The following is a 57,671-nucleotide window of genomic DNA, read 5'->3' as shown; positions in this document are numbered from 1 at the left end:
ATAAAACTTCTATATCTATATTATTTGCTTTTAATGCTACATTAAATCTATTTACTTCATCTAATAGTTCTTCTCCCATTTTATACTTAAATTCAGGATGAAAATGTGAAGTATTTACTATTTTTTTAATACCTTCGCTTTGTGCTATTCTAGCCATTTCTAAAGCTTCATCTAGATTACTTGCTCCGTCGTCAATACCTGGAAGTATGTGACAATGTATATCTATCATATTTATAGTCCCCCTTAAAATAACAATTTTATTTTAATATTAATAAATAAAACCGTATCTTAGTATTATAACACAAAAAATACGTGTCTAAAAATAGATTTAAACACGCATTTGTATATTTATTTAGGCTCTACAATAGATATAACACAATATTCTTCTTTTAAATGAGACTTTAATCTTTCTTCTATCTCCTCGAATTTTACTTCTTTTATTACTTCTAAATAATCTAATAAATTCATCCCTTTAAAGTTATATGATATAAAATTATTAGCTATAAAGTTAACAGAATCAAAGTATTTTAAGAAATGACCAATTTTCTTTTTCTTAGTTCTTTCAAATGCAGTTCTGTCTAATCCTTCTTTTTTATACTTTTCTATATATTCAAGAATTATATTCTTAACTTCTTTTGGATTTTTTGAGTCTCCACCTATAATAGTAAATCCATAATCTACTTGAGAAGAAAATCCAGAACCGAAGTTTTCATTTATTAACCCTTGCATATATAAATCTTCATAAAGAGCTGTACCTCTTTTAAATATCATGTCTATTAATATTTCAGTGATTACTTCTTTTTTCATAAGCTCTCTTCCATATATTCCTACATTATTATCTTTAAAGGCTATGTTAAACATCGGTATAGATATAGGAAACTTAGCTATAACTTCTTTTTCATTTACATAGTCTGGTTCTTCTGGATAGAACTTTTCTATTTTATGATCTAATTTTTCTATATCATAATGATTGTATTCTTTTACGACATCCATAACTTCATTTACTTCTAAGTCACCTACTACAAATAAAGTCATATTTCCCGGGTTATAAAACGTATTATAACACTTGTATAGTTCTTCTTTATTTATTTTATATATACTTTCAACTGTACCTGCTATATCTACTCTTACAGGATAATTAACATACATTGCTTTTAAACAATTGAAGTAAACATTCCAATCAGGATCATCATTGTACATTTTTATTTCTTGTTCTATTATTCCTTTTTCTTTTTCTACATTTTCATCTGTAAAGTAGGGAGTCTGAACATAATCAATTAAATGTCCTAAGCATTCATAGAAATTTTCTGTGCAAGAAAACAAGTATGCCGTCATGGTAAAATTAGTAAACGCATTAGCACTTGCTCCATACTTTGAGAATAAATCAAAGGCGTTTCCTCCATCTGGCTGTTCAAACATTTTATGTTCTAAGAAATGAGCAATTCCCTCATTAACTCTAATCTTCTTCTCTTCTCCTATAGGAATAAATTCTAACTCATTTGAACCGTAGTTAGTCGCTAAAACTGCATATTTTTTCGTAAACCCTTTCTTTGGCATAAAGTAAACGTCTAATCCATTTTTTAGCTTTTCATAATATATTTCTTCTTTTAAAATTTCATTAACGATTTTTTTCATATTATGCCTCCTTATTTACTTAAGAAATATACAGTATCAAGTTTTATATCTTTTACAACTTCAACTATATCTTCTATACTTACCTTGCTTAATTTATCTATTATTAAGTCTATTGTAGAATTTGTTTTTCCCATAGCTTGAGCAAAATAAAAATCGGACCTTCCACCTATACTATCTGATATAGTTCTCATTGAACTAATTAATGCACTCTTGCTATTTTGCAATTCTTGTTCTGATATATCTCCATTTTTTAACTTATCTAATTGTTCATTAATTAATTTTACTGTTTTTTCATAATTATCTGCTTCTATTCCAGAAGATACAAATAATATCCCCTTATACTTTTCTACTGATGAATAAACATAATAACATAAACTTTCTTTTTCTCTTACATTTATAAATAATTTAGAGTCTGGACCACCACCTAAAATATTTGAGCCCACAACTAATGTATAATATTTACCTTCATCTAAGTAGTCAATATTACTTCTATAACCCATAATAAGCTTACCTTGAGTTATATCTATTTTTTCATGGATACGTTTCACTTCTTTTATATCTTTTTTAAATTCATCTCTTGGGATATCTATTATTTCTCCTCTTTCAAATTTAAAATTCTCAGTTATAATCTTTATAACTTCATCTTCATCAAAATTTCCTTCAACAACAATATCTATAGGAGAAGTTCTTAATATTTCTCTATAGTGATCATATAGTTCTTTAGGTGTTATTTTATCAATATCTTCCTCATAACCATATTCACTTATACTATATTTTTCACCTTCACACATTTCTTCAAAAGCTCTTTCAAGTGCATATCTACCCTTATCATTTATTTTAGCTTGTATTCTATCTTTTAGGTTTTGCTTTTCTATATTTAGATATTCTTCTTTGAATCCTCCATCTATTACCAAAGGATTATTTACTATATCATTAAAGAATTCTATTACATCTTTAAATATTTTTTCGTCTAAGTATCTTTCATTAGTGCTAATAATTTTAAAACTTAATACTTGACGTTCTCCTCTTTTTGTAATATCAGCTCCCATAGATGAACCATATAAATTATCTAATTCATTAGATATTTCTCTTGCACTAGGATATTTCATACTGCCACTAGTTATAATATCCGGTATTAAAGCATTTTTTGTTACCTCATCTTTATCTAATAACCTTTGTATATATATACTTACAAGGTTAGATTTAAACTTTTCTCCAGGAATTAAAGTCAAGTTTATTTTATCACCTAAGCTTATATTTTTTATGCCTTCCATTTTACCCTCCTATTTGGCTTAGTAAGGATATTCTATTAAATATCTCTTCTACTATTAAATCGTATTTTTTATCTGTATCTATATAGTAAAACTTTGTATTTCCCATATCCAATTCATTAAGTATACTATCTACTAAGTTTTTAGTATAAATACTGTCAATTATACTTGTTGGTAGAACTATATATAGACCATCAATTCCATATTCTAACAATTCCTCACCACATTTAATTATATCCTTTTTATTATTTTCTAAAAGGGGTAATTTTATTTGAATATAGCTATTTTTTTCATCTTGTAATATATAATCTCTTATTTTCTCTCTAAATAATATATCTTGTTCTAGATTATTTTCATTTTGAAATCCTACTAAAAGAACACCAATATCTTTATTTTTAGTTGTAATATTCTTTAATATCTCATCCTTATATAACAATGCTAAGTTATTTGACTTATAAAAAGTATCTAAAATTTCTACTTGATTTAAATTATATGTACTTAAATTTAGTTTTTCATATCTTTTAATTAGAACATTAAAATCTTCGCCTTCAGTCATAAACATTGGGCAAATGATTATATTCTTATATCCTTTTGAAATAATATCTTCTATACTATTTTCAAAGTATGGATAACTATACAGATAAGAGTTTACAACCTTATAATCATTACCTAATTTTTCTCGTAAACTTGAAGCTATGTCCTCTGAATCATCTTTGAAATTACTTGACCCTAATTTTTCATAATACATCTTATAAGTATATAAATCCTTTATTGTTGTTACATATGACAATAGTCCTTTTTCAAAATAAATTTCACTTGCTCTTTCCTTTAAATCATAATTTTTGCTTTCACCTTCCGATACCAATAAAACAACTGTCTCTTCTTGATTTTCCAAAGGAGTTATTTCTCTAGTAGTTATCTTATTTCTAAATATTGAAACAGTTATTATATTAACACCAATAAAAGCAATAATAATACCATAAGCCATATATTTATAATTTCTATCTACAACTATTTGCTTATAGAAAATAAGAGTAGCTAAAATTATAAATATATTTTCCATGTATCCAGTAAGTATCAAGCTAAGAAATATGCTCACAAACAAAAGTGTTGAATTTAGCATAAAATCAACCCCATTATAAAATTTTACTTGCTTTACTTCACCAATAGCTTAAAAAATGTATTTGTTTATCAAGCTTTAGTAATTGGAAATTATAATTTCCGTAATATTTAATGTATAGTTTACATCTATTATATATATGATGTATAATCAGTATGTATGTCTATAATGAAGTTTGTAAATTTGTAAAATTCAGCTTAATTAGTTGTTTTCACAACCTGAGAGGTTGTATAAATTTATATATAAAATTTCAATATTAAATTAGCACAAAGAAAGGAAGATATAATTATGAAATTAGGTATAGTTGGTTTACCAAACGTAGGTAAAAGTACACTGTTTAATGCTATAACTCAAGCAGGTGCGGAGTCTGCAAACTACCCTTTCTGTACAATAGAGCCAAACGTAGGTGTGGTTGCTGTTCCAGATGAAAGATTAGATAAATTAAAAGAGTTATATGATTCAAAAAAAATAGTTCCTACTGCTATAGAGTTCTGCGATATAGCAGGTCTTGTTAGAGGAGCTTCAAAAGGTGAAGGTCTTGGTAACAAGTTCTTATCTCATATAAGAGAAGTTGATGCTATAGTTCACGTTGTTAGATGTTTCGAAGATCCTAACGTTGTTCATGTAGATGGAAGTGTTGATCCTTTAAGAGATATAGAAACTATAAACTTAGAATTAATATTCTCTGATATAGAAATATTAGAAAGAAGAATCCAAAAAAGTGCTAAAGCTGCTAAAGCTGATAAATCTGTGGCTGCTGAAGTTGAATTCTTAAAAGAAATATTAGCAACTTTAGAGGATAATAAATGCGTTAGAACAATGAGCTTCTCTGAAGATCAACAAGCTTTCGTAAATTCATTAAACTTATTAACTTCTAAGCCTGTAATTTACGCTACAAACGTATGTGAAGATGATTTAGCTGATGAAGCTGAAAATAATGAGTATGTAAATAAAGTTAGAGAGTTCGCTGCTACTGAAGGTGCTGAAGTTGTAGTTGTTTGTGCTCAAATAGAAGCAGAAATAGCAGAACTTGATACTGAAGAAGAAAAGAAGGAATTCTTAGAAACTTTAGGTCTTGAACAATCAGGATTAGATAAATTAATCAAGTCATCTTACGCGCTATTAGGACTTATATCTTACTTAACTGCTGGACCTCAAGAAGTTAGAGCATGGACTGTAAAAGTAGGAACTAAAGCTCCTCAAGCTGGTGGAAAAATCCACTCTGATATAGAAAGAGGTTTCATAAGAGCTGAAACCATAGCTTTTGATGATTTAGTAAATGTTGGTACAATGACTGCTGCTAAAGAAAAAGGTCTTGTTAGACTTGAAGGAAAAGAATATATTGTTAAAGATGGAGATGTTATATTATTCAGATTTAACGTATAATAAAAGAGTTGCTTTTTAGCAACTTTTTTTATATTTAAATTAAATAAATTTTTATACTGTAAATAAGTAAAAAAGGTAAACTCCTAGGAGTTTACCTTATATATTATATATTAAGAAATTTTTGCTTCTTTTTCAGTATTTGCTTTAAATTTATTTATATTCAGCATGAATAAAACAAATAATACTACAGCAAATATTACACCAGCTATATTAGAGAATTGAGCATTTAACTTAAATCCTTCTGGAGCTTGTAATATATATGACATACATACTGAACTCATGAATGTTGCTGGTATTAAAGTTATCCAATGGTTACCTTTGTTCTTTAATAAGTAAACAGTAGCTGTCCATAAGAATATAGTAGCTAGTGTTTGGTTAGACCAAGCAAAATATCTCCATATTATGTTAAAGTCTATTGTAGTTAAGAATATACAAACTACAAATAATGGTATAGCTAATTTAAATCTACTTAATAATCCTTCTTGCTTTATATTGAAAGCATCAGCTATTGTAAGTCTAGCACTTCTGAATGCTGTATCTCCTGAAGTTATAGGACAAGCAACAACTCCAAGTACTGCAAGTACTGCTCCTATTGGTCCTAATAATTCTTTAGATATCATACCAACTACCCCTGATTGACCTCCAAAGCTATCAAGAGCTGCTTGTATTGCTCCACCTTCTCCAAAGAATGCTATTGTAACAGCACACCATATTAAAGCAACTATACCTTCCACTACCATAGCTCCATAGAATACTCTTTTACTTTCAGATTCTCTATTTATACATCTTGCCATCATTGGTGATTGAGTAGCATGGAATCCTGATAAAGCTCCACAAGCTATAGTTGTAAATAAGAATGGGAATACAGATAATCCGCTTGGATGTAAATTTTGTAGTGTCATCTCAGGCATTACCATACTTCCATTAAAGTGACCTACTATCATAGCTCCAGCTAAACCTATTGCCATGAATAATAGTGATGCACCGAATATTGGATATATCTTACCTATAACCTTATCTACTGGTAAAACTGTCGCAACTATATAGTATACTATTATTAAAACTACCCATATAGTTTTATCTATTCCAGTCATAGATGTTAATAATCCTGCTGGAGATGTAACGAAAACTGTACCAACTAATATTAAAAGTATAACTGAGAATACTCTCATAACGTTTTTCATACCATCGCCTAAGTATATACCAACTATTTCTGATACTGAAGTACCATCATGTTTCATTGATATAACCCCAGAGAAGAAGTCATGTACTCCACCTGCAAATATTGTTCCAAACGTTATCCATAAAAATGCTACTGGACCAAATAATGCTCCCATTATAGCACCAAATATAGGACCTGTCCCTGCTATATTTAAGAATTGTATTAAGAATACTTTATGCCAAGGCATTGGCATATAATCTACACCATCTTCTAATTTTACTGCTGGAGTAGTATTTAAATCGTCTAATTTTACTGACTTTGATACATAAGTACCGTAAGTAAAGTATCCGATTATAAGAATTGCTAAACAAGTTATAAATGTTATCATACCGTTTTCTCCTTATTCGAAAATTTATTTTATTTATTATTAATGCTCTTTAAGAATAACGTTTTTCCTAAATAATAAGAAGTTTTTTTGTATGAAATGCATTTATTTTACATGAAATGCATTTATATATTCATGAGTTTTTTAAATTCTTTAATTTTACTTCTACTTACATATATATCATTTTCAATTCCATTTAATTTTAATTTATAAGTGGAGTTAAACCACGGAATTATTTCTTTTATTTTATTTACATTTACAATATAAGATCTATGAGTTTTAAAAAACTTCTCTGAAGTTAGCTTTTTTTCAAACTCAACCATAGAATTTTTGTAAATATATTGACCATCTTTGGTATATACTAAAGTTTCCCTTTCTCTAGCTTCACAGTAATATATCTCCTCAATATTTACTACTACTAATTTATTATCTTTCCATAATGTTAAATTACCTAAGGTTGTAGTGTTTATATTTATAATTTCATCATTTTTTATTTCAGCTTTTTCAAGTTTTTTTAAAGTTGCTTTTATTCTATCATCTGAATAAGGCTTCAATACATAATCAAACGCGTCTAACTCAAATGCATCCACAGCATGTTCTTTATACGCTGTTATAAATACTATTTTAGGTTTATCTTTAAATTGACTTATTGTTTTTGCAAGTAACATACCATCAAACTGAGGTATATTTATATCTAAGAATATTACATCAACAAAATTATTTTGAATAAATTTTAATACATCTAAACCATTATCAAACTCAGCTAATATATCTATATTACTAAAATTATTTATAAAATATTTTAATTCTTCTCTTGCCGGAAATTCATCTTCTACTATTATCGACTTCATATACTATCTCCTAAATATAAAACTCTATTTTAGTTCCTGGGTTTAATTTGTTTATGGTAAGCCCTTTATCATATATTAATTTTAATCTTAAATGGACATTGTAAAGCCCTATCTTATTTTCTGGCATATTATCATTATAAACTTTTTCTATTATATTATCATTTATACTTATACCATCATTCTCAACACATACTTTAATTTTATCATTTTCTTTTTTTACAGATATTTTAGCAGTTCCACTTCCACCATTTTCTCTTATACCATGAATAATTGCATTTTCTACTAATGGCTGTATTATAAGGCTAGGAATTTTAACATCTATATCTTCATCTATATCATATATAACCTTTAATTTATCTCCAAATCTTGCTTGTTCAATTTCAACATATGCTTTAACTTGTTCTAATTCTTTATTTATATCAATCAAATTACTATTAACTTCTAAATTATATCTCATATATGTTGATAAATTAATTATTAAACTTCTTGCTTTATCTGGATTTATCCTTATAAAAGAGGTTATTGTATTTAAAGCATTAAATAAAAAATGAGGATTTATTTGTGTTTGTAATGCTTTTATTTCTGCTTTATTTTTAGCTTCCTTTATTTTTTCAATTTTAGATATTTCCATAAGCGTTGAAATTATATTAGATAATCCTATTGCTAAAGATTTTTTTGAGAAACTCATATTATGCTTTTCTGTATAATATATTTTTAAACTACCGATAACACCTTGAGAATCAGTTAATGGTATAATAAGCGCTGTTTTTAAATTTATTTTCTCACTTAAAGATTGTTCATCCTTATCAACTTTTATATTTAATATTTTATTATTATCTAAGGCTTCTTTTGTTATAGAACTTATTGATAGATTATTTCCTTTAAATACTTCTTCTCCTTTTCCTACATAAGCTAGTATCCTATTAGTATCTGTAATGCTTACTGCATCAGAGTTTATTTCTTCTTTTATTATTCTACATATTTCTTCTAAAGACTCTTCATTTATAGTTCTAAAATAAGGTAAAGTCTTATTTGCTATATTAAGCGCTAGCATAGATTGAAAGGCTGCTATTTCATCCTTTTCTCTTTTTATAGATTGGGATATTGTTACTAAAAGACCTATACCAACTTGTCCTACTATCATCGGTACATATATTTGTCTTATTATATTTATCGCAGTATTGTGAGGACTTGCTAATAAGTATATAAGAAACATTCCTATACTTTCACTAATTATTCCACATAATATTCCATAAAACCACTTATTTTCATCTTTTACCTTTTTGCTAAGTATACCTGATAATATACCTGCGAATACAGTTGATATAAAACATGGTAGTGATGTTATTCCATTTATATCTATAATATATCTATTAAAACCTGCTATAATTCCCGATGTTATACCTACAAAAGGTCCAAATAATATACCTCCTGATACAGTCCCTATTATTCTAGTATTAGCTCTTGCACCATCTACATCTATATAATTGTAAGTTCCTAACATACCTATAACACTAAAAATTATAGATATGATTATTAAATCTTTTATATTATGTCTATCTTTTTGAAATATATATTTAAATCCTTTTAACTTAGATATTATTATAAACAATACGATTATTAAACTTGATTTTTCTATCAATGCTAAAAGAATTGTACCTTTTTCCATACTATCTCCTTTAATAAGAATTCGCTTTCCTTATAAACAGAAAGCGAATTCTCATATATTTTTATTTTACATCTACCTTATTATCATCGTAGCTTATCCAGTCACTAAAACTACCTGTATAAACTTTATGGTTTATCCCTACTTCTGTCAAAGCCAAAGAATTAGGGCAAGCAGTTATACCTGATCCACAATAAACTATTACTTCATCAAATTTGTATAATTCTTCGAAATGTTTCTCTAAGTCAGATTTACTTTTTAAAGTATACTTACCTTTATTATTATCTAATACATCCATCCAGAAAAAATTAAGAGCACTTGGTATATGTCCACATTTTTTATCTACCGGTTCGAATTCTCCAATATATCTTACATTTTCTCTTGAATCGATTATAGCTACATTTTCTTTATTTACACAACTTCTAACATATTCCATATCAACTTTCATATTTTTATTGACATTTACATTAAAGCTTCCTTTTTTTATAACTGGAGTTTCATTAGAAACCTCTCCACCTATTTTTATAAATTCATTTATACCACCATCAAGTACATAAACCTTTTCATGACCTAAGTATTTTAGTATCCACCAAAGTCTTGAAGGTCCTGATAGATCACCTTCATCATAAGCTACAACAATCGAATCATTGCTAATTCCTATATTTTCAAAAGTTTTTTGAAGTTCTTCTATTGATGGTAACGGATGTCTTCCACCATGTTTTTTAACTTCACTTGATAACTGTGTCTCAATATCAATCCTTACGGCACCTTTTATATGAGATGATTCATAACTTCTTTTTCCATATTCCTTGTCCATAAGGTTAAATCGTGTATCAACTATTACTATTTTTTCGCTATTCAAGTTATCTTTTAACCATGATGAATTTACTATATTGTTCATTTATTTCTCCCCCGCTTAATTAATAAAAGAATTTTAATTAAATAATTAAAATTCTTTTATTATTATCTATATTATTACAGCTGCCTCTTTTAACTTCTTAGCAGCATTTATAGCTATTTCTTTTTCACTAAATGGTATTCTTTCACCTTTAATCAGCTGATATGTTTCATGTCCTTTTCCAGCAAACACTATCATATCACCTTCTTTAGCCATCTCTATAGCCATCTCTATAGCAACTCTTCTATCTGGCTCCACTATATATTCACAGCCTGTACCTTCAAAAGACTTTGCTATATCTCTTATTACATTCATAGGATCTTCAAAATCAGGATTATCAGAAGTTAATATACACAAGTCACATTCTCTCGCAGCAACATCACCTAGTTCTTTTCTTCTTATTTCTGTTCTTCCACCTACTGAACCAAATAAACATATTAATCTATTATGATCGTATTTTTTTAACGTTTGAAGTATATTTTCTAAACTAACTCCATTGTGAGCATAATCAACTATTACAGTTGCATACGGAAGTATAGGTAAAACTTCTACTCTACCATTAACCTTAGCTTTTTTTAGCGAACCTATCATAATATCTTGATCTATTTCTAGATATCTACAAACAGCTATTACAGCTAATGCATTATATATACTAAATTCACCTGGTGAGCATATATAGCAATTTAAATCTTCATTCTTTGTATGACAAGTAAAGCTTACACCTAAAGAATCTATTTCTTTAGAGTATTCTATATTTTTAGCCATTACATCTGAATCTTTCACTATAGAAAATCTTTCTACATCACAAGTTGCTTTGTCTATTATTTTTTCTGCATGCTCATCATCTATATTTATTATTCCATGTTTAGCTAAAGTAAATAATCTAGATTTACACTCTAAATAATGTTCAAATGTTGGATGTTCCTTTGGTCCTATATGGTCTGGTGATAAATTTGAGAATATAGCTATATCAAAATCTACATCTTCAACTCTATTCATCATTACTCCACCTGATGAGACCTCCATAGAAACACACTGAACTCCATTATCTAACATAGTTCTAAATATTCTGTGAAGCTCATAACTTTCTGGAGTTGTATTGACAGTTTTTTCACTTACTCCATTGTAAAAAGTACCATTAGTACCTATAACTCCAGTATTTAATCCAGATGAGTTTAAAACTGCACTTATATAGTTTGTTATTGTAGTTTTACCTTTAGTACCAGTAACACCTATAACCTTTAACTCTTTTGATGGATTACCAAAATAGTTTGCAGACATTTTTGATAAAGCTATTCTACTGTCCTCAACAAATAATTTTATAGCATCTTCACCTAAGCTTATATCATCATTTAATATAAATACTCTGCATCCTCTTTTATACGCATCTTCACAGTACTTATGTCCATCTACTGTTTCACCTTTTATCGCAACAAATATATATTCATCTTCACACTTTGAAGAATTGTACGCTATATCTTTTATTTCTGTATTCTTTATTTCTTCCCAAGGCTTATTAGACTTAAATTTCACATCTTCCATAACATTAAATAATTTCATCTTAAGCCCTCCTTTTCTTTAGCAAGTTTATAATTTGTAGTATATCATATATTTTTTTACTTTTTATTCGGTAAATGCTAGTTAAATATGAAAATAATACAAGAATTTATTTCTTAAAAATAGAGTAGCTTTACACTACTCTATTCACTTAAATTTATTATCTTTTCACTTTCTTTCCACAGTTTTCTATAGTTTTTACAGCTAGCACTTCTAGAGAATCTATATAAAACTCATTGTCTAGATGATTATCATTTTTTAAAATCGATAGCTCAGTACAACCTAAAATTGCACCATCACAATCATTCTCTTTTAAATAATCTACTATGCTGTTGAACTTATTCATATCTGCAGATTTTCCACTTTTTATATCATCATATATTATAGACATTATATATGATTGTCTATTTTCATCTAAAATCATGAACTCTATCTCATGCTTTTGACACATATTTTGATATAACTTAGTTTTTATGTTACCTGTAGTTGCTAATATACCTAATTTTTTATGTCCTTGTTCTTTTGCATGTTTTACAGTTTCTTCTATTATATTTAAAACAGGTATGCTTACACTATTTTTAATTTCATCATAGAAATAATGCGCTGTATTGCAAGTTATAACTAAAAAATCAGTTCCAAAAGACTCTAATTTTTTAGCATCTTTTTTCAATACTTCACTAGGACTATTAGTGCTTTTACCAATTATATAGTCAGTTCTATCTGGAGTCGTAGCTCTATTTACGATAACCATATCTATGTGTTCTTGATCAATACTTGCATCTGTTAGCCTAACTACCATGTCATAAAAGTACACTGTTGCCATAGGCCCTAATCCACCCATTACACCAACTGTTTTATTGTTTTTCATATTTATACCACCAATCTACTTGCAGTATTTATTAAACTTTCTTATTTGATTTATATTATATAAGAATACATACCAACTTCTCTTGAAGTTTCCTTTTAAGTCAGCTTTGTATCCAAATGAAGTTGCACTCTTTCCTTCTGAATCTAATTTCTTAGCAAGATTTACTAAGTCTTGATTTTTAACGAATTTATAAACAACATTCTTTGGTATAACTCTCCAGAAGAAAGGTTCTTTTTGTATTTTTAAATCAAGTTCTTTGTTATAAACTCTATCCTCTACAACATACTTAGCTATGTTATTTCCAGAAGAAGTTACATAGAAATTACTTCTACCTTGTCTTAAGTTTATTTCAAACACCTTGTATGTGTTATCTCTACTATCAAATTTTATATCAAAGTTCGAGAAACCTGTATAATTTATACTTTCTAAGAAGTTTTTAAACTTTTCCATTAAAGGTTCATCATACTCAGTTATTATAGCAGCATGATTTCCTATCCCTTTTGGAGTATGTTCTTCTAATAATACATGTCCTAGACACATCATCTTAACTTTACCATTTTGATCTGAATAACAAGTTAAAACTCTCATATGTGAGTCATCACCTGGTATGAAATCTTGTATTATTAAGTTCTTATCATATTTTCCATTATATATTGAAGTAGTTATTTCTCTAAACTCTTCTTCGTTATTAGCAAGGTATGCTTTTTTCATTCCTTCAAATGGATGTTGCCAGAATAATACACTATCTGAAGGCTTTATTATAACTGGATACTTAAATCCAAAATCTTTTATTTCATCACCTTTTGAGTATATGAATGTTTTAGGATAATCTAATCCCTTTTCTTCACACATTTGATAGAATAACTCTTTTTCTATAAGCTTTTCTTTAAGATCTTTTCCTATATAAGGAACTATATATTTTTCAGATAATATATCTCTATGATCTATTATTAATTCTGCATACTCATCAGTACATCCGTGAATTATTAATTTCTTATTAGGGGCAGCTAATTCATCAGCCGTTTGTAATAATACTTTTATAAATTCTTCCTCTTCTGTTATTCTTGGATCTATTCTAAAATCTATTATATTACTGTCCTTAGTTGCACCTAAAGCATATCTACCAAAAGCGATTGATTTTACACCATAAGCTTCATGATATGCTCTTGCTACACTGTAGCAGTTTATATCTCCACCAACTAAGACAGGTTGAATTATTATGTTTTCCACGTTTTCCACCTCTTACACTTAAAATTGAACATACTAATTAAGTATACTTTATTTTATTATTTATGTCAAAATACTAAGATTTTAATCTATTTATAGAAGAGTATGCTAAAAAATTTATACATACATAAATTTCTACATTTTTTCACAAATTTTTTACCTCTACATATTATATTATAGATAGATATGGTGTAATGTCTATCTATAATATAAAAAAAGGTGTTGATAATTATGTCAAATTTTAAAAATTTAACTCCTACAAATGGATTTGATTTTAAAGATTTAATAAACGCAAGGCAAAATAACTACGCCTGGTCGATTAGCGAACTAGGTGACTATATATATGTTGGTACTGCTAGGAATATGATGCTAGTAACCTCTGAACTATTTATAAAAAATCTAGAGTTTCCACTGTCTTTAAATCCAACAACTAGAAGTGATAATGCAGAAATATGGAGATTACGAAAACATAAAAGTTGTGTATGGGAAAAAGTATTTACTGTTCCCGATAATAGTAATATATATGGATTTAGATATATGATTAACTATAGAGCATATAATGGTAATCCCGCACTATATGCAGCAGGTTCAAGTAAACCAAATTCAAAATTAAAAGTATACAAGTCCGTTAATGGTGTAGATTGGAAGGAAACAAAGTCAACGGTATATAATATGGGAGATTTAGAAGGAAATTCATCAAGAGCTATGGTAGTGTTTGATAATAAACTATATATAGCTAATTTTGATGAAAGCAATCAGGAAACATCACCTCTATTGTATAGTAATTTAGACCCTGAGTTCTACTCTTGGAAACTAGAGACTTATCCTTATTCAACCCCTAATTATAATCCAAACAAAAATCCTATGGGTTCTATAACCAATATGGCGGTTTTTAATGATCATTTATATCTAGCAACAACTACAGGTGATAAAATTCAAATTTGGAGAACAGATGGTGATAAAACTGAATTTAATAAATGGACACTTGTAGTCGATGGGTTTGGGTATCCAGAAAATACAACTGCTTTGTCTATGGGTGTATTTAAAGATCATCTTTATGTAAGTGGAACAAAGAAAATTCCATTATCTTGGATAATACCTCAAGGATGCGATATAATAAGATTAGATAAATATGATAACTTTGAAATGATTGTAGGACCAGATAGCATTTCTGGAATTAATTCAGGATTTAACAATCCATTTAATGTTTACGGATGGCAAATACAGGAATATGACAACACTTTATTCATAAGTACCTTTGATAGTTCTATATTTATGCAGTCTATACTAGAAGTTTTATTATCTTATAAATCTGAATTACCTCTACCTCCAGATGTTACTAATATTTTAATCAAAATGTATAAAATTATTGTACACATTTTGAATGAATTTAAATATCCTTTTGGATTTAATTTATATAAATCTTACGATGGAGTAAATTTTTCACCAGTGATATTAGATGGTTTAGGTAATAGATATAATTATGGAGGTAGAGTTTTATATGTAGATTCTTTAAATGATTTATATATAGGAACTGCTAATCCATATCAAGGTTTAGAGGTTTGGAAATATAACTCATGCTACTGCAATACTGATACTTATAAGATGAAACCAGTTCCTTCTTATAATATATTAATAGACTCACTTAAAGACTACTTCTTAGAATTAGAAATGTATGCTCCAGATATTTTTAATTCTATAAACTCTTTATACAATAATCTTAAATTTTATATTAACTAACTAGTTACTATTTTTTAATAAAGTATATGTAAATAAACATATATAAAAGGGTTGAACTTTACTAAAGATCAACCCTTTACATTTTAAAATTGTGTTTTATATCTAAATATTTTTTATATTAATTCTATTATTTTCTTTTACTTTACATAATCCATTCTTAACTTTAATTTTTTCATTTTCTTCTAAGTTGGTAAATATAACCGGAGTTATACTTGACGTAGCATTTGATTCTATGTACTCTAAATCCATTGTTGCTATCTTATCTCCAGCATGAACTTTATCTCCTACATTTACAAATAAATCAAATCCTTTACCTTCTAATTTAACTGTTTCAATCCCCATATGTATAAGAATTTCTCTACCAGTTTTAGATTTTATTATAACAGCATGTTTTGTAGGGAATATAACTTCTACACTACCATCAACCGGAGAACATATAACCCCATCAGCTGATTTTATAGCAAATCCATCTCCCATTAATTTACTTGAAAAAACTTCATCTGGAACCTTAGATAATTCTAATATTTCACCATTTGTTAGTGATAATATTTCCTCATCAGAATATGTTGATACTTCTTTATTTTCTATTTGTTCATTAATCTCTTTTTTATCAGATTTATTAACTACTAACTTACCTGATATAATTTCATTTATTTCAGATTTTAATGTATCTGACTTTGTTCCAAATATAGCTTGTATATTATCACCTACAACCATTACTCCAGCTGCACCAAGCTCTTTTAACTTATCTTTATCTACTTTATTTATATCTTTAACTTGTACTCTTAATCTAGTTATACAAGCATCTAAACTTTTTAAGTTTTCTTTTTCTCCTAAAGCATTTAGTATTTCATATGCTAATTCACCTTGTCCTAAATTAGACAATTTTTCATCATCTTCAACTTCATCTTCTCTACCTGGAGTCTTTAAATTAAACTTTCTTATCATAAATCTAAATCCAAAATAGTATATTACTGCTAAAACTAAACCAACTACTATGACAAAATACCATGGAGTTCTATTTGGTATTATCCCAAATAAAGTAAAGTCTATTAGTCCCCCTGAGAATGTCATTCCTATTTTTACATTTAAAATTTGCATTATCATAAATGATAAACCTGCAAATACACAGTGTATCCCAAATAATACAGGAGCAACAAATAAGAATGTAAACTCTATTGGCTCTGTTATACCTGTTAAGAATGAAGTTAGTGCAGCTGATGCCATTATACCTGCTACATATTTTTTCTTTTCAGGCTTCGCTTCATGTACCATAGCTAAAGCTGCTGCTGGTAATCCAAACATCATGAATGGGAATTTGCCAGTCATAAATGTACCTGCTGTAAATTCTACACCATCTTTAAGTTGCGCAAACCATATACTTTGATCACCCATTACAAGTTCGCCAGCTTTATTTATGTACTCACCAAATTGATACCAGAATGGATTATAAAATGCATGATGTAGTCCAAATGGTATTAATGCTCTTTCTATTGTACCAAATAAGAATGCTGCTAAAGTTTGATTCGCATCTATAACAGTGTTTGAGAATGCCATTAATCCATTTTGTATTGGAGGCCAAATAAACGTTAGACCTAAACCTATTATTAAAGATAATGCTGCTGTGGCAATTGGAACAAATCTCTTCCCAGCAAAGAATCCTAGATATTGCGGTAATTCAATCTTATAATATTTCTTATATAAATTTGCTGACAGAATACCTATTATAATACCTCCAAATACACCAGTTTGTATTGTCGGTATACCTAATACATTTGCATATAAAGGCCCATTAGTCATTTCAAGTGTTACTTCACCAGTAATACCCATAGACATGTTCATTACTAAGAAACCAACTATTGCTGCAAGAGCGGCAACACCTTCACCATCTGTTAGTCCAACAGCTACTCCAACTGCAAATATTAATGGTAAGTTGTCAAATATTATCTGACCACAACCCTCCATTATACTAGCTATCATAATAACTATATCATTAGCTAAAAAAGGCATGTAAGATATTACATTCTCATTTACTAATGCATTTCCTATCCCTAGTAATATACCTGCTGCTGGAAGTATTGCAACTGGTAGCATTAGGGATTTACCAACTTTTTGTAAAATACCAAATAACTTTTTCATAAAAATCTCCTTTTCTTTATTATTAGATTTAAAATCATAAGTACATAATTTTTATTACTAAAAATTCAATCTTTTACTATAAAAATATAATTTACATAAATTAAAAAAATATTTTATTAATAAAAAACTGCCTTTTCTTAACCTAAAAAAGACTTAAGCTTATAGAAATATACAATTATTCTTATCCTAATAAATTCACATAAATAAACCTACTCTACAGTATGTTTTCTATCTGAACTTATTAGAAATTAAATAATCATATATTTTTATAAACCTAAGTCTTGCCTGCCGAACAGTAACAACCTTAATACGGTTTAGTTATTCGATTTATTTTCTTCTATTTTTATAACTTCTATAACTCTATTGATGTGTAACGTTAAGTATAACATTTCATCTTCACTTACCTCATATTCGTAACGTTCCTCTATGAAAGTTTTTATTTTAAATGCACAATTATATGAATCCTCATATTTTACTTTTATAATATCTAATAGTTCATTTTTCCTATTTCCTTTGCCCTCATGTTTAATCAATCTTTTCGCAAAGAATTTTAAATGAGTTAATAATCTTTCATAGTTCATTTCATTAGTATTAAAGTCTACAGAATAAAAATATCTTATTATATTAAGAATTTCTTTAACTATTTTTGTCATTAAAAATGATTCAGATGTATCTTCATTATAGTTAGCATTTACTATATGCATAGCTATAAATGCAGCTTCATCCTCTGGTAAATTCAGATTAAATTCTTTGTTCAAATGATTTATTGCCCATAAGCCAATTTCAAATTCTTGCTTGTGAATTCTTCTTATCTCATATAATAATTCATTTTTTATTTCTATATTTTCTTCATATCTTTTTAAGGCAAATGCAATATGATCTGTAAGTGCTACATATATATAGTCATATAACTCTGTATTTAGTAGTTTCTCAGCATATTCAATTATATCAAAACTAGCTTTAAATACATTTTCATCAACTTCCATTGCAAGTTTACTTATCTTATTTCTAAAACTTACATCTTCAGCTATAAACTTTTTTTCTATTTTACTCTCGTCAGCTATTTGGCCTATTTTCTTTTGAAATCCTATACCACAACCTGTAAGTATTAACTCTTTTTGACTTTGCTCATCTTTAACTAATACTACATTATTGTTATAAACTCTTTCAATAATCATAACGTCTCCCCCCTCTAACTGACTACTAAATTTACACAAATAAAAATACCTAAATTAAGATACAGTTATACTGTAAAACTTAACCTAGGTATTGCCTGCATTATCAGTAACAATCCAATATAGTTAATTGAATTATATTTTATTTAAAGTCTATTACAATTAAATTCTAGTATAATGTATATTTAGTGTCAAGTATTTTCCTTATTAAATTATTTGATAATTTTAAATTTTATCTTTCTTTTATTAAACCTTTTCTATATGCTATTAAAAGCATCTTCAAATCTTTTATTTCTTCTTTTATTTTTTCTCCAGCATCAGTATCCTTTACTCTTCTTCTTTTTACTTTATGCTCTACAACTACTGTAGTAGATAGTATATCACTTTCATTTACTATAGCTTCTTCTGCTGAACTAAATGGTTCATGAGATACTATTTGTAAGCTATATGAGTTATATATTAAAGTATACCCAGCTATACCAGTTTTATTTTGATAAGCTTTTGAGAAACCACCGTCTATAACCAATATTCTACCATTTGCCTTTATAGGGCTTTCTCCATTTTTACTTTCTACCGGAACGTGTCCATTTATTATATGTGATTCTTCAAAGTCTAACCCAAATTCTTCATAAACTCTTTCACACATTTCATCATCTTCTCTTAGTAGATAATATGGATTTTTATTTTCTTTATGAGCTTCTTTTTCTGCTATGAAATATCTTTCAAATGTAGTCATATCATCTTTTCCAAACAGTGAAGAACATTTTCCAGTCCATAAATACCACATAATATCCATACCATATTGCTTTTGATATGTATTTTCAGCAAAGAAATATCCTTCTCTCGCTAAAACTTCCATTTTATCCATTAGCTCTTTGCCTTTATATTCTTTATTTTGAAGTTTCATAGACATAAAGCTTCCATCTGCATTTAAAGGTATACATCCGTGGAACAGTAAATTAGAATTAGCTTTTAAATATATACTTCCTTTAGAAAATAAGAAAGAAACATGTTTTTGTAACTTCTCACTTCCTTTAAATGATGATACTAACTTTTCTACTACAATTTCTTCTGACTTTGTTAGCTTGTACGGATTTTTAGGATCTACCGTAGGTAAATTATTATCTTTTAGTTTATATGTTTTCCCTTTTAAATTAATAGTTCCATCTTCATAATTTATTTTCTCTAATAATAATCTATGATTCATTTCAAATTCAGGTCTTCTTTTTATTATTTCACCTTCTAGTTTAAACTGAATTACGCTTATAGCTTTATGCATTTTTGCTATTAAGCTTTTTTCACTTTTTGATACATCCTGATCTCCTACTTTAGGTATAAACTCCTTACACGGGTCATCTTTATATACTTCAATTGCAAAAGTTGCTAGAGGAAGTAAGTTTATTCCATAGAAATCTTCTGCTATATCTAAATTAGCATACCTTGCACAAATTCTAAGTGCATTAGCTATATTTACTGGTTGTCCAGCTGCAGCCCCCATCCATAAAACATCATGATTTCCCCATTGTATATCTACACTGTGGTGCTCCATTAATGTATCCATGATTATATCTGGTCTTGGACCCCTATCATAAATATCACCTAGTATATGTAATCTATCTACGACTAGCTTTTGTATTACCTTTGATATAGCTATTATAAACTCTTTTGCTCTATCTATATCAATAATGGTTTCAATTATACTATGATAATATTCTTGTTTATGATCACTACTATTATCTGGATGTAATAATTCCTCCATTATATATCTAAATTCTTCTGGTAAAAATTTTCTAACTTTCGATCTTGTGTATTTACTTGATGTATATCTGCATAGTTCTATTAATCTATACATATTTATTCTATAAAAATCATCTATGTCAGTCTCTTCTTTAGATATTAATTCTAACTTTTGTTCTGGGTAATAAACAAGAGTTGCTAGCATCTTTTTTTCCGATTCTCTTAAATTATTTGCAAATAGCTCTTCTATTTTTCTTTTTATTACCCCTGATCCATTTCTTAACACATGTACAAATGGCTCATATTCTCCATGTACATCAGTTAAAAAATGTTCAGTCCCCTTTGGAAGATTTAATATAGCTTCCAAATTTATAATTTCTGCACTAGCTTTTGATATGCTAGGATACTGCTTTGATAATAATTTTAAATATTTTATATTATTCATTAAATAATCATCTGACACAGTTGATAATTCCTTCATTTTACTTCCTCCAACTTCTCTTTTTATCTAATATATATTATATCATATTTACCCATTTTTTTTTAATATGATACACTATTATTATTTATAACAATAAAACTCAATAAAAATTTCCTTTATGTACTTTATCAGACAAAAAATCTTGGAATTATAATTCTAAATTTTATAAGTTCCAAGATTTCTTTTTTAATTTGAAATTTTATTGCAATTATCATTAGATAAGCATCCTTTACAGCTACATCCACAACTAGATTTTTCATCTTTTATATTTTTAATAAAGTTTTTTATAACTAATACTACTACTAAGAAAGCTCCTATACCTATTATATAATTGATCATTAATTCACTTCCTAACGCAGTTAAAATTTAAAATATCATTTGACATACCATATATGTTCCAAAAGCTACTATCCAAGCTACAAGCATTTGGAATCCTACTGTCCTCAATGTCCATTTCCAAGATCCCATTTCTCTTTTTATTGCTCCTACTGCAGCAAAACATGGCATACATAATAAGTTAAATACCATATATGAGAATGCTGATGCTTGTGTAAATACATCTACTACTCCTGGTATAGCTGCACTACCTTCCATTGCAGCTTCTGTTATTGCATCACTTGCACCAAATAAAACACCAAATGTAGAAACTATATTTTCCTTTGCTATCCATCCAGTAACTACACCTACAGAAGCTCTCCAATCTCCAAATCCTAACGGTGCAAATATCCATTGAATGCTTCTACCCATACTAGCAAGTATACTGTCTTCCATTTCACACATTCCCGAGAAATTAAAATTAGATAATAACCATATTAATATTGTCGATGCTAATATTATAGTTCCTGCTTTTACCGCAAATCCTTTTACTTTCTCCCATGCATGTATTAATACACTTTTTAAAGTTGGTATTCTATATTGTGGAAGCTCCATTATAAAGTTTGATGCTTCTCCTTTTAATACAAATTTACTTAATATTAATGCACATAATACAGCTACAACAAGTCCTAGCATATAAATAGAATAAATTATATTTGTCTGATTACTATTTGGGAACAACGTTGCTGCAAACATTAAATATATTGGCAATTTAGCCCCACAAGACATAAATGGTGTTATCATCATTGTTATCTTGCGATCTTTTTCATTTTCTAATGTTCTTGAAGCCATAAGCGCTGGTACCGAACAACCAAATCCCATTAATAAAGGTATAAATGATTTCCCTGATAAACCAAACTTTCTAAATATTTTATCCATAACAAAGGCAACTCTCGCCATATAACCACTATCTTCAAGAATAGACATAAGTAAAAATAATACTAATATTTGAGGTAAAAAAGATACTACTCCGCCTACTCCTGCTAATATTCCATCTCCAACAAGTGATATAGCCCATTCAGATGCTCCTAAACTTTCTAAAGCTCCTATTATAGTTTCTGTAAGTGGTCCATCCCAAAAATCACAAACTATTCCTTGTAAATAAACACCTACTCCTATAATACTTTCTCCAAAAGTTATAGAGAATAATAAATACATTACTGCCAAGAATATAGGTATTGCCAATAGTCTATTTGTAATGACTTTATCTATTTTGTCTGATACAGTCTCTTCCCTTTTTCCATTAACTCTTTTAGATTTTGATACAGTTTTACTTACAATCTTAGCTATAAATTTATATCTTTGATCTGCAATTTCAGACTCTATATCATCATTAAATTCTTCATTTGCTTTAGCCAATATTTTTTCTATTTCAACTTTTTCAGATACTTTCAAAGTCTCACTTACTAGCTCATCTTCTTCTAATACTTTTAAAGCTTTCCATACATTTATGTCTTCACTACTCTCGAACTTTGAATATATATCTTGTATATATCCTTCTATACTTTCGGAGAATACATTTAATCCTAAATCTAAATTTATAGCTTTAGTTCCATCTGATTCATTTATATTGTTTGATGATACACTTAATTTTTGATTTGTATCAATAGAGTTTGCAACTTCTATTGCAGCATTCATTAATTCCTTCATACCATTTCCAGTTCTAGCTACTATAGGTACTATCTTAACCCCTAGATATTTTGAAAGCTTCGGTATGTTTATTTTCATTCCTCTTGCTTCTACCTCGTCCATCATATTTAATGCTATCACTGTTGGTATTTTTGTTTCTAAGATTTGTAAACTTAGATACATATTTCTTTCAATATTTGTTGCATCAATTATATTTATAAGTACATCTGGTTTCTCGTTAATTATATAATTTCTAGCAACTATTTCTTCTGCTGAATATGGTGATAAAGAATAAATCCCTGGTAAATCTACCACATTTACATCTTTATTTTTTCTATATTTTCCCTCTTTTTTTTCTACCGTAACACCAGGCCAGTTACCTACATGTTGTTTAGAACCAGTTATTTCATTAAAAACTGTAGTTTTACCACAGTTTGGATTACCCGCTAATGCAATTGTACACCCCATGACTAATCTCCTTATTTTAATACTATATTTTGAGCCTCATCTTTTCTAAGACTTAATTCATACCCTCTTATATTTATTTCTATTGGATCTCCTAGCGGTGCAACTTTTATTACTTCAACTTTAACACCAGGAGTTACTCCCATATCCATTAATCGCCTTCTAATTGGTCCCTTCTGTCCTATACTTTCAACTATACCAGATTGACCTGGCTTCAAATCTTTAAGTGTCATTTCATTTCCCCCTTAAGAAACTATTATTTTATTTGCTATTCCTTTATTTAAGGCTACTTTTGATCCTTTTATTAATAATATAAATCCACTAGGATTTTCAGATATCACTTCAACTTTTTCTCCCACTATGAATCCTAAGCTTTGTAAGTGTTTTTTTACCGAATCCTTAGCTCTTAATTCAATGATCTCTTTTTCTTCCCCTATGTTGACCATACTTAAAGCCATATATATCACTCCCTTTGCGATTTTGAAAATCATTTTCATATCTAAAGTATAGTTTTATTGATTGTCATTGTCAACTAATTTTGGTAATCATTTCATCGCGATATATAATTAAAAAGGTTGTATTTTTATAATCAGTATAATTATAAAAATACAACCTTTTAATTTCATCTAATATTTTTTAATATAACAATCTAAATTATTTATTAAAATTAATCGTTACAGCAGCATATTTCTCCTGCAATAGTTATTGTATATATTTCTCCTACTGGTAAGCTAGCTATAGTTAATGTAAGTAATCCATTAACTACAGTTTTCGTAATACCCATTGTTACTATAGCACCAGATTTATTTCTAACTGTTACATCATTTGCATCAAAGCAAAATTCTGGATCGAATAAATCTGTAACTACTACATTTATTGCAGGAATTGTTCCTGTATGAGTAAGTGTAATTCTATAAGTTAAATCATCGCCACATCTTACGCAATTCGTATTTGCTGGAAAAACAGCTTTAGCTATAGCTACTCTAGCAAAGTTAGCTGGAATTTCTACAAAGTCAGTTTGTGGAGTTGGGGCTTCAGTAGTTGTTACACTTACATTATTTCTTATAGTATTGTTTTCTAGGGCATTATCTACTGTAACCTTATAAGAAAATATAAACATTTCTCCTACTGGTAATGTTTGATTTGCTCTTATTCTTAGAGGATCTCCAGGACTTAAAACTGTAAAAGGAACTGATGGATCTTCTCCAGTTTGTGCACGAACTACTGATGCACTGTTAACTATATAAGAAGTATCATTATCTAAGTCATCTACTAATGTAACTCCATTAAGTGGTGTATTCCCTGTATTTACTACTCCAACTTTATAAAGTATTACGTCTCCTGGTTCTGTAGCTTCTTTACAAGATAATTTAAACATTTTAAACTTAGGATTTCTTCTATTATTATCTAAACAGACACTAACTACTGAACTTTGTCCACTCTTTTCAACAACTGGATCAGTTGCTATTTGAGTTGGTCTATATTGATAATTTAAAAATGCTTTATTTTTTATTTTGCAATTGTCATCACAATTACCTGAACATTTATCTATTTCAGGACCTGTTTCTTCTATTTTATTTATTTTTTCATTATCCATAACATTAATCACCTTTTGCATATTATATTAAGCAGATTAACTACTTAATATAATATATTCTTATTGTCGAAAAATGTTACGTTTTATATAAAATTATATCATTTTGATTGTTATCTTTAATATTATTCTAATTATAGATCTTAATTATTTTAAATTCCAAATTCTATATAAGTAAGTACTTTTATTTTATTTCCTCTTAAAATATCATATCTAATATTGGATATATTAATACTTATTTCATTCACTTCACATTTATCAATAGGTATTTTATATTCATATTTTTCAAAATAGTCGACATGCTTATTACATGTACATCTGTCTTTATCATAATAAACAGATAAATCTAGGCCAATTTTTATTATTAAGTATCTTCTATTACTACAATACACTATACAAGAATCATGTAAATTAACATCTCCTTTTATACACAAGTTATCTAATTGATGATAGTCTAGGTTAAGTTCACTAAGATCAAGTATACTTTCGATACAGTCATCATAATAATCATATCGACGAATTTTAACTAGTGTAGTATTACTTACTGCACATTTAGTAATTATTTGTACAGAATTATCATAAGAATAACTAATTTGTGCAGTATTTTTTAAAACACATTTATAAAATTCATTAATCATAATAATTCTCCTTTAAATATAATTATTCCCTATATAATATACAAATTACCACATATTTGTTACTTAAAATACAAAAAGAGTTATCTCTAATATAGAGATAACTCTTTTATATTTATTATTTATTAAGATTTTAGTGAACTAACTCGTAGCTAGCTAATCTCTTATAACTTTCTAATCTTTCTTTTGCATTTTCCTCAGCTTTAGTGAATAATTCTTCAGCTACATCTGGGAATTGCTTAGCTACTGCAGAGTATCTTACTTGTTTTAATAAGAACTCTCTGAAGCTTTCAGTTGGTTCTTTAGAATCTAAACTGAATGGATTCTTACCAGCATCTGTTAATTGTGGGTTGAATCTATATAAATGCCAGTATCCAGCTTTAACAGCTTGAGCTTCATTTTCTACACTACGTCCCATACCTTCTTTTAATCCATGAGATATACATGGAGCGTAACAGATTATTAATGATGGTCCATCATATTTTTCAGCTTCAACTATAGCTTTCATGAATTGATTCTTATCAGCACCCATAGCTACTTGTGCTACATATACATTTCCATAAGACATAGCCATCATACCAAGGTCTTTCTTTCTAGTTCTCTTACCTGCAGCAGCAAATTTAGCCATTGCAGCAACTGGAGTTGACTTAGAAGATTGACCTCCTGTATTTGAGTAAATCTCTGTATCGAATACAAGAATGTTTACATTTTCACCAGATGCAAGAACATGGTCTACACCACCGTAACCGATGTCGTATGCCCAACCGTCTCCACCAAGGATCCATTGAGATCTCTTAACTAAGTAATCTTCTCTTTCTTTTATTTCTTCAACTAAAGCTTTAATTTCAGTATTTTCTATATTATGAGCATTTGCTAATACTGCAACTACTTTAGCACTTGCAACCTTAGAAGCTTCTCCATCTTCTTTAGCATCTAACCAAGCAGTGAATGCTTCTCTTGCTTCATCACATATATCCATAGCTAATAAGCTTTCCATATTTTCAGCTATTTTAGCTCTTATATGTTTAACTGCTAAATACATACCATATCCGAATTCAGCATTGTCTTCGAATAATGAGTTTGCCCAAGCTGGACCTTTACCTTCATGGTTAACAGTGTATGGAGATGATGGATATGAACCACCCCAAATTGAAGAACATCCAGTAGCATTAGCTATCATCATTCTATCTCCAAATAATTGAGTTACATTTTTGATGTATGCAGTTTCACCACATCCAGCACAAGCTCCAGAGAACTCATGTAATGGTTGTCTGAACTGACTTCCTTTTACAGTTGTTGGTGCCATTATATCACCTTTTGTAGAAACATTTTTATGATCAGCTGCGAATGCCCAGTTATCAACTTCTTGTAATTGAGTATCAAGAGGTTTCATAACTAAAGCTTTTTCTTTTGCTGGACATATGTCAGCACAGTTTCCACATCCTGTACAGTCCATCGGACTTAATTGTATTCTATATTGTAATCCTTCAAATCCCTTACCTATAGCTTTTTTAGCATTAAATGCTTCTGGTGCATTTTGTAATTCTTCTTCATTTACAAGAACTGGTCTTATACATGAATGAGGACATATGAATGAACATTGGTTACATTGTATACAGTTTTCTAGTATCCACTCAGGAACATTAACTGCTATACCACGTTTTTCATATGCAGCTGTACCACATGGCATAGTACCATCTTCTAAACCTTCATTGAAAGCAGATACTGGTAACTTATTACCTTGTTGTGCAGTTATAGGTCTTAATATATTTTTGATGAAGTATGGCTCATTTACATCTTCTTTTTTATCGTCAGTTGCATTTGCCCATTCAGCTGGAACATCTATCTTAACTAAAGAGTTTATACCTCTATCAACAGCTTCATAGTTCATATTAACAACTTTTTCACCTTTTTTACCATAAGCTTTAACTATAGAATCTTTTAAGTATTCTACTGCTTGTTCTACAGGTATTATATTAGCTAACTTGAAGAATGCAGATTGCATTATCATGTTTATTCTGTTTCCTAATCCTATTTCTTGAGCTATCTTAGTAGCATTTACAGTATAGAATTGTATATTATTTTTAGCTATATATTGTTTTAAGTGAGCTGGTAAATGTTCTTCAAGTCCAGCTTGATCCCATATTGTATTGAATACAAATGTTCCACCATTTCTAAGACCATGTAATAAATCTGGATATTGATATACATATGCTTGAGTATGACAAGCTATGTAATCAGCTTCATCTATTAGATAAGTTGATCTTATTGGCTCATCTCCAAATCTTAAGTGAGACATTGTTACCCCACCAGATTTTTTAGAATCATAATCAAAGTACGCTTGAACGTATTTCTTAGTATTATCTCCGATTATTTTTATAGCTTGTTTATTAGCTCCAACAGTACCATCAGAACCTAATCCCCAGAACTTACATCTTACAGTTCCTGGAACAGCAACTTTTAATGGTTCTGATAATTCTAATGATCTGAAAGTAACATCATCATCTATACCTACTGTGAAGTTATTTTTTGGATTTTCAGAAGCTAAGTTATCAAATACAGTTTTTATTTCTGTTGGAGTAGTATCTTTTGATCCTAATCCATATATTCCACCTATTATCATAGGAGCATTTTCTTTATTGTAGTATGCAGAACGTACATCTAAGTATAATGGTTCTCCTGGAGCACCTGGTTCCTTAGTTCTATCTAATACACATATTCTTTCAACTGTGCTTGGTATAGCCTCCATTAAATGTTCTATAGAGAATGGTCTATATAAGTGAACTTTAACTAAACCTACTTTTTGTCCTTCTGCATTTAATGCATCAACAGTTTCTTCTATAGTTTCTGTTACAGAACCCATAGCTATTATTATGTTTGTAGCATCTTCTGCTCCATAATAATTGAATAATCCATATTTTCTTCCTGTTAAATCGCTCATTTTGTTCATATATTTTTCAACTATTCCGACTATATCTTCATAGTATCTATTTGAACTTTCTCTAGTTTGGAAGTATACATCTGGATTTTGAGCTGTACCACGAGTTACAGGGTGGTTTGGAGATAATGCTCTATCTCTAAATGCTTGTAATGCATCTTTATTTAATAAGCTTGCATAGTCTTCATTTTCTAATAATTCTACTTTTTGGATTTCATGAGAAGTTCTGAATCCATCAAAGAAGTTTATAAATGGTAATCTACCTTCTATTGCAGCTAAATGTGCAACTGGAGATATATCAGCAACCTCTTGAACAGAACCTGATGCTAACATAACACATCCAGTTTGTCTTGCAGCCATAACATCTTGGTGATCACCGAATATAGATAAAGCTTGAGCAGCTAATGCACGAGCACTAACATGGAATACTCCTGGTAAAAGCTCTCCAGCAGTTTTATACATATTTGGTATCATTAATAATAACCCTTGTGATGCTGTAAAAGTAGTTGTTAATGCACCTGCTTGTAAAGAACCATGGAATGTTCCAGCAGCTCCAGCTTCAGATTGCATTTCTACAACACTAACTTTTTGCCCAAAGATATTTTTTCTACCTTGAGCTGACCATTCATCTACAACTTCTGCCATTGTTGAAGATGGAGTGATTGGGAATATAGCAGCTACTTCTGTAAATGCATAAGCAACGTGAGCAGCAGCTGTATTACCGTCAACTGTTTTCATAAATTTAGCCATACTACGTAATCCTCCTTAAATTCTTACTCCAAATGTAATGTAGTGAGGTTTGTAAATCTTTATGTATATTGCACACAATTCTCTCACCGTTTATATCATTCTACATAATGGTGTCAATTCCTTTTTTTATATTAACTATTTCTAAATTTTAATAATTTTTTTGTAAAAAACCTATTTTTTTACTTGTTTTTACTTATATACCCACTAATCAACATTTTAAACTAATTGATTTTAGATATATTTTTATAGTTATTCTTGATTTAATAGAGATTATTAACGTTAGCTTAAGTTTTTAATATCCGTCTGTAGAGTTCTTTTCTCCATTTACTATAGCAACAGAAGCACTTGCTCCTATTCTGCTAGCTCCTGCATTTATAACAGCTACAGCATCTTCTTTACATCTTACTCCACCAGATGCTTTAACACCTATTTCTGATCCAACTACATCTCTCATTAGTTTTATATCTTGTGGAGTTGATCCACCTGTTCCAAATCCTGTTGAAGTTTTTACATAATCAGTTCCTGCTTTAACAGCTAATTCACAAGCTATTTTCTTTTCTTCATCAGTTAAGTAACAAGTTTCTATTATAACTTTTACTAATGCTTCTTTATTTGCAGCATCAACTACTGCCTTTATGTCTCTCTCAACTAAATCATAATTCTTATCTTTTAAAGCTCCTATGTTTATAACCATATCTACTTCATCTGCACCTTTAGCTATTGCATCCTTAGTTTCAAATCCTTTAACTTCTGGTGTATTAGCTCCTAGAGGGAATCCTATAACTGTACATACTTTTACATCTGATCCTTCTAATTCTTTTTTTGCAAGTTCTATATGAGTAGGGTTTATACATACTGAGAAAAATTTATTTTCCTTTGCTTCCTTACAAACTTTAACAACGTCTTCTTTCGTTGTAGTTGCTTTTAATACTGTGTGATCTATCATGTTTGCTATTTTATTTTCCATATTAAGTCTCCTTCTTAATTAGTAATCTATTTAGTACATACTAATGTTACCATATAATGGACACTAATTAAACTATGTTTTCTTACTATGCTCTCTAAAATATATTTTCCATAATAGATTTGAATTATTATAAAATCTACTAATATTTCATTTGCAATTATAATATACCTTGATACATGTTTGAAAGTAGGCACTTTTTTTGTATATAGTATCCAAAAAGATACTGTATATATTTTTTAATACTAATATTTTATGATATAATTAAAGAACTTATTTAACAATAATTTCTATTATTTAGAGGTGTTTATAAAATGAATAAAGAAAAGTCATTCCATAGTAAATGTCATAAGAGCAAAAGTTGTGCAAAATATGAAACTTGTCCTATGTTTTTATTTCATAAATTAGTTTCTGGAAAGTGGAAACTTCTAATATTGTGGTACTTAAGTGATGGTTGTCTAAGATTTAGCGAATTAAAAAAGAAACTTCCTGATGTCACTCAAAAAATGTTAACAAATCAATTGAGAAGTTTAGAAAATGATCGACTAATCAATAGAAAGGTTTATGCTGTTATTCCACCTAAGGTTGAATATAGCTTAAGTGAAATGGGTGAAAAAATGTTACCTTTACTTGAGGAAATGTATAAATACGGAATTGATTACTTAAAAGAGTCTGATAATACATAATAAAAATCCCATAAAATTTAGAATTTCAAACTCTAATTTTATGGGATTTCTATATTATCTATATAATAGAACTATTTTATTAATTCTACTAACTCTCCATTTCTAACACCAGCAGCATTTCCTTCTTCCATGTCTACGTGCATTTCTAAAGCAAATTTTTCGCTAGCTCTAACTAATACGTTTTCGAATACTAAACCTCTTGGTCCAAAAGTTCTAACACTTACTATGTCCTTATCTTTAACACCGAATTTTTCAGCATCTTCTAAGCTCATATGTATGTGTCTAGCTGCAACTATAACACCTTCAGCTATTTCAACTTCACCTTTAGGCCCTACTAATTTTAATCCTGGAGTTCCTGCTATATCTCCAGATTCTTTTATTGGAGCTTTTACTCCTAAAGCGAATCCGTCAGTTAAAGATATTTCAACTTGAGTAGCTGGTCTAGCTGGTCCTAAAACTCTAACTCCTTTTATAGCTCCTTTTGGTCCTACTAAGTCAACTTTCTCTTCACAAGCAAATTGTCCTGGTTGAGATAATGGTTTGAAATGAGTTAACTCATGTCCTTCTCCGAATAATACATCTATATCTGCTTGACTTAAATGTATGTGTCTATTTGATAAAGCTATTGGTAATTTCATTAATGTATCCTCCTACAAATTTTATAAAATATCCAACTTAATTATACATAAAAATAATCCTAAAATCAAACGGTATCGAAATTATTTTGACAAATCTTTCAATAAATCAAAATATCCTGGGAATGAAATATCTATACATAGTTTATTATCTAATGAAACTTCACCTTCACTAATTAAATTTGCTATTGAAAATGCCATAGCAATTCTATGATCATTAAATGTTTCAATTTGTGCACCTTTTAGCTTAGATTTCCCTTTTATTGTCATTCCATCATCTAATTCTTCTATATCTGCATCCATTTTCTTTAAATTATCCACTACGGCTTTTATTCTGTTACTTTCTTTAACTTTTAATTCATGAGCATCTTTTATTATAGTAGTTCCTTCTGCTTGAGTTGCTAAAACTGCTATTACAGGAATTTCATCAATTAATCTTGGTATTATTTCTTTATTAATTATTGTCCCTTGAAGGTTAGGGCTATATTTTACTAATAAATCACCTACAATTTCCCCTCCAACAAACCTTTTTTCTAATATTTCTATATTCCCATTCATATTCTTTACAACATCTAGTATTCCTGTTCTTGTTTCGTTTAATCCAACATTTTTTATAAGTACTTCTGATCCTTCAGTAATTAAAGCTCCAACTATTATAAATGCTGCTGAAGATATATCACCAGGAACATATATATCTTGATTATATAATTCTTCTACTGGATTTATTTTTATTGTTAAATCATCAACATCAATATTTGCTCCAAAAGATTTAAGCATTATTTCTGTATGGTTTCTTGATTTTACTTTTTCATGTATCATACTTTGCCCATCTGCATATAAGCTGGCTAATATTAATGACGACTTTACTTGTGCTGATGCAACAGGCATGTGGTAATTGATACTATGTAAATGTCCTCCAGTAATTACTATTGGAGTGTAATTCGCATCATCTTTTCCTTTAATTTTACAACCCATAGACTTAAGTGGATCTGTAACTCTTTTCATAGGTCTTTTTCCTATTGATTCATCACCTATGATAGTTGATTCAAAATTATTACCTGCTAATATACCCATCATAAGTCTTATTGTTGTTCCAGAATTACCTACATCAAGAATATCATTTGGCTTTTTTAAGTTTCTAAGTCCATTTCCTTTTACAAAAACGTCTCTACCTTGTATATCTATATCAACTCCCATTTTCCTAAAACAAGAAATTGTGCTTAAACAGTCTTGCCCCATTAAGAAATTGCTTATTTTATTATTTCCTTTTGATATTGATGAAAACATTATTGCTCTATGTGATATTGATTTATCTCCTATTAGTTCAAAACTACCTCTAAGCATTTTTACACTCCCTTATTATATCTAATATCAAATCCTCTGAGATATTATCTACTACTTCTACTTTACCTAATCCTACTGGTAAAACTAAATTTATTTTAGAAAAACTATTCTTCTTATCGCTTTTCATTATATTAAGAACGCTTTGTTCATCTGCATTTTCGAATGCTATTGGTAAATCATAACTTTCACATACTTTTAAAAACTTATTGTAGTATTCTTCTTCTATAAATCTTTCTCTTAAAGATAATTTAAATGCCATATTCATTCCTATACTAACAGCATTACCATGACTTATCTTGCATAATTTTTCTACTCCGTGCCCAAAAGTATGACCAAAGTTTAGTATTTTCCTAAGTCCACCCTCTTTTTCATCATTGCCTACTACCTCAGCCTTAATATTTGCACACTTTTTAACTATATAATATAATTTTTCAATGTCTTTATTAAGTATTTCTTTGCTATTATCTATTAAATAATCTAAGAAATAATAGTCATAAATTAAACTATATTTTATAACTTCACTCATCCCACTTTTAAATTCATTCTCTGGTAATGTTTTTAATGCATCTACATTTATATATGTGAATTTTGGTTGATAGAAGCTTCCTATGATATTTTTAAAGTTGCCTATATTTATACCTGTCTTACCGCCTATAGATGAATCTACTTGAGCTAAAAGCGTAGTTGGAACTTGTATAACATCTATACCTCTCATATATGTTGATGCTACAAATCCAGCTAAATCACCTACTACCCCTCCACCTAATGCAATTATTACTGATTTTCTAGATAAATTTACTTTTACGCAGTATTCTATTATTTTTTCATAAACATCTAAAGATTTAGTATCCTCACCAGGCGAAACTATATACTCATATATAATTTTACTTTTAAGATTTTTTATAAAATTATCTCCTTGAGCATTGTAAACATTACTGTCACTTATTATCAAAACTGAATCATATATATTTTTTTCTTGTAATACATCTTCAAAGCATCCATACCCTTTATCCAGAACTATTGTACATACATTATTATTTATCTCTTCCATCCTCTATCACCTAACCTTTTTATATATGAATTATAATTTTCCTTTAAATCCAATAAATTATCTCCACCTATTTTATCTAAAAAATATTTACATATTACAAAGGCTACTACATTTTCACATACCACACTACAAGCAGGAACAGCGCAATTATCAGATCTCTCTATACTTGCTTGATAACTTTCTAAAGTATTAATATTTATAGAGTTTAATGGTTTGTACAGGGTTGGTATAGGTTTCATGGCACATCTTATTATCACTTCTTCTCCGGTAGTCATTCCACCTTCTATTCCACCTAACCTGTTGGTATTTCTTCTTATTCCATCTTCGTCGTTATAAATTATCTCATCCATAACCTTCGAACCATAGTTATTAGCAACATCAAATCCAATTCCAATCTCAACACCTTTTATAGCTTGAGTACCCATTAGATGCATTGCTAACTCTCCATCAATCTTTTTATCAAAATGAGTATATGAGCCTAGTCCTGGTATAACATTTTTAACCCTTATCTCTACTACACCACCAATTGTATCTCCAGTTGACTTTACTTTGTCAATTTCATGTATCATATCTTTTTCTATATCTTTATTTACACATCTAACTTGGCTATTATCAACATTTTCTTTTATGTAGTCAAATTCATATAAGTTATTGTCTTTTATGTTCCCTATTTGAACAACATGAGAAGTAAAATATATATCAAAGTTTTTAAGTATTTGCTTACAAATTGCACCTACTGCAACTCTACTGGCAGTTTCTCTTGCACTAGATCTTTCTAATACATTTCTTGCATCATCAAAATCATATTTCAAGCAACCTACTAAATCAGCATGTCCAGGTCTTACATTACTTACCTTCTTACTTTCTAAGTCCACATCATCCATAGGATTCATATATTTAGACCAATTTTCATAGTCTTTATTCTTTACTTCAATGGATATAGGACCTCCAAGTGTTTTCTTACCTCTTACTCCACCTAGTATATTAATTGTATCTTGCTCTATTTCCATCCTTTTGCCACGTCCATATCCAGATTGTCTGTTCTTTAATTCCTCATTAATTTCATCTATATTTAATTCAATATTTGATGGAACTCCATCTAATATTGATATTAAACTCTGCCCATGTGACTCTCCACTTGTCAAATATCTTAACATGTTATCATCCCTCTCTTTATTATCTTTCTTTCAAATATGCTAAAAGGACATATCTCAAGATAAAGCTATATAATGTTTGGACTTAAGAGTTAAACATAAAATAATGTATATTTAACTCTTAAGTACGGTATTATATAAACGCTTATTTCAAGATAAGTCCTTCTATATATTGTTCTAGGTTATCATCTAGTCTTTGTCTAAATTCTATATTTTCTCTAGATGTTAAATCATCTGTATTATTTAGATATAAATTATACATCAGTTTTGTATTTATACTTTTAAAGAAAAAATCCATTACTATTTGTCCACCTTTAAATTGTGTATCATATGGATTTGCTCCTCCTACTGCTATGTACATACCTATACGTTTTTTACTTCTATCTATTGATGGCTTTTTAAGTATATACTTACTAGCATAAAATGCTTGAGTTCTATCTACAAGAGTTTTTAGTTTAGCCGTTACAGAGTCAAAATAAACTGGGCTTACAACTATAGTACCCTTACTTTTATTAAATATTTCATACATTGGAGTCATTTCATCTTTTATCCTACAATATCCAGTTTTTTCACAAAACCCACATGCATTACAGTATTCTATATTCATATCATATATATTAAACACCTCGTAACTTATATTACGTTCTTTTAATTTAGATGATATTATATTAGAAATAAAAAAACAATTTTTATTTTTTCTAGGACTTGCATTTATAATTAAAACCTCTATATTTTCCAATTTGATCTCCCCTATATATTTTTTAACATTACTATCATTATATCGTCGTCGTAACTATCTGTAGATGCAAATTCTTTTAATTCTGTTTTTATATTTTCTATAATCTTTTCTTGATTGTTATAATAATTTTTTTTCAAAAACTCTTCTAATCTTGTTATTCCGTACTCTTCTTTTTCCTTGTTTTTTATTTCTAATACCCCATCAGTGAACATACAAATCATAGGACATTCTGCAACATCAAAAATATTACTTGTGTATTCTGATTCTTCAAGTATTCCTATTGGTATTCCTTTGGCACAATTTAAATTTCTCTTTATTGAACCATCATTATTTATAATAATAGGACTATAGTGACCTGCATTTGATACTGATATTGTATTGTTTTTAGTATTAAATACACTTATTAAGCAAGTAGTAAATACTCCCATCTTATCAAATTCATCATATAGCATTTTATTTAAGTTCGTCATGATTTCTCCAGGAGTTTTATACTGATGGCAAAGAACTTTAAATGCTCCTTTTATCATTGCTACTACATAATTTGATACAATACCATGGCCCATGACATCTGCAACTATGTAAACTATATTATCCTCATCAACTCTAGTAGCATAGTAGAAGTCTCCTCCTACAACTCTTGCAGGTCTATGATAGTAATATAATTCTTTTTCATTATTGCATTCCATCTTGCTTTTATCCATTATAAGTTTTTGCTGTTCATTTAAAATATTAAGCTCATTTGCTAATAGTTTATGTTTAACATCTATAATATTGTATTCATATAGTTGCATACCAACGGCTACTTGATTGGCTAGTATACTTAATATATTTAAATCATCTTTTGTATAACTATCACTATTAGAACAAACTATACATCCGATAACCTTATTCTTATCATATAGCTTATAGTAAATATAGGTATCTATATTTACATTATTTAAAATACAAGAACTTGCACTATTGCAGTATCCTCCCATATCTTCTTTTGATAAGATTTCTCCTATAGAAGAATACACATCAGTTTTTACTTTTTTTCTTTTTTCCATGTTGTAAGAACTAGATATTTTACCTTTATATCGTTCTTCATCTATAATAATTAATGCTTCTTTGCTATTTGTAATATCACAAGCCTGCTCACTTAAGTGATCTAAAAATTCATTTAGGTTTTTATTATGATAAAGCTTTTTTGTAGCTTCATTGATTGAGCTTATAGCTCCCCTTAACTTATGCACTAGTCTTTGCATATTATTGTTTTTGGTAGTTATTTCTATTGATAAAGCTATTAAAGATGCCACCGATGATATAAAATCTATATCATAATCTGAAATAGTATCCTTTTCAGTTAAGAAACATGTCATAAATCCTACTACAATATTATTAACTATAAGAGGAAAAACAATCCTACCAACATATCCTTCTGACTTAGCCATTTCTCTTTCTTCTACTGCTCTTTTATCTTCAAATATATTCTTTACATATACTACTTTCTTTTCTTTAACTGCTTCATGTATATACTTAGGATAAGTAGAAAAATCTATTTTCACACCTATTGTTCCTCCTATGGGAAAAAGGTATGGTATTTTTTCCAATGTCTGTGAACACACTAAATAGGCATACTTGTAATTATTTTTATAAAATAAATTAACGCATGCCTTAGTTGGATGTACTACTTCTAGCATTTTTTCTATTATTTTATCTTTTATCATAAAGAAATCAGAAGACTCTGCTACCATAGATGATATCTCTACTAAATTTCTCATTTTATAAATATCCTTACTCATCCTATGCCCTCCCCACGATACTATTTATTCTATTTTATATTACTACATATGTGTTTTATAGTAAATAGAAAAACAGTTAAAAAGCTTATTACTATAATATAGTTAAAGCCAGTTAGAATGCCTATTATAATTAAACTAGACAGTAAATTTATTCCAGTTTTCCCCTTTTCATCAAGGACATTTGTTGCTTTAATTTCTATACTATTTCTTATATTTTCAAGACTACCTTTTATCCTTACTTCTAAATTTCTTTTATAAACTACATAAGTAATTTCAAGTAGAAGTACTTCTATTCCTAAAATAAACTTCATATTAAAAGCAAAAAATAAAATTAAAACTCCAAGTATAAATTTTAACGCTTTAAAAAACACGCTATCTATTTTTAAAGTTATATTTTGAATATCTTTACATTCATCCCTTAATCTATATTCTGATGATGGTAAATTTCTCATCTTAGTTTTTACTACTTCTGAGTAAAATAACTTTATTATTCCATTTATCATAAATAATTCCTCTCTTTACATAATTATTTATTTATATATTTTTACAATTATAATATTTTTTATACTTGGCAATAATTAAAAAAGAGGTATTTTGCTTATTATTCTAACAAAAGGAGTGTTTATAACGTGGAAATTGAAAAGCTAGATTTAGAGACTAGAAGTAAAATATATAGCTATACAAAAAAAATACTACGAAAATACCAAAAAGGAATTATAACAGGAAAGTTAACAGCTGATAAGTTTGCAGAAAATATATTATCAAGTGAAGATATCTATAATATACTTGATGAAAAATACACACATGAATTAGATTTTAAAAATTCATACATAAATTATATAAACACATTAATAGACATACAAAATGATAACTTATCAAAAGGTAAAAAAAAGAAGTATCAGACTAATAATAATGTAAAACCTAATATTTCACAAAAAATAAAATTAAAAAATCTTTTAGAATCTAGTGGTCGTACTTTAACTATTCCAATTGATTATCTAAATTCTAATGATTTAGACAGTATAGTAAAATACATACAAACAGGTACTATAGACCTTGGTAATGAAAGAATATATAATTATGTTAATAAAGAAAATACTCATTAGAAAAAAACTCAATATCATATATAACTTATGTTCTCATCATTTCATATTATTAAATTCGTATAAAATAACATACTTACTTTATAAATTAAATATTCTAATGACCTATTACATAAAAAGGAGCTATAAAAATGAATTTATCATTTATATAACTCCTTTTATGTTGCTATTAACTATATTCTATCCTAAAGCTTTTTCTAACTTTGATAGATGTTGTATTGGATAATATTTTAATAACTCTCTAAACTGTTCTACAGATAACCCTTCTGTTGTAGTATAAATACGTATCTTTTCATCTAAATCTGCATTTATAAAGTTTGTTTTTATTTCTTCAAAATTCACTGTACTCATAATATCACTGCTCCTTATGTAAATTTATCTCTTTAATTATTTTGTCCATAGATTAGTATTTTATTACCTTCATTTAACTTATAATTAAATAAAGCCCTATAGGATATCTAAAGATATCTATAGGGCACTGTATGTTTTTATTTGTTTATTATTGTTGTTGTTGTCTTCCTGACATTTGTTGTTCTGCCATTTCAACTAATTTTTTAGTCATGTATCCACCTACATAACCATTTTCTCTTGCAGTAAGATTTCCTTTATCAACTTGTTGATAGTTAGCCATACCAAGTTCATTAGCTATTTCTAATTTCATTTGATTTAATGCTGCTTTAGCTCCTGGTACTACTGTTTTGTTATTGTTGTTGTTACTTGCCATGTTGACTACCTCTTTTCTGTTAATTATTTTGTTTCTTGGTAGTATTATATGAAATTAGATTTTTTTAATTCAGGTAAATTATTGCATTAACTAGCAATTAATACCAGCTAAATATCCTGTTGAAAATGCTATTTGAAGATTGAATCCACCTGTATACGCATCTACATCTATAACTTCTCCAGCAAAAAATAACCCTTGTACTAATTTTGACTCCATTGTGCTAGCATTTATTTCATTTACCTTAATGCCTCCTGAAGTTACTATAGCTTCTTCAATAGGACGATATCTCTTTACTGTAAATGTAAAATTCTTAAGTAAACTTACTAGACTTCTTCTTTGTTCTCTAGAAATTTGATGAACTACAGTGTCTTTTGGGATACTACTTAGTTCAATTATTATTGGAATTAGCTTTTTAGGTAATAAATCATTTAAAGCATTTTCAAATCTTTTATTAGTATACTTTTGAAAATCTTTTTGAACTCTTTTATCAAGCTTTTCCTCATCTAAAGCAGGTTTTAAATCTACCACTATTTTATAATTCTCTTTTGTAGTATCTTTCATTCTACAACTTGCAGATTTTATAATAGGACCATCAAGACCATACTTTGTAAATTCCATTTCTCCAAAATCATCATATACTTTTTTATTCTTACTATTTAGCACAGTTATTGATACATTTCTTAATGCTAATTTTTCTAAATCTTTAACAAATCCTTCTTGTACTTCTATACCTATTAATGATGGTTTCGTGTCAATTATTGTATGACCTAGTGATTTTGCAAACTTGTATCCATCTCCTGTTGAACCTGTTAAAGGATAACTTACCCCACCTGTAGCAATAATTACAGAATCACATTTTATTTCTTTTCGATTTTTTAAAATTACTTTTTCAACTTTATCATTAGTGGCTACTATCTTATTTACTTCTGCATTTAGCTCTAATTTTACTTTTTTATTTTTTATATGTCTTTCTAATGCATCTACTACATCACGTGCTTTGTCACTTTCTGGAAAAACTCTTTTTCCTCTTTCAACCCTTGTACTTACACCTAAATTATTGAACATATCAATAACATCATCATTTGTAAATGTATAAAAAGCACTATATAAAAATTTTCCATTTGTAGGTACATTTTCTATTAGTTCCTCAATATCGCAAGCATTTGTTATATTACATCTACCTTTACCTGTTATTAATAATTTTCTTCCAACTCTATGCTGTTTTTCAAGTAGCACTACATCTAGTCCTCTATCAGCTGCTGTCGCTGCTGCTATCATCCCTGCTGCTCCTGCTCCTATTACTACTACTTTCTTCAAATAATCACCTTCTATATCTTTCTTAATCATCTAAATTTAATACTTTAAATAAAAGTGGTACTCCTGCTACTGCATAGAATACAACTAATGAATATCTAATATAATTTACTATCACACTATAAATTTCAAAGTTTTTAACTTCAAAATACTTAGGTATAAGATAGGCTGCAGATTTTAATAACATATATACTACACCTAAAGAAATTATACCTATAATAAACCTTTTAAATATTATACTTACTCTATTTTCATTCTTACTATTTCTACTAAAATTAATAGCTTGTCTATTTCTTTTATCAGTACTAAAGTTTATAAATTTATCTTCAACTATATATCCAATTACAAATCCAGTCAAAATTCCAAAGTATTCTATGTAAGATTCACTATTTATAAAGTATCCAACGATCGCGAATACAATTAATAATAATACTAAAATCCAATAATTTTTATACTTATCAACATAATCAAATAATCTTATAAAAACTACACTAAATAAAATTCCAAATATCCAACCAAAAGCCACATCTATAGGCCAATGCACTCCCAAATATAATCTTGATACACCTACTACTACTATCATAAGTATACCTAATACGTAAACCCAACTTTTCCTTGCTAAAATCATAATACTCGTCCAAAAAGACGTTGCAGTTTGAGTATGTCCACTTGGGAATGAATATCCTGTAGCAGTTGATACTCTCATCGATTCTAAACCTGGTATACCTATTGGCCTAATTGCTTTAACAAATTCCTTAACACCAGTGTTTATGACAAAATTTCCTATTATGGAAAATAACATTCTCTGACCATACTTTTTATTAATACACCAGTACATTAATGCTGATACTAACACTATTACAGGTGCTTCTGTACTAATTGTAAAAATCAAAAATACTATATTTAAAAATGGAGATCTTATACTCTGAAGAAACATTAATATCCTTAATTGAAGATCCATACTATAGTTATCCTCCTCATCTATTCTCATATTGCAATTATACATAATTTTATAAAATAAATACATCTTTATTTAATTACCTAATCTTATTTTAATCTTTTCTTTACAAAATATATAAAAAATATAAAATTTATCTAGAATGATTATTTAGCTTTTAACTCCTAATAAAATTATTATACTTTTATATAAAAAAGAGACCTATCTTAAAATGTAATATTTTAAGTGGTCTCATTTGTTAGATAAAAATTTATATAACTTATATTTTAAACATCTTCAACTACACCTATATATGGTAAGTTTCTGTATTTTTCGGCATAATCTATCCCGTATCCAACTATGAACTTATCTTCAATAACAAATCCAACATAATCCACATGCATTTTTGCAGTTCTTCTTTGTGGTTTGTCTAATAAAGTACATAATTTTAAAGATTTTGGATTTCTAGTTTGTAAAGCAGCTACTAAGTTGCTTAAAGTTAATCCTGAATCAATTATATCCTCTACAATTAGTACATTTCTTCCTTCTATATCTACATCTAAGTCTTTTATTATCTTAACTGTTCCAGAAGATTCAGTTGAGTTTCCATAGCTTGATACACTCATAAAATCCATATCTACATCTAAGTCTATATTTCTTATTAAGTCAGCTACAAATACACTAGCACCTTTAAGAATTCCAACTATTAATAAATCTTCACCTTGATAATCTTTTTCTATTTTCTTAGCTATTTCATATACTTTAGCTTTTATTTCCTCTTCAGATAACATTACTCCAGTAACTTTGAACATCTTAACCTCCTGTACTTTTCCGTATGTTTTACTTTATCAGTATACCATAAAACTGTTAACTTTTGAATATTTTCTTTTATTTTTATTTTATAATTCGTATTTTTATTTTATGCATTCTTTTATTATTGTAAATTCAATCTATAAGATAATAAACTTTTAACTTAAAGTCTTGGAATAAACTTTTCATTTGTATTATACTCTATTTATAAACATAATAATGGTATACATATAGTATACATACACGACTATTAGGAGGTATTTCAATGAGTATAAATCATGGTGCAAACTTATATGATTTATCTAGCAAATATGGTTTTTCAAAAGAAGAGTTAATGGATTTTAGCTCTAATATAAATCCTTTTGGTACATCAAAACTTGCTAAAGAATATATAATCAATAACATAGATATAGTATCAATGTATCCAGATCCTAGTTATATAGATTTAAAAAAATCTATATCAAATTATTGTAAATGTTCATATGAGAATATAGTCTTAGGAAGTGGAGCAACTGAGCTAATATCTTCATTTATAAAAACACTAAACCCTAAAAATGCTTTATTACTTTCTCCAGCATATTCTGAATATGAAAGTGAACTATCTAAAATTAATTGTACTATTACAAAATACTTTTCTAAGGCTGAAGATGACTTTAAGATAAGTATCAAAGACTTAGCTGAAAATATATCAAAAAATAACTATGATTTAATAATAATATGTAATCCAAATAATCCTACTGGATTTACATTCTCATCAAAAGAAATTGAAGAAATTCTTAAATCTACTTCATCTTTTATAATGATTGATGAGACTTACGTTGAATTCACAGATACTGATATTTATTCTTGTACTAGCTTAGTCGATAAATACAAAAATATTTTTGTAATTAGAGGTACTTCAAAGTTCTTTTCAACTCCAGGATTAAGGCTTGGTTATGGTCTTATAGGTGATAATAATTTAAAAGCTAAAATAAATTCTCATCTAGACCTATGGAATATAAATATTATCGCATCTACTATGGGAGAAATAATGTTTAATGATAAAGATTTTATAGATCATAGTACAGACGTTATACTTAAAGAAAGAGATTATCTAACTAATGAATTAAACAAGTTTAATGATCTACATGTATATGAAAGTAAAGGTAACTTTATTTTATGTAAAATAAAATCAAAAACAATGACAGCTAGTATATTAAGAAAAAAATTAATTTCAAAAAAAATAATTATAAGAGATTGTTTTTCTTTTGATGGTCTTGATGAATATTTCTTCAGAGTATGTATATTAAAACCTGAAGAAAATAGAATTTTAGTCAAATCTCTTAATGAAATATTTAGCTAAACTCTATGTATAATAAAAAAGTCTACCTCAAAATAGATTTATATTTTCTAAATCTTAATTTGAGATAGACCTTTTATTTTTCATCTTTTATTTTAAAATCCACATCTTCTATTATATTCGAATCTTTTCTGTCATTTATCATAGTCTTATATTTTTCGATTTCTTCACTCATGATTCCCAAACACCAAACTAAGACAAGTAAGTCATCAAACATTCCAAATACTCCAGTTATCATTTCAGGAATGAAATCTATAGCAGAAACCATGTATAAAATAGCTACAGCAATTGAAAAAATTACCTTTAGTTTACTAATTATGCTTACTCTACTATCTGTCATGAAATCTGGTATTTTGAATATATTTATAATAAAAAGTAAGCCGAATTTAGCATTTTTAAATCTTACCAAAACTTTTTTAAGTCCATCTAATAGCATATCTACTACTTTAATTATTTTTTCCATAAAATCACCCCTATAATATATAGCTTAAACTATATTATATATTATAAGGGTTTTTCTATAAATATACTTTTTTACTACTAATCTATTTTTCAAATATTTATATATTTTTATTATTCAGTTCCATATTTATCTTTTAATAAAAATGATGATTTTTTATCTTTTATAAATGAGCCAATTATAGCTCCGCCTATAGCTGGCAATATCCAGTTAAAACCTAATGGTGCTAGTGGTAATTTTTCCACAAATGGTGCCACTTTCCATAAGCCATTTGCTACAGTTAATAAACTTACAATTAAAGTTACATAAGCTGCACACTTAAATATATTATCATTTCTAACACGTGAACATGTCAATGATAATAAAACTAATGCCATAAGCACAGGATAAACTATTTCTAATATTGGTGCTGAGAATTTTATTATAGTTCCAACTCCAAAGTTCGATACAATAGCACTAAATACACAAACTAAAACTACTATAGTTTCATATTTTAATTTTCCATTGGTAATATTTGAGAAATACTCTCCTGTAGCTGATGTTAAACCGATTGCAGTAGTTAAACATGCTAAAGATACTATTACACATAATAATATTTTTCCTGGATTTCCAAGTAAAGCAGATGTTATTTCAACCATTAATAACGCTTGTGGAGTGTCTATTCCAAATTTAGTAGATAGTGTTGCACCTAAATATGTAAGACCTCCATAAATTAATGCTAAGGCTATAGCTGCTACTAATCCTGCTTTTATTGTTAAAGTTACCTTTTCAGATGTTTTATTATAACCTTTATTTATAATTGCATTTATAATTACCCCTGCAAAAACTCCTGCTGCTAAAGCATCCATAGTTAAATACCCTTGAGAAACACCTTCTGCAAATAAATTATTTTCTATCATAACATTTGAACTTATCTCTCCAATTGGATTTAATACTCCAAGTACGATTAATGCTATAAGAGATAAAATTAATAATGGCGTTAATACCTTTCCTACTATATCTACAACTTTTGATGGTTTTATTGTAAGTACTAATGTTAATCCAAAAAATACTACTGAAACTATAACTGGTATAACACTACCTGACGTATTTAACATCGGTTGTATTCCCATTTCATATGTAGTTGCCGCTGTTCTTGGTATAGCCAATAGTGGTCCTATACAAATAACTGCTGCTGCTCCTATTACATTTGCTAATCCCTTACCTCCTCTAATTAAAACACTTTCTAGCTTTCCTGTTCCTTTTACTACAGCTAATAAAACTAATAATGCCAAACCTACATCTGCTAATACAAATCCTCCTAGTGACGTAAGCCAATTATCACCTGATACAAGACCTAAATATGGTGGAAATAGCAAATTTCCTGCCCCAAAGAACATAGAAAATAATGCAAACCCAACTACTAATGTATCTAGATTCTTTTTCATACTTGTTCCCCCTTTTCTTGTAATTTTCTAAATTTTTAAATAATTATAAGTATATATAATTATACAATTACATTTTAATATAGTCAACTTTTGACAAGGTTTAGTATATAAATTTTTTTCTTATATTTTCATACTATCCTGCATATTTATATACTATATAATTATAATTCTCATAACTCTTATTGTCATACTCAAATCAATTCTAAGTATAAAATTTATGTAAATGGAGATGAAATTCTATGCATCTTAAAAGTAACAGTGCTAATTTCAAGTATGCAAATGACTTTAATGTTTTTGTACTCGGAAATGCTACTCAATACAATATTGAATGCGAAGGTCGTGTGGCTATTGCCAATAATGCAAATTTAGTAAATTATAATGTTGGAACCAATCTTCCTTTCTCTACATCTAGAGCAGATCTAATAATTGGTGGTAAAGTAAATATAGATGGTGGAATTAATTCTAATGGTAACACAATAATTAAAGATTATCGCAATATTATAAAGTATACTATGATTAATTCTAATAATATATCTCATGATCCTATAGTTGACGATACTATAAACTTTGAAGATACTAAAAATTACTTACAAAATGCTTCACGATTTTGGGCAAGTTTAGATGATAATGCAAGTGTCAGCTTGACTAATAATATATTAACTTTATCTGGAGAAGATATATATCTAAATATATTTACTATAGATGGCTCAAACATCAATAATTCAAATATATCCTTTGAAAATTTAGAAGTTATTGATATTATAGCCCCTAAAACTTCTACTATTCTAATCAATGTATTAGGAGAACATATATCTTTTGGTAACTTCTGCACATTGAGAAATGGTGTACCTCCTACAAATGAAGAAATAAGCTTAATAGTTTTTAACTTTCCTCAATCAAAATCTTTATACTCTACAGAAGTTTCTATAAAGGGCTCATTATTGGCTCCTTTTTCAACTGGAAATTTATACGATGGATATATTAGCGGTAATCTTATCTTAGATAATTTTGAAGGGAATATAAAACCTAAAAATATTTTGTTTAATGGCAATTTACCAGAAGTTAACTCAGAAAATAAAAACTTACTTACAATCTCAAACTTTTTTCCATCTGCTTCTAATACTGGTAAAAATTCAGGTTGTATATATGGAAAAATAAATCTTTCTACTAAAAACAATAGCTGCCTAAGATGTTCTAGTATTAATGCATCTAATATTAAAGTAGAGCTTTTTAATCTTAATAATTTAGTACTTCCTATTAAACATACTTACACTGATTATGAGGGTAACTATGAATTCAAAAACCTTAAAGAAGATTATTATTTTATTAGAATAATTTCTCCTAAAGGCTATCATTTGTCTGATGGTTATTGTAATAATAATTTTAACCCTAGAACTGGATTCTCTAAACAAATTTTCATAGATAATTCTATATATAACTTAAGTGCTTGTATTTCTCCTGAGAATACCACGCTAATAAAACCTAAAGATTACAACTATTTTATTTCTGGTATAATCTTTAAATCTCCAGTTAATACTTCCCTTTATAGCTATAGCTCTAGAGGAATTAATAATGTATTTATAACCTTATATGATAATTACAATACTCCCATTGCTTCAACATATTCTTCATGCTTTGATGGAGTTGATGGCTATTATAAATTTGAAAATTTACAATCAGGTGTTTATTATTTAAAATTTAATCCTCCTAAGTATTACTCTTTCGTAACACCTATTTACAGTGATTATTATGGTTCTAAGGCTGACGAGCATACAGGTGCTATAAGAGTTAATCTAGAATACAAAGATGTACCACATGCTTATGTAGGATTAAAAATTAAGTACTAATAAATTAAGGAGGCATCATGAAAATATTTGCTCATAGAGGAGACAGCTGGTTTTACCCTAAAAATACTATATTAGCCTTTGAAAAAGCTTTAAGTCTACCTATCTATGGGATTGAGTTAGATATTCATAAATCTAAAGATAATCAATTAGTTGTAATACACGATGAAACTATTAATCGAACATTTAAAGGTAAGGGTTTTGTGAAAGATTATACCTTAAAGGAACTTCAGTCCTTTAAGTGCAAGAAACTTCTTTTTAAAAATAATAAATATTGCAAAATCCCTTCTCTAGAAGAGGTTTTTAATCTTATAAAAGATAAAAATATTATTTTAAATATAGAAGTAAAACCTGATTCAATTAGTTATAAATTAGAAGAAGATTTGATTAACTTAATTAAGAAATATAAGCTTGAAAACAAGATACTCATATCAAGCTTTAATTATAAATGCTTAAGAAAATTTCAAAATATTGAGCCCAACTTAAAATATGGTGCCCTTTATTCTCACAAAAGTGATTATACTCCTGAAATAAATATAGTTGAACATGCAAAAAAACTAAATGTCAGTAGTATTCATATAAGCAAAAGACTTCTTAGAAAAAATATTATAGATTTAGCACATGATAATAATTTAGAAATATTCGTGTATACTGTTAATACTCCTTTATCAGTTTTAAAAATGATTAAGTATAATGTTGATGGTGTTTTTACAGATTGCCAAAGTTTAATATATAATATTTTAAATAAAAATAATTGACATTTTCTATTTATAGGAGTACATTATTTATTAAATAATTTTGCATATTTAAATTATTATTTGTATAAATTATTTATAATAAAATCATTGGAGGGTACATATTCTATGGATGTATTAAAAGTTTTTGTAGAAAATTTATGTGGAAAATTTAATAATGACGATCAAATTAATAATGAGCTTTCTAACGGAGAAGTATTACATCCAAAGGCCAGTCATATTAATGGCGTTTGTAATCACAAAATAAAAAATTTGCCAGAAAACTTTAAAGGTTACTTTGTTATAGAGGAAAGTTACTATGAACAAGGAAATAGAAAAAATATTTTACCTCACTTATTCTTATTTACTTTAAATGATGATAATAAAGTAGTATTAGAATCTTACGAGTTACCTAAAGGAGTTTCTCAAGAAGAGTTTAGAAATGATAATGAAAGTTTAGTCATGGACTACAATGAATTAGCTAAATCAGAGAAATTCACTCCTATGGTTTATAACGAAGAAAATGGAGTTTTCACTGGAGAAAGCACTAGTATGTTCTCACCTGTAACTAAATTCATTTTAAAAGAAAGAGTAGAAAATGGAATGCTTTATGTAAGTGAAGTTTTCTATAAAGGAGATAAAAAAACATTTGGGTTTGAAGATCCAATAGTATATAAAAAAATAAATTAATAGTTAATATAAATAAAAATAATGGATATGTATTAAATTATACATATCCATTATTTTTATTTATATTAGTTTTTTTCTTACTCATACCCTTATAAGCCAATCTATACATATTTTAGCAAGTTGCTCCACCAGTTATATGAAGTTCTGCATTTAATATCTCTTCTTTTCTTTCTAAGATATCTCCATTTAATAATTCATCTTGAATTTTATCAAAACCTATTCTGTCTATCATATCTCCAAATCTTTCTCCAGTTTTTCCTTGCTCTCTGTATAATAATATTGTTTTCTCTAATATCTCCTTAGCTTCTTCTATTGTATATATATTTTTCATTGGAGTTCCAGGTCTTGATAATTTCCCCCATTTACCTCCTAATATTATTTTTAAACCTCTTTTCCCTTCTTCTATTGCATCAAAATGACATTTATCTATACATAAGCCACAATTATTACATTTCTCTCTATCTATAACTAATTTTCCATCTACTACTTTAGCTGCTCCTACCTTGCAAATTAATTCAATTGCACACTTTTTACATCCAGAGCATATATCTTCATCATATTCAGGTACATGTTGCCCCATTAAACCAAAATCATTTAAACTTGGTTTTATGCAATTATTAGGACATCCACCTATTCCTATTTTAAACTTATGAGGTAGCTTTACATCGTAGTATTCATTATAAAATTCTTTATGAAGCTCACTTCCTAGTTTTTGAGTATCTAAAAGACCAAATGTACAGACAGTTCCCTTACATGGAACTATTGGTCTAACTCTTGAACCAGTACCTCCAGACTTTAATCCATCTTTAGATAAATGTTTTTTTACATTTTCTATATCATTAAATTCTATTCCAGGAACCTCTATAGTTAATCTTGTTGTAAGAGATATATTACCATTACCATACTTTTCTGCTACTTCACATACATTTTTAAGCTGGTTAACTGTTAATGCTCCATTCTCAGTTATTATTCTACAAGAAAAATGTTTACCATCATTATTTGATAAAAAACCTTGCCCTTTTACTACTTTTCTTTGTTCTGGTGTTATTTTCATCTTACTTTTTTCCCCCATTTTATAATTCCCCCACTTCTTTATTTAGTGATAATCCACCTTCTAATATATTTACGTCCTTATATCCATAGTACTTCATTTTGTTATATGTCAAATAAGCTCTTTTACCTCTTGCACATACTAAAAGAATTTTATCATCATAATCTAAGTTCTCTATTTTCCCATTTATATTTGATAAATCTAAATATAATGCATTTTCTAAAGTAGGTACTTTATTTACATCAACAATCTTATAACTATCTTTATTTTCTATAAAATCTTCAAATCTAACTATTTTTACACCTTCTGTAATTTTATTTAAAAGAACATTTGCTGCATGGCCTAGTGGAGATATTGCTGTTGAAAATGGTGGAGCATAAGCTAAGTCTAAATCTTGTAAATCACTTAATTTTCCTCCAAAATGAATTGACGTAGCTACTGTATCAATTTGCTTGTCTACGCTACCTTTTCCAAACACTTGAGCTCCTAATATTTTTTCACTATCTATATCTGCTATCAATTTTATAAACAATAAACCTGATCCTGGATAGTAATGAGCTTTATCATCTAGTGGTACTATTACACTTTCTGTATTGTATCCTAAACTTATAGCATCCTTCTCTGTAAGCCCTGTTCTTGCTGCACTTATGTCTAATAATTTTACTATAGATGTTCCTAATACACCATTGAACTTGCTTTCTTTTCCTGCTATTGTTCTTGCTACACATCTACCTTCTTTATTTGCTGACGAGCCCATTGGAGACCATGTGGATTTATTTGTTATAATATTTTTTACAGATGCACAATCACCAACTGCAAATATATTTTCATCACTTGTTTGCATATTGTAATCAACACTTATAGTTTTATTGTCTTCTAAATTTAATCCACACTCTTCAGCTATTTTAGTATTTGGCTTTATACCTACACTCATTATCACTAAATCTGCTTTGATTGCTCTTTTATTTGTTTTCACCTTACTAACTTTTTCATCTCCAATTATAGAAACTACTTTTTCATTTGTTAATATCATAATGCCATTGTCTATAAGTTTTTCTTGTAAGTATAAAGAAACCTCTTTGTCAAATCCAGGTGGTATGTTTTCGTTTGCATCTATAACAGTAGTTTTTATATTATTTTCTAATAAATTTTCTGCTATTTCTAAACCAATAAACCCACCTCCGACAACTACTACTCTTTTTATTTTCTCATTTTCTATAATACTTCTTAATTTAATTGCATCTTCAGGAGTTCTTACATAATAAATTCCTTTTAGATTTATTCCATCTAATTTTGGCTTTATAGGATCTGCACCTGTTGCTATAACTAACTTATCATATTTAAATTCTTTTTCTTCACTAGTAACTGTATTTTTAGTGATAACAGTTTTATTATCTCTATTTATCTTTAAAACTTCTGTATTTGTAATAACTTTAACTTGAGTTAATTTTTCAAAATTTTCTGGAGTATTAATAATCAAGCTTTCTTTATTTTCTATTACTCCACCAACATAATAAGGAAGACCACAACCTGCATATGATATATCCTTTCCCATTGTAATAATAGTTACATTATAATCTCTATTTTCTCTTTTAAGCTTTGCTGCCGTTTTTGTTCCTGCTGCAACTCCTCCAATAACTAAAATATTCATAATCTTCACCCCTTAGATAACTTCTAATCAATTTACACCATAATTGTAGTTAGTTTTTAATATAATGTAAAATTATAAATATTTATTGATTTATAAATTTTTCTTATAGTACAATCTCGTTATAAGGATTTCTATATTTATAAAAATATTAGGGGGATACTATGATTGATTTTAGATTAAAAACATTTATAGATTTATGTGAGACTAAAAGTTATACAAAAACAGCAAAAAATTTATCTATTACTCAACCAGCAGTAAGCCAACATATAAAGCTTTTAGAAGAAAAATATAACTTAAAACTTTTTGATTATATGAGTAAAAAATTAGTATTAACTCAAGAAGGAATAGATTTTTTGTGTAATGTTCAAAAGCTACAAACCATGTCTATAAACATAGAGCATCATTTAAAAGATTCTAGTACAAGACATAAATCATTAGTTTTTGGTGCTACTAGAACTATTGGAGAATTTTATCTACCTAAGTATTTAAAAGATTACCTTAGATTGTATCCTAAAGATAATCTATCTATGGTTGTTAATAATACTAAATTTTTATTAGAAAATTTAAATAAAGGCAATATTGAATTCGCAATTATAGAAGGTCATTTTGATAAAGCTGAATATGAAACTTATTTAGTAAGTAAGGAAAAATTAGTTGCTATAGCTTCACCTTTAAATAAACTTACATTAAAACAATCTATTTCATTTGAAGATTTATGTAAAGAAACTTTGATTATTAGGGAAAAAGGTTCTGGGAGTAGAGAAATCTTTGAAATACATCTTTACGAAAATAATTATTCTTATGAGAGCTTCAATCATATTGTTGAAATTGGAAACATCAATGTAATTAAAGATTTAATTAAGGATAATTTAGGAGTATCTATAATGTACGAAAAAGCTGCTCAAAAAGAAATTTCTAAAAAAGAACTTGTTATATTAGATATCAATAATATGAACTTATATCATGAATTCAATTTTATATTCTTAAAAAACTCAATTTTTGCTTCTAATTATAAAAAGTTTTATGATTTTTTAGTAAACTCATAAACTAACCTAATTCTAATTTAATAGATTCATTTAAATGTATTTCTTATTTTAATTCCACTTTTTTAAATTTATAATATGGTGTATACTAAATTATGGAAAAATTTAGGGAAGGGGATAAAATCATATGCTTGGGGTTTATTTTACTGTCTTTTCAACTGGAATAACTTCATTTTTATTTAGTAAATTTCTTTTAGTTACTAACAATAAATTTGATATACTCCACAGATATATGGATAAGTATTATTGTTTCAATGAGAAAATTAAATTTAGAAAATCTCTTAGTTTAATTGGTTCAATATCAATAATTAGTAGTATTTTTTCAACTTTTATAGACTTTTTTGCTTTTAAGTTTAATAATTCACCTGTATACGATAATGTCGGTATTCTAGGTTTAACTGTAAATATGTTATGCTTTATATCTTTATTTTTTACATGGTTTTATTTTATTTTTATAGCTATAATAAAATCTACGCTATCTAAGATTTATAAATTTCTAATTTATATTATATGCTTTTTAATTATCTTCATTTTATTTATTAAAAATCCTTTTGGTGTTTCACCATTAAGTATGATTGAACTATTCTTAACAATATACTTTTAGTTTATATAATTTTCATTCATATAATCAACATACATATTATAAAAATGCGTATATCAAAGTTTTGATATACGCATTTTTTACTTTTATTTAGTTTGACACACTTCTTCTAATACATATTTCCATTTTTGTAAATCATTTGGTAATTCACTTAAATCTACATTGTATGTTTTATCATATGCATTTTTATTAAATTGATATACAGTATTATCAAAATCCTCTAAGATATAATTTATTGTACTTAAATTTTTTATCAAAGAGAATAATACTACTGAGTTATAGTTCATAAGCTTAAATTTATCTTTTTCGTCCCAATCATTTGCTAAACTATATTTAATATTTAATATATAATCTCCATACTTATTTTCATAGTTAAATTTTCTTACATATATATTGGCTAATAGTTTATCTAATATAATTTCTATAGTTTTACTATCTTTTATATCTGTATTTTTATATTCTGATAACTCTATTAAATCAATTTTACTTGTATCTTTTATTTCGTTTTCTAAATTATTATCTAAACCTTTTGATTTACAACCAACCAATAATCCTATAGTTATAACTACAGTTAAAGAAACAACTCTCATTGAGATTTTTTTCATATAAACTCCTTTTATATTCGTAAAATTATATCTTATATATATATATCTGAAAGTTCTGCTATAGCATTCTTATTATCTATACCTGCATTATAAATTACATCTGGAGAATCAATGACTTTTATAGGAAGTTTAATTATAAAGATAGTGCCCTTACCTTCATTCGATTTTACATCTATATCCCCTTCATGTAACTTTACAAAAGACTTTACAAGTGATAAACCTAACCCACTACCTTCATTTAACCTTGTAAATCCATTATCTATTTGAACAAATTTATTAAATATATCAGATAGTGATTCTTCTTTTATTCCTATTCCTTCATCTTGTACAGATATTATTAAATTGTTCTCTTCAACTGATATATAAGTTAATATAGTTCCTTTATCAAAAGAAAACTTTATTGCATTTGAAAGTAAATTTAACATAATTCTTTCTATTTTATCTATATCAATTGCCATTATAAGTTCTTCAATTTCTGTGTCTAAAATAACATTTAAATTTTTACTATCCGCAAGTGGGATAACAGATAGTACAGTATTTTCTATAAGACTGATCACTTCAACATTTTGAAGATTTACTTTCTTAAACCCTGCATCTGATTTTGTAACATCTATGATATTATTTATCAATCTTATTAGTCTATATGAATTTTTCTCAATCATATTAATATTAGAAATCAAACTTTCTTTATCTATTTCTTCCTTAATTTCTAAGTTTCTTTTTATTAACTGAGAAGATGATGAGATTACATTTACTGGTGTCCTAAGCTCATGGCTAATATTTGTTATAAAATTACTTTTAGCCCTATTTGCCTCTTCAGCTATTTCCTTTGATTCTCGCAGTTTTTTATTCGCTTTTTTAAATATGTTTTTCTCTGAGATAAGAAATGCTATTATAAAGCATAATATTACGAGTATTATTAATACAAGTATTATCTCACTTTTATAAGTTTGAAAAAATTCTTCAGACTCATAGAAAATTTCTGAATCCTTTGGAATTTGTTTCTTACTGATAAGATTATTTGTCAACTGCCTTTGATTAAATATTAGCGTACTTGTATGCTCTCCTTCTAATATTGGTGGATAATTTTTATTTCCTTGTAAAAAATTTTTTACTATTTCCCCAGTAATACTTCCTTGCTTATAAAAATCAATCGTATATCCACCCATCATTCCATATTCTATTCCTAAGTTTACAGTTGTAAATATAGGTGCTTCAGTTGCACCTTCTATAGCATTTAAAATTTGACGAACAGAACCTAATGTTGTATCTGTATCTTTTACTGTTTTAGAACCAGTTGAGCTATTTGGACTATAAAATAATACAATATCTTCTCTTTTAGAAAATTTTGAAAACACTTCTTTTAGCTCTTCTTCACTTTTAAAGTCTACTGTTTTATTTTCAAACTTTAATTTAGGATACTTGCCTTGTAAAGAATAAAATTCATTAATTTCATTCATATATATATCTTCTGGCCCTGTTATTAATGTTAGTCTTTTTTTATTCTTGCTATTCTTATAAATCTCAGTGATAATCTCAACATTAGATGAAATTGGCTTAAATTCTCTAATTATACATTCTATATTTTTATTTTTAGCATCTTCAATAATTTTATCATCAAATACGCTAGATAAAAATAATTTGCTATCTCCAAATAGTTCTGTATGCCTTAATGCAAATGAACTAGCAACATCATCTACAAATACTACTGCATCAAATTCTGGATAAACCTTAAGTTTATAGCTAAGTAATGAATAAAATGAATCTTCAAGTTCCTTTTCTGGATATTTAAATGTATTCATATATTCATAATATATCTCATAATCATTTCTTAATAATTCATCAAATCCATACATTTGTTCCTGTGTTGACGTATAAGTTGGTGAACCAGAGCTAATATATAATATTTTCTTTTTTTCCTCTGCATTAGAATATATAGTGTTAAATATTATAAATATAATCGGTAATAATATTTTTAATAACTTATTATTTATTTTTTTCATCCCTTTATCCTTTATATAATATACTTGATTAACATACATATTATAACAAAAAGTGAGTTACATGTACAAAAAAACCTCTACATAATTTAATTATGTAGAGGTTAAAATAAACTTTATATTCCTAGGCCACTTCTAAATTGACTATTATAAAGATTTGCATAAAATCCATCTGATTGTAAAAGTTCATCATGAGTTCCACGTTCTATTATTTCTCCATCTTTTAGAGCGAGTATTTTATCCGCATTTCTTATTGTACTTAATCTATGCGCAATTATAAATGTAGTTTTACCTTTCATTAAATTTACCATTGCTTCTTGTATAGCAACCTCTGTTCTAGTATCTATAGAGGAAGTTGCTTCATCAAGTATAAGTATTGATGAATTAGAAAGTATCGCTCTTGCTATTGATAGTAATTGTCTTTGTCCTTGAGATAAATTACCTCCATTATCAGATAGCACTGTGTCATATCCATCTTCTAATTGCATTATAAAATGATGAGCATTTGCTAATTTAGCCGCTTTTTCTATTTCTTCATCAGTAGCATTAAGATTTCCATATCTTAAGTTTTCACGAACACTTACTGAGAATAAATATGTATCTTGTAGTACAACAGATACTGATTTTCTCAGACTTTCCATGGTAATATCATCTATATTTTTTCCATCTATACTTATTCTCCCACTATCTATAGTATAAAATTTATTTAGTAAATTTATTATAGTAGTTTTACCAGATCCAGTAGGTCCTACTATTGCTATAGTTTGGCCTTTATGAGCTGTTAGATTTATATTATTTAAAATCTTTTTATCGTTATTATATGAAAACTCAACTTTTTCTAATTTAACTTCACCTTGTAAATTATCTACAACTACGGAATTATCTTTATCCATTTCTGGATTTTCATCCATAACTTCAAATACTCTTTCAGCTCCAGCTAATGCCCCTTGAAGTGTATTCGATATATTAAGAATTTGATTTATAGGTTGATTAAAGTTTCTCATATAAAGAATTATTGTAAATACTATACCTACACTTATATCCATTCCTTTTAAAATGAATACCCCTCCACATACTGCCAGTACTAAGTATGTTAAGTTATTTATAAAGTTATTTATAGGTCCCATACAACCTGATATAGCATCTGCTAAGATTGCACTTTTAGTTATACTTTTATTTATATTATCAAATTCTTTTTTGACATTTTCTTCTTGACCAAATAATAATACAGCTTTTTGACCTGATACCATTTCTTCTATATACCCATTTAAATTTCCTAAATCACCTTGCTTTTTTATAA

The 57,671-nt window shown here is 27.8% G+C and carries 50 protein-coding genes (2 of these 50 running past the window's edge); 9 read left to right on the top strand and 41 right to left on the bottom strand.

The features are described 5' to 3' along the window. From H8923_RS04145 to H8923_RS04130, 4 genes are all read right to left on the bottom strand, one after another. A protein-coding gene (locus H8923_RS04145) for a tyrosine-protein phosphatase (RefSeq protein ID WP_153923920.1) crosses the window boundary here: on the bottom strand, window positions 1–229 show its start. The gene continues 551 nt to the left of window position 1, outside the view; only the first 229 of its 780 coding nucleotides appear in the window; its start codon is at window positions 227–229; its stop codon lies beyond the left edge, outside the window. A gap of 119 nt (window positions 230–348) precedes the next feature. Continuing rightward, entirely contained in the window at window positions 349–1,635 is a 1,287-nt protein-coding gene (yfmH, locus tag H8923_RS04140) for an EF-P 5-aminopentanol modification-associated protein YfmH (RefSeq protein WP_153923918.1), read from the bottom strand. A gap of 11 nt (window positions 1,636–1,646) precedes the next feature. After that, a complete protein-coding gene (yfmF, locus tag H8923_RS04135) occupies window positions 1,647–2,909 on the bottom strand; it encodes an EF-P 5-aminopentanol modification-associated protein YfmF (protein ID WP_153923916.1) in 1,263 nt (420 codons plus the stop codon). A gap of 1 nt (window position 2,910) precedes the next feature. Beyond that, complete coding sequence (locus H8923_RS04130) at window positions 2,911–4,029, bottom strand: hypothetical protein (RefSeq protein WP_153923914.1); 1,119 nt, start codon at window positions 4,027–4,029, stop codon at window positions 2,911–2,913. Between the two features lie 285 nt (window positions 4,030–4,314). Here H8923_RS04130 and ychF point away from each other — a divergent pair, with 285 nt between their 5' ends. Continuing rightward, complete coding sequence (ychF, locus tag H8923_RS04125) at window positions 4,315–5,412, top strand: redox-regulated ATPase YchF (RefSeq protein WP_153923912.1); 1,098 nt, start codon at window positions 4,315–4,317, stop codon at window positions 5,410–5,412. A 110-nt stretch (window positions 5,413–5,522) separates the two neighbouring features. Here the strand turns inward: ychF and H8923_RS04120 are convergent, their stop codons facing one another. From H8923_RS04120 to H8923_RS04090, 7 genes are all read right to left on the bottom strand, one after another. Further along, entirely contained in the window at window positions 5,523–6,962 is a 1,440-nt protein-coding gene (locus H8923_RS04120) for a carbon starvation CstA family protein (RefSeq protein WP_153923910.1), read from the bottom strand. Window positions 6,963–7,084: 122 nt separating this feature from the next. Further along, a complete protein-coding gene (locus H8923_RS04115) occupies window positions 7,085–7,810 on the bottom strand; it encodes a LytR/AlgR family response regulator transcription factor (RefSeq protein ID WP_153923908.1) in 726 nt (241 codons plus the stop codon). Window positions 7,811–7,820: 10 nt separating this feature from the next. Beyond that, window positions 7,821–9,479, bottom strand: coding sequence for a LytS/YhcK type 5TM receptor domain-containing protein (locus tag H8923_RS04110; protein WP_153923906.1), 1,659 nt, complete (start codon window positions 9,477–9,479; stop codon window positions 7,821–7,823). 61 nt (window positions 9,480–9,540) lie between these two features. Beyond that, on the bottom strand, window positions 9,541–10,377 hold the full coding sequence (locus H8923_RS04105) for a sulfurtransferase (protein WP_153923904.1): 837 nt from the start codon (window positions 10,375–10,377) through the stop codon (window positions 9,541–9,543). Window positions 10,378–10,443: 66 nt separating this feature from the next. Then, window positions 10,444–11,934, bottom strand: a complete 1,491-nt coding sequence (locus H8923_RS04100) for a UDP-N-acetylmuramoyl-L-alanyl-D-glutamate--2,6-diaminopimelate ligase (RefSeq protein WP_153923902.1) — start codon at window positions 11,932–11,934, stop codon at window positions 10,444–10,446. Window positions 11,935–12,091: 157 nt separating this feature from the next. Beyond that, a complete protein-coding gene (gene cuyB / locus H8923_RS04095; RefSeq protein ID WP_153923900.1) occupies window positions 12,092–12,799 on the bottom strand; it encodes a cysteate racemase in 708 nt (235 codons plus the stop codon). Window positions 12,800–12,814: 15 nt separating this feature from the next. Continuing rightward, window positions 12,815–14,029 carry a carboxylate--amine ligase gene (locus tag H8923_RS04090; protein ID WP_187127840.1) on the bottom strand — a complete coding sequence of 405 codons (1,215 nt, stop codon included), beginning with the start codon at window positions 14,027–14,029 and terminating at the stop codon, window positions 12,815–12,817. A 228-nt stretch (window positions 14,030–14,257) separates the two neighbouring features. Here H8923_RS04090 and H8923_RS04085 point away from each other — a divergent pair, with 228 nt between their 5' ends. Then, the gene (locus tag H8923_RS04085) at window positions 14,258–15,766 is read left to right on the top strand and encodes a hypothetical protein (protein WP_153923898.1); all 1,509 of its coding nucleotides are present in this window, start codon (window positions 14,258–14,260) and stop codon (window positions 15,764–15,766) included. Between the two features lie 102 nt (window positions 15,767–15,868). Here H8923_RS04085 and ptsG read toward each other — a convergent pair whose 3' ends face one another. The 11 genes from ptsG to deoC form a co-directional block, all read right to left on the bottom strand. Beyond that, entirely contained in the window at window positions 15,869–17,905 is a 2,037-nt protein-coding gene (ptsG, locus tag H8923_RS04080; RefSeq protein ID WP_153923896.1) for a glucose-specific PTS transporter subunit IIBC, read from the bottom strand. Between the two features lie 314 nt (window positions 17,906–18,219). Then, window positions 18,220–19,083 (bottom strand): BglG family transcription antiterminator LicT, encoded by an 864-nt coding sequence (gene licT / locus H8923_RS04075; protein ID WP_153923894.1) that lies wholly within the window; start codon window positions 19,081–19,083, stop codon window positions 18,220–18,222. A 229-nt stretch (window positions 19,084–19,312) separates the two neighbouring features. After that, on the bottom strand, window positions 19,313–21,298 hold the full coding sequence (locus H8923_RS04070; RefSeq protein WP_153923892.1) for a fructose-1,6-bisphosphatase: 1,986 nt from the start codon (window positions 21,296–21,298) through the stop codon (window positions 19,313–19,315). 186 nt (window positions 21,299–21,484) lie between these two features. Continuing rightward, the gene (locus tag H8923_RS04065) at window positions 21,485–21,637 is read right to left on the bottom strand and encodes a FeoB-associated Cys-rich membrane protein (protein ID WP_153923890.1); all 153 of its coding nucleotides are present in this window, start codon (window positions 21,635–21,637) and stop codon (window positions 21,485–21,487) included. 27 nt (window positions 21,638–21,664) lie between these two features. Further along, entirely contained in the window at window positions 21,665–23,770 is a 2,106-nt protein-coding gene (gene feoB / locus H8923_RS04060; protein WP_153923888.1) for a ferrous iron transport protein B, read from the bottom strand. Window positions 23,771–23,781: 11 nt separating this feature from the next. After that, window positions 23,782–24,000 (bottom strand): FeoA family protein, encoded by a 219-nt coding sequence (locus H8923_RS04055; RefSeq protein ID WP_153923886.1) that lies wholly within the window; start codon window positions 23,998–24,000, stop codon window positions 23,782–23,784. A gap of 12 nt (window positions 24,001–24,012) precedes the next feature. Next, a complete protein-coding gene (locus tag H8923_RS04050; RefSeq protein ID WP_153923884.1) occupies window positions 24,013–24,225 on the bottom strand; it encodes a FeoA family protein in 213 nt (70 codons plus the stop codon). A gap of 209 nt (window positions 24,226–24,434) precedes the next feature. Then, a complete protein-coding gene (locus H8923_RS04045; RefSeq protein ID WP_172976675.1) occupies window positions 24,435–25,364 on the bottom strand; it encodes a COG1361 family protein in 930 nt (309 codons plus the stop codon). Between the two features lie 149 nt (window positions 25,365–25,513). Beyond that, a complete protein-coding gene (locus H8923_RS04040) occupies window positions 25,514–25,999 on the bottom strand; it encodes a hypothetical protein (RefSeq protein WP_153923880.1) in 486 nt (161 codons plus the stop codon). A 130-nt stretch (window positions 26,000–26,129) separates the two neighbouring features. Then, window positions 26,130–29,684, bottom strand: coding sequence for a pyruvate:ferredoxin (flavodoxin) oxidoreductase (gene nifJ / locus H8923_RS04035; RefSeq protein ID WP_153923878.1), 3,555 nt, complete (start codon window positions 29,682–29,684; stop codon window positions 26,130–26,132). Between the two features lie 292 nt (window positions 29,685–29,976). After that, window positions 29,977–30,651, bottom strand: coding sequence for a deoxyribose-phosphate aldolase (gene deoC / locus H8923_RS04030; RefSeq protein WP_153923876.1), 675 nt, complete (start codon window positions 30,649–30,651; stop codon window positions 29,977–29,979). A gap of 311 nt (window positions 30,652–30,962) precedes the next feature. Here deoC and H8923_RS04025 point away from each other — a divergent pair, with 311 nt between their 5' ends. Then, a complete protein-coding gene (locus H8923_RS04025) occupies window positions 30,963–31,334 on the top strand; it encodes a winged helix-turn-helix transcriptional regulator (protein ID WP_153923874.1) in 372 nt (123 codons plus the stop codon). Between the two features lie 71 nt (window positions 31,335–31,405). On the opposite strand, the gene pduL is transcribed toward H8923_RS04025, so the two are convergent. The 7 genes from pduL to H8923_RS03990 all read right to left on the bottom strand — a co-directional run bounded on the left by pduL (window position 31,406) and on the right by H8923_RS03990 (window position 38,541). Next, window positions 31,406–31,972: a phosphate propanoyltransferase gene (pduL, locus tag H8923_RS04020; RefSeq protein WP_153923872.1), complete on the bottom strand. Its 567-nt coding sequence runs from the start codon at window positions 31,970–31,972 to the stop codon at window positions 31,406–31,408. A gap of 81 nt (window positions 31,973–32,053) precedes the next feature. Then, window positions 32,054–33,313, bottom strand: coding sequence for a 3-phosphoshikimate 1-carboxyvinyltransferase (gene aroA, locus H8923_RS04015; RefSeq protein WP_153923869.1), 1,260 nt, complete (start codon window positions 33,311–33,313; stop codon window positions 32,054–32,056). Continuing rightward, window positions 33,306–34,364 carry a 3-dehydroquinate synthase gene (gene aroB, locus H8923_RS04010; protein WP_153923867.1) on the bottom strand — a complete coding sequence of 353 codons (1,059 nt, stop codon included), beginning with the start codon at window positions 34,362–34,364 and terminating at the stop codon, window positions 33,306–33,308. Before aroB ends, aroA begins: the two co-directional genes overlap by 8 nt. Further along, a complete protein-coding gene (gene aroC, locus H8923_RS04005) occupies window positions 34,352–35,521 on the bottom strand; it encodes a chorismate synthase (RefSeq protein WP_153923865.1) in 1,170 nt (389 codons plus the stop codon). Before aroC ends, aroB begins: the two co-directional genes overlap by 13 nt. Before the next feature lie 142 nt (window positions 35,522–35,663). Then, window positions 35,664–36,263, bottom strand: a complete 600-nt coding sequence (locus H8923_RS04000; protein ID WP_187127868.1) for a flavodoxin family protein — start codon at window positions 36,261–36,263, stop codon at window positions 35,664–35,666. Window positions 36,264–36,268: 5 nt separating this feature from the next. Next, window positions 36,269–38,038 (bottom strand): GAF domain-containing SpoIIE family protein phosphatase, encoded by a 1,770-nt coding sequence (locus H8923_RS03995; RefSeq protein ID WP_153923861.1) that lies wholly within the window; start codon window positions 38,036–38,038, stop codon window positions 36,269–36,271. Window positions 38,039–38,067: 29 nt separating this feature from the next. Continuing rightward, on the bottom strand, window positions 38,068–38,541 hold the full coding sequence (locus H8923_RS03990) for a hypothetical protein (protein WP_153923859.1): 474 nt from the start codon (window positions 38,539–38,541) through the stop codon (window positions 38,068–38,070). A 126-nt stretch (window positions 38,542–38,667) separates the two neighbouring features. Between H8923_RS03990 and H8923_RS03985 the strand changes: the two genes are divergently transcribed. After that, entirely contained in the window at window positions 38,668–39,144 is a 477-nt protein-coding gene (locus H8923_RS03985) for a hypothetical protein (RefSeq protein ID WP_187127839.1), read from the top strand. A gap of 177 nt (window positions 39,145–39,321) precedes the next feature. Here the strand turns inward: H8923_RS03985 and H8923_RS03980 are convergent, their stop codons facing one another. The 5 genes from H8923_RS03980 to hpt all read right to left on the bottom strand — a co-directional run bounded on the left by H8923_RS03980 (window position 39,322) and on the right by hpt (window position 42,928). Then, complete coding sequence (locus H8923_RS03980) at window positions 39,322–39,492, bottom strand: hypothetical protein (RefSeq protein WP_147542266.1); 171 nt, start codon at window positions 39,490–39,492, stop codon at window positions 39,322–39,324. A 148-nt stretch (window positions 39,493–39,640) separates the two neighbouring features. Continuing rightward, window positions 39,641–39,865, bottom strand: coding sequence for an alpha/beta-type small acid-soluble spore protein (locus tag H8923_RS03975; RefSeq protein ID WP_153923857.1), 225 nt, complete (start codon window positions 39,863–39,865; stop codon window positions 39,641–39,643). A gap of 90 nt (window positions 39,866–39,955) precedes the next feature. Continuing rightward, window positions 39,956–41,182, bottom strand: coding sequence for a BaiN/RdsA family NAD(P)/FAD-dependent oxidoreductase (locus tag H8923_RS03970; protein WP_153924332.1), 1,227 nt, complete (start codon window positions 41,180–41,182; stop codon window positions 39,956–39,958). A gap of 22 nt (window positions 41,183–41,204) precedes the next feature. Further along, window positions 41,205–42,140, bottom strand: a complete 936-nt coding sequence (locus tag H8923_RS03965; RefSeq protein ID WP_153923855.1) for a phosphatase PAP2 family protein — start codon at window positions 42,138–42,140, stop codon at window positions 41,205–41,207. 263 nt (window positions 42,141–42,403) lie between these two features. Beyond that, on the bottom strand, window positions 42,404–42,928 hold the full coding sequence (gene hpt / locus H8923_RS03960; RefSeq protein WP_153923853.1) for a hypoxanthine phosphoribosyltransferase: 525 nt from the start codon (window positions 42,926–42,928) through the stop codon (window positions 42,404–42,406). A gap of 263 nt (window positions 42,929–43,191) precedes the next feature. On the opposite strand from hpt, the gene H8923_RS03955 reads away from it, so the two are divergent. After that, on the top strand, window positions 43,192–44,268 hold the full coding sequence (locus H8923_RS03955) for a pyridoxal phosphate-dependent aminotransferase (protein WP_153923851.1): 1,077 nt from the start codon (window positions 43,192–43,194) through the stop codon (window positions 44,266–44,268). A 73-nt stretch (window positions 44,269–44,341) separates the two neighbouring features. Here the strand turns inward: H8923_RS03955 and H8923_RS03950 are convergent, their stop codons facing one another. Next, entirely contained in the window at window positions 44,342–44,728 is a 387-nt protein-coding gene (locus tag H8923_RS03950) for a YkvA family protein (protein ID WP_153923848.1), read from the bottom strand. Window positions 44,729–44,838: 110 nt separating this feature from the next. Further along, complete coding sequence (gene brnQ / locus H8923_RS03945; protein WP_153923846.1) at window positions 44,839–46,152, bottom strand: branched-chain amino acid transport system II carrier protein; 1,314 nt, start codon at window positions 46,150–46,152, stop codon at window positions 44,839–44,841. A gap of 239 nt (window positions 46,153–46,391) precedes the next feature. On the opposite strand from brnQ, the gene H8923_RS03940 reads away from it, so the two are divergent. The 3 genes from H8923_RS03940 (at window position 46,392) to H8923_RS03930 (ending at window position 49,420) form a co-directional block, all read left to right on the top strand. Next, on the top strand, window positions 46,392–47,999 hold the full coding sequence (locus H8923_RS03940) for a choice-of-anchor A family protein (protein WP_153923844.1): 1,608 nt from the start codon (window positions 46,392–46,394) through the stop codon (window positions 47,997–47,999). A gap of 17 nt (window positions 48,000–48,016) precedes the next feature. Next, window positions 48,017–48,754: a glycerophosphodiester phosphodiesterase family protein gene (locus tag H8923_RS03935; RefSeq protein WP_153923842.1), complete on the top strand. Its 738-nt coding sequence runs from the start codon at window positions 48,017–48,019 to the stop codon at window positions 48,752–48,754. Between the two features lie 105 nt (window positions 48,755–48,859). Continuing rightward, complete coding sequence (locus H8923_RS03930) at window positions 48,860–49,420, top strand: hypothetical protein (RefSeq protein WP_153923840.1); 561 nt, start codon at window positions 48,860–48,862, stop codon at window positions 49,418–49,420. A 112-nt stretch (window positions 49,421–49,532) separates the two neighbouring features. Here the strand turns inward: H8923_RS03930 and H8923_RS03925 are convergent, their stop codons facing one another. Then, window positions 49,533–50,492 (bottom strand): 4Fe-4S binding protein, encoded by a 960-nt coding sequence (locus H8923_RS03925; protein ID WP_153923838.1) that lies wholly within the window; start codon window positions 50,490–50,492, stop codon window positions 49,533–49,535. Between the two features lies 1 nt (window position 50,493). Beyond that, entirely contained in the window at window positions 50,494–52,122 is a 1,629-nt protein-coding gene (locus H8923_RS03920; protein WP_153923836.1) for an FAD-dependent oxidoreductase, read from the bottom strand. A 161-nt stretch (window positions 52,123–52,283) separates the two neighbouring features. On the opposite strand from H8923_RS03920, the gene H8923_RS03915 reads away from it, so the two are divergent. Beyond that, window positions 52,284–53,168, top strand: a complete 885-nt coding sequence (locus H8923_RS03915) for a LysR family transcriptional regulator (protein WP_153923834.1) — start codon at window positions 52,284–52,286, stop codon at window positions 53,166–53,168. 684 nt (window positions 53,169–53,852) lie between these two features. Here the strand turns inward: H8923_RS03915 and H8923_RS03910 are convergent. The 3 genes from H8923_RS03910 to H8923_RS03900 all read right to left on the bottom strand — a co-directional run. Beyond that, a complete protein-coding gene (locus tag H8923_RS03910) occupies window positions 53,853–54,371 on the bottom strand; it encodes a DUF4825 domain-containing protein (protein ID WP_153923832.1) in 519 nt (172 codons plus the stop codon). 32 nt (window positions 54,372–54,403) lie between these two features. Next, a complete protein-coding gene (locus H8923_RS03905; RefSeq protein ID WP_172976674.1) occupies window positions 54,404–56,374 on the bottom strand; it encodes a sensor histidine kinase in 1,971 nt (656 codons plus the stop codon). Between the two features lie 113 nt (window positions 56,375–56,487). Further along, window positions 56,488–57,671, bottom strand: partial view of an ABC transporter ATP-binding protein gene (locus H8923_RS03900; RefSeq protein ID WP_243139866.1) — the 3' portion only. It continues 637 nt past the right edge of the window; the window shows 1,184 of its 1,821 coding nt (coding positions 638–1,821); the start codon falls outside the window, past its right edge — the gene reads right to left on this strand; its stop codon occupies window positions 56,488–56,490.

Source organism: Romboutsia faecis, from assembly GCF_014323405.1.
Taxonomy (GTDB): Bacteria; Bacillota; Clostridia; order Peptostreptococcales; family Peptostreptococcaceae; genus Romboutsia_E; species Romboutsia_E faecis.
Note: the sequence above shows the minus strand (reverse complement) of the source record. Positions and strands in the feature narration are given on the sequence as shown.

Excerpts from the sequence above, each read along its gene's own strand:
- aroB (WP_153923867.1), bottom strand. The coding sequence starts at position 34,364 with ATGGAAGAGATAAATAATAATGTATGTACAATAGTTCTGGATAAAGGG.
- licT (WP_153923894.1), bottom strand. The coding sequence starts at position 19,083 with ATGATTATTGAAAGAGTTTATAACAATAATGTAGTATTAGTTAAAGAT.
- hpt (WP_153923853.1), bottom strand. The coding sequence starts at position 42,928 with ATGTTCAAAGTTACTGGAGTAATGTTATCTGAAGAGGAAATAAAAGCT.
- H8923_RS03955 (WP_153923851.1), top strand. The coding sequence starts at position 43,192 with ATGAGTATAAATCATGGTGCAAACTTATATGATTTATCTAGCAAATAT.
- H8923_RS03905 (WP_172976674.1), bottom strand. The coding sequence starts at position 56,374 with ATGAAAAAAATAAATAATAAGTTATTAAAAATATTATTACCGATTATA.
- H8923_RS04120 (WP_153923910.1), bottom strand. The coding sequence starts at position 6,962 with ATGATAACATTTATAACTTGTTTAGCAATTCTTATAATCGGATACTTT.
- H8923_RS04105 (WP_153923904.1), bottom strand. The coding sequence starts at position 10,377 with ATGAACAATATAGTAAATTCATCATGGTTAAAAGATAACTTGAATAGC.
- H8923_RS04050 (WP_153923884.1), bottom strand. The coding sequence starts at position 24,225 with ATGGCTTTAAGTATGGTCAACATAGGGGAAGAAAAAGAGATCATTGAA.
- brnQ (WP_153923846.1), bottom strand. The coding sequence starts at position 46,152 with ATGAAAAAGAATCTAGATACATTAGTAGTTGGGTTTGCATTATTTTCT.
- H8923_RS03930 (WP_153923840.1), top strand. The coding sequence starts at position 48,860 with ATGGATGTATTAAAAGTTTTTGTAGAAAATTTATGTGGAAAATTTAAT.
- H8923_RS03990 (WP_153923859.1), bottom strand. The coding sequence starts at position 38,541 with ATGATAAATGGAATAATAAAGTTATTTTACTCAGAAGTAGTAAAAACT.
- yfmF (WP_153923916.1), bottom strand. The coding sequence starts at position 2,909 with ATGGAAGGCATAAAAAATATAAGCTTAGGTGATAAAATAAACTTGACT.
- nifJ (WP_153923878.1), bottom strand. The coding sequence starts at position 29,684 with ATGGCTAAATTTATGAAAACAGTTGACGGTAATACAGCTGCTGCTCAC.
- H8923_RS03975 (WP_153923857.1), bottom strand. The coding sequence starts at position 39,865 with ATGGCAAGTAACAACAACAATAACAAAACAGTAGTACCAGGAGCTAAA.
- H8923_RS03915 (WP_153923834.1), top strand. The coding sequence starts at position 52,284 with ATGATTGATTTTAGATTAAAAACATTTATAGATTTATGTGAGACTAAA.
- H8923_RS03980 (WP_147542266.1), bottom strand. The coding sequence starts at position 39,492 with ATGAGTACAGTGAATTTTGAAGAAATAAAAACAAACTTTATAAATGCA.
- H8923_RS03965 (WP_153923855.1), bottom strand. The coding sequence starts at position 42,140 with ATGGATCTTCAATTAAGGATATTAATGTTTCTTCAGAGTATAAGATCT.
- pduL (WP_153923872.1), bottom strand. The coding sequence starts at position 31,972 with ATGAAATTACCAATAGCTTTATCAAATAGACACATACATTTAAGTCAA.
- feoB (WP_153923888.1), bottom strand. The coding sequence starts at position 23,770 with ATGGGGTGTACAATTGCATTAGCGGGTAATCCAAACTGTGGTAAAACT.
- H8923_RS03995 (WP_153923861.1), bottom strand. The coding sequence starts at position 38,038 with ATGAGTAAGGATATTTATAAAATGAGAAATTTAGTAGAGATATCATCT.
- aroA (WP_153923869.1), bottom strand. The coding sequence starts at position 33,313 with ATGCTTAGAGGTAGTTTTGAACTAATAGGAGATAAATCAATATCACAT.
- H8923_RS03950 (WP_153923848.1), bottom strand. The coding sequence starts at position 44,728 with ATGGAAAAAATAATTAAAGTAGTAGATATGCTATTAGATGGACTTAAA.
- ptsG (WP_153923896.1), bottom strand. The coding sequence starts at position 17,905 with ATGAAAAAGTTATTTGGTATTTTACAAAAAGTTGGTAAATCCCTAATG.
- H8923_RS04045 (WP_172976675.1), bottom strand. The coding sequence starts at position 25,364 with ATGGATAATGAAAAAATAAATAAAATAGAAGAAACAGGTCCTGAAATA.
- deoC (WP_153923876.1), bottom strand. The coding sequence starts at position 30,651 with ATGGAAAATAAAATAGCAAACATGATAGATCACACAGTATTAAAAGCA.
- H8923_RS04085 (WP_153923898.1), top strand. The coding sequence starts at position 14,258 with ATGTCAAATTTTAAAAATTTAACTCCTACAAATGGATTTGATTTTAAA.
- H8923_RS04130 (WP_153923914.1), bottom strand. The coding sequence starts at position 4,029 with ATGCTAAATTCAACACTTTTGTTTGTGAGCATATTTCTTAGCTTGATA.
- H8923_RS04025 (WP_153923874.1), top strand. The coding sequence starts at position 30,963 with ATGAATAAAGAAAAGTCATTCCATAGTAAATGTCATAAGAGCAAAAGT.
- H8923_RS04110 (WP_153923906.1), bottom strand. The coding sequence starts at position 9,479 with ATGGAAAAAGGTACAATTCTTTTAGCATTGATAGAAAAATCAAGTTTA.
- aroC (WP_153923865.1), bottom strand. The coding sequence starts at position 35,521 with ATGTTAAGATATTTGACAAGTGGAGAGTCACATGGGCAGAGTTTAATA.
- H8923_RS03935 (WP_153923842.1), top strand. The coding sequence starts at position 48,017 with ATGAAAATATTTGCTCATAGAGGAGACAGCTGGTTTTACCCTAAAAAT.
- H8923_RS03940 (WP_153923844.1), top strand. The coding sequence starts at position 46,392 with ATGCATCTTAAAAGTAACAGTGCTAATTTCAAGTATGCAAATGACTTT.
- H8923_RS04065 (WP_153923890.1), bottom strand. The coding sequence starts at position 21,637 with ATGATCAATTATATAATAGGTATAGGAGCTTTCTTAGTAGTAGTATTA.
- H8923_RS04040 (WP_153923880.1), bottom strand. The coding sequence starts at position 25,999 with ATGATTAATGAATTTTATAAATGTGTTTTAAAAAATACTGCACAAATT.
- H8923_RS03925 (WP_153923838.1), bottom strand. The coding sequence starts at position 50,492 with ATGGGGGAAAAAAGTAAGATGAAAATAACACCAGAACAAAGAAAAGTA.
- H8923_RS04070 (WP_153923892.1), bottom strand. The coding sequence starts at position 21,298 with ATGAAGGAATTATCAACTGTGTCAGATGATTATTTAATGAATAATATA.
- H8923_RS03910 (WP_153923832.1), bottom strand. The coding sequence starts at position 54,371 with ATGAAAAAAATCTCAATGAGAGTTGTTTCTTTAACTGTAGTTATAACT.
- H8923_RS03920 (WP_153923836.1), bottom strand. The coding sequence starts at position 52,122 with ATGAATATTTTAGTTATTGGAGGAGTTGCAGCAGGAACAAAAACGGCA.
- ychF (WP_153923912.1), top strand. The coding sequence starts at position 4,315 with ATGAAATTAGGTATAGTTGGTTTACCAAACGTAGGTAAAAGTACACTG.
- H8923_RS04100 (WP_153923902.1), bottom strand. The coding sequence starts at position 11,934 with ATGAAATTATTTAATGTTATGGAAGATGTGAAATTTAAGTCTAATAAG.
- H8923_RS04115 (WP_153923908.1), bottom strand. The coding sequence starts at position 7,810 with ATGAAGTCGATAATAGTAGAAGATGAATTTCCGGCAAGAGAAGAATTA.
- yfmH (WP_153923918.1), bottom strand. The coding sequence starts at position 1,635 with ATGAAAAAAATCGTTAATGAAATTTTAAAAGAAGAAATATATTATGAA.
- H8923_RS04055 (WP_153923886.1), bottom strand. The coding sequence starts at position 24,000 with ATGACACTTAAAGATTTGAAGCCAGGTCAATCTGGTATAGTTGAAAGT.
- cuyB (WP_153923900.1), bottom strand. The coding sequence starts at position 12,799 with ATGAAAAACAATAAAACAGTTGGTGTAATGGGTGGATTAGGGCCTATG.